We start from the raw sequence: 52,379 nt of genomic DNA on the forward strand, positions 1-52,379 counted from the left end.
GGAAACGCCCGGTCCCATTCCGAACCCGGAAGCTAAGCCCTCCAGCGCCGATGGTACTGCACTCGACAGGGTGTGGGAGAGTAGGACACCGCCGAACACAATTTCCCAGAACACCCCCAGACCACCCGGTCCGGGGGTGTTCTGCATTTCGAAACCACACCCCACAAAACACCACACCCGTGCCGAATTAGCCCGCACCCACAGGGGCAAACGCGCACGCAATCGGCAACCGCGCGCACAATCGCACCCCGAACACCCACCAATCCCCGCGCACCTGACAAATGCGCGCGCATTCGCGACGATCAGGGCCGAACCCGGATGCCGGCGCGCACACCGGCGACCACCACCGCAGCGAGCATCAGCCTCACCCGACCCGAGCAGCTCACACCCACAGGGGGGCAAACGCGCACGCAGTTGTCATCCGCGCGCAGAATCGCACCCCGAGCACCGACCATTTCCCGGGCACCCAACGAACGCGCGCGCATTCGCGGAACGGCGACCACCACCGACGCGGGCATCAGCCTCCACCCGACCCGATGAGCTCACATCCACAGGCGGCAAACGCGTGCGCATTCGCCAACCGCGCACACAATCGCACCCCGAACACCCACCAATCCCCGCGCACCCAACGAACGCGCGCGCATTCGCGGAATGGCGAGCACCGCACAGCAGCGAGCGCCTACCCGATCTCGACCCGACCACCGCCCACCACCACCGCAGCCGGCATCAGCCCACATCCCCGCGACAAACGCGCGCGCAGTCGCCAACCGCGCGCACAATCGCGGCTCGGACACCCGCCATTTCCCGCGCACCCGACAAAGGCGCGCGCATTTGCGGACACCCAGGGCTGAACTCCGGGGCTGAAGTCGGGTGCCGGTGCGTGACGCGAGTGCGGGCTGCAGACGGGAGCGCGAACGCGCGCGCGTTTGCGAGCTGGGACTCTCGACCTCGACTCCGGTGGCAGTAGACGAGAGTTTCATCGGGCAGTACACGGTGTGTCGGTTCGTTGCGTCGGCCTATGTCGTCCGCAATGCCTACTGGTTGCCAAATAGCCGCTATGCCAACCTGATTCGTGGACCACAACGCGTGCGCCTCTAGCGTCGAATTTAATCGGTGGAGTTCGGGGCGGCGGCCGTGCATGATCGTGACACTGGCACATCGCAGAGACCGTGGAGGTGGACAATGGCAGCAGAAATGAATTACGCACGCCGTCGAGTTGTCTGCACGCGGTTTGCCATGGTCGCCGATCATGCTCTCTGAGTAGGCCTTCGGCCCAATCGGTGCTAATCGGTTGACCCAATTTCGCAATCTGACCAATACTTCGCCGCACAACAATGCCCTGTGTCCGGCGTCCACTTTTGTTGTAGGAGAACAGATGTACTACTACGAACAGATCCTGAACGAACACCGACAACGCGTCGCGCGTGGTGTGCAGAATTACGAACGGCGTCGGGTGGCGGAAGAAAGAGCTGCCGAAGCAGTTGTCGCAGAATCGGATTCACGCGAGAGTGAGGCCATGGGGGCCGTGGCCTCGAACGACTGCGAATCGGACTCCGAGATCGGCATCGGGGTGATGTCGCTCAGCCGGTGACAGTCAGGTCTCCACCAGATGTGAGTAGCGATCACCCGCGGCTGCTATGAAGTCGCGAACGAACCAGCACGTAGGGACAACGCGGAGTCCCTGCGTGCTGGTGTCGTCGAGAGCGAATTCGGTGAGCGCAGCGGCAAGTCCTCGGCCGCGAAACTGCGGAAGCGTCACAGTGTGATGAAACGTTCTGGAACCGTCCGATTCCAGGTATTCCGAGTAGCCCGCCAACTCGGAATCGACATGGATCTCGAATCGATGGTCGGCACTGTCATGGGTGATCTCGACAGTCATGGTGGTACCTCCTCGCCGAGTTCGGTGTCACCACCGTAACCGGCACTCGTCCCGTGGAGAGTTCTGCGGTTACTCGAGCACGCATCGACGCAGTAGGGTGAGGGAAACCGAGTCGTGCGAGCGCCACCCGTCGCAACACCGCTCTTCATAAGCACGGGGCGCTCTCGAGGCTGAAGGTGGCAATCCGTGGAAGACACATCCGACCGGGGAATCAAGGCATTCATTCGAACCGTCGCTCAGCGCGGTGGTCGCGCAGAGCGGCTGACGACGTCGCGGCGTAACCCCGTGCAGGTCTGGTCCATGGACGGCAGTTCCTCGTGCATAGTCCGAGTGCGATCCAAGGTGACGGGTGACTGGAAAGCCCGCAGGCAGGACGAATCGCTCGAGAGTGACGACACTGGATCCTCGTACTGGGTGTTCGTCGATCTCGCGAACGAAGAGCCGCGCTTCTACATGGTCTCGTCCGAGGAGATGGCCACCGACATTCGCGGAGAAGTCGACCTGTGGGTCCAGGATTCGCCCCTCCGTACCAGGACTGGGCATCATGCAATCGCGGTGGACAGAGTGCTGCACGGCAGTGAGCGTTGGGACCTGCTCGGTCTGAGTGCAACCTTGGACACAACGGTCGATCTCGGACCCGAACAGACGTGGGTTCGTACTCCACGGGTGAAGACGCCTCGTAAGTCGGCCAAGGCAGCCGTCGAAGAGGAAGTTGTGGACAACCGAGTACGCGTCGTTGCCGACTGCGAGGGCTATCGGCTGAGCGGCCGCTACGACCCCGAGACGCAACGGCTCGAGATCACCGCAGGGCCGATGGAGGGTCGACGGTTCGACAATCCCTCCGTCGCCGCCAGTGCAGTAGCCACGCACATCAGTGGGGACGTCGAGGAGCGCGACGGTTGGCAGTTCTGGCAGCTGGACACTCCGGATCGAGCTCCGTTGGGATCGTTTCAGTAGGAAACCGCAGCGCACGACTGCTCTGTTGTGATTGCTCACCAAATTGGCCTATCCGGCAAAAACGGGACAAAGGTCCGATTAACCTAGCGCTGGTAGGACGAGCTCCCTGCTTTAGCCCCTGGGTCGAATCGATGTTCGAGAGTTCGTCCGCGCATCGAAATTCGGGTACCAGCGAGCTCAACGGTCGACAGTGCGAGGGGTGCTGTCGACCGTGGGGAGAGGTTTTCACCATGGAACATTCCTTCCGGACGGGCACGGCCCATGCGTCCCGTTTTCTGTTCCTCATCGCCCAGTTCGTCGATCGGAGAATCCCGGCCGAGTTCTTCTCCGCTCAGTTCCGCGAGCTGCAGAACACCCAATCCACCTATCTCGATGCCGACGTCTCTTCGGTCATCGGAATGTTGTCGGTCGACGTCGGCGCGTACCTGGGCGATGTCGAAATCAGAGGGGTGGACTACATCGACTCCGAACAACTCTGGCTGGCTGCCGGGCAGGCGTTTCGCGATCTCATGACCGTCCAGTCCCAGCACATCGAACGCGAGGCAGGGTGACCGCAACGCGTACCCTCACCGGAATCGATCACGCTGCCGCAGAAGGTCTTCGAGCCTGAATCGTCGGTGCGTGCCGCGCATTTCGATCGATAGGTCGCCCGCGTCGGCCAACCGTCTGACGTAGGTGTCGGAGACACCGAGGACCTCGGCAGCTTGCGAAGTGGTCAACAACTCGTCCACGGTTCCGATGGCCACCGCCCGGCCGGTAGAGAGTTGGGTCAGAAGTTCCAAGACCGCACTGCGTGATGCGTCGTCGAGTCGAACCTCCGAACCGCCGATTCTGAGGTCGACGTCCGCTCCGGTTCGCTCGTGAACGACTGCCGCCAACGAGTTGGCCGATCGCGACTCGAGAGCAGGCATGACGAATCGGAAGTCCATTCGTCCAGGATAGGAGTGGGCGCGGGCGTCGGTACGCATAGGCTCGGAGCACCCAGCATGTGAGGAGTGTTCCAGTGCCACAGTTGTTGCACCTCGATTCGTCCGCCGACCCGGATCGTTCGACAAGCCGTCGGGTGACGGCCCGCTTCTCGGACGCCTGGCATGGCATCGGCACCGACCACTCGGTGATCCATCGAGACCTGCATTCGAGTCCGTTGCCCCACCTACCCACCTCGGCGCTGCACTGGGCACCTCGCCTGCGAACCGCCGACGAAATCGTGGAGCCGTCCGCCGAGGCGTTGCAGGTCGAACTGATCGAGGAACTGATCTCGGCCGACGCGGTGCTGATCGGCGCGCCGATGTACAACTGGTCGATCCCGTCGACCCTGAAGGCATGGATCGACTACGTACACGTTCCGGGTGTCACTGTTCCGTTCGACAGTGACACGGCACCTCTCGTCGGCAAGCCCGTGGTCGTGGTGACCAGTCGGGGAAACGACTACACCCCCGGTACCGACAACGCGTCCTCCGACCACACCACCGCGCAACTGCGACAGGTGCTCGGAGTTGCGCTGGGGATGGACGTCCACTTCGTCCCGGTCGACTTGACACTCGCCGAGCGGGTGCCGGCGCTCGCACCGCAGATTCCGCAGGCACGAGCCAATCTCGAGGCGGCGTTCTCCGCCGTCGACGATCTTGCGTTGCGATTGGGTGGAGCAACCACCAGGTGAGCGCCGAGTAGCCTGGCGAGGTGCTCTCGAACGGCCCAGGTAACGACACCACCCGCGGTGAACGTGGATCAGGGCGCCATCGCATCAGGACGCCGTCGCGCAACCGCGGTCTCGCACTCCGAATCGGCCGAATTGTCGTCGCCACTGCGGCAGTTGCCTCGATCGCGGTGAGTGGAATCGGGTTCGCGGTGTACCGCGAAGCCACCACGGGGCTGACCACGTCGGACGCGCTCGACGGCATCGCGAACAATGATCCTGGCGGCAACGGCGAGGACACCAACATTCTGTTGATCGGTCTCGACAGCCGCAAGGACATGGACGGCAACGACCTGCCTGCCGAGTTCGTCACCGATGCGCTGCATGCGGGCGACAGCGACGTCGGCGGTTACAACACCAACACGCTGCTGCTGGTGCACCTTCCGGCCGACGGAGGGAGGGCGACTGCGCTGTCGATACCTCGCGACGACTACGTCGACGTTCCCGGATACGGCAAGCGAAAGATCAAGGAGGCGTACGGACTTGCCAAAGCCGACGCCGATACACAGTTGCTCGACGAGGGCGTCACCGATTCGGCCGAACGTGAGCGTCGAGCACGCGACGCGGGTCGGCGATCGACGTTGACCGCGGTTCGTGACCTGCTCGACGTGCCGATCGATCATTTCGCCGAGGTGAACCTGCTGGGCTTCTACGACGTCGCGACAGCCGTCGGGCCGATTCAGGTGTGCCTGAACAATCCGGTACACGACAACTATTCGGGGGCGGACTTCGCCGCGGGCGCGCAGGAACTGAGCGCTTCGCAGGCGCTGTCCTTCGTCCGGCAACGCCACGGCCTCGACAACGGCGATCTCGATCGAACCAAACGGCAGCAGGCCTTCGTGGCAGGAGTGATGGCCAAGCTCAGCACCTCCGGTGTCATGGCGAACATCGGCGAACTCCGGGCGCTCGTCGCGGGTACCAAGAACGACGTCGTGATCGACGCGTCCTTGGATCCGGTGAAGCTTGCAGGCGAAGCCGGTGCAGTTATGCAGGGAGACATCGATTTCTACACGCTCCCGATCACCGGCTACGACACGATCGACGGGCAGGACGTCAATCTCGTCGACGTCGACGCCGTCCGGGCCGAGGCAGCCCGGCTGATCGGCGACGTACCTGTGCAGGCACCGCCGACCACCGCGGCAGCTGATCCCGCAACGCCGCCGCCCCCGATCGAGGTCGCCGCACAGGATCCGTCCCTGGGTCCGGCGGCAGCCCCCGACGAGGGTGTGCACAGCGACGGCGGCATTCCCTGCGTCGACTGAGCCCTGCGTCGACCGAACTCGCCAGCGGGTATCGGTCAGGGCGTCGGCGCGCTGAGCAGAACGTCCATCAACTGCTTCTCGACCGCCGCGAACTGCGGCGTCGTGACGATCTCGAGCCCGCGTGGACGTGGCAGAGCCACCTCGATCTGCCGTCGAACGTGTGCCGGTCTGGGGGAGAGAACGATCACGCGATCGGAGAGATAGACCGCTTCGCGGATGTCGTGCGTGATCATCAGGACCGTCCACCGAAACTCCGACCAGACCTGCTGCAACCAGGCCTGCATATCGCTTCGAGTCAACGAGTCCAGTGCCCCGAAGGGTTCGTCGAGCAGTAGTACCGATCGTCCCTGCACCACCGTGCGCAGCAGCGCCGCCCGCTGGCGCATGCCGCCGGAGAGCTCGGACGGTCTGGCCGACTCGTACCCGTCCAAGCCGAACACCGGGAACAGCTCGCGTGCCCGCGCTCGCGCCTCCTTCTTGGCAACGCCCTGCACTTCGAGCCCGAGGGTGGTGTTGTCCAGCACCGAACGCCATGGAAACAGGAGATCCTTCTGCGGCATGTAGGCGCACGGCGGTACTCGAACCGTGCCGGAGTCGGGCTTGTCGAGTCCGGCCAGCATGTTGAACACCGTGCTCTTACCGGAACCGCTCGGGCCGATGATCGACAGGAACTCGCCGGGGCCAGCACTGAACGACACGCCGTCGAGTACGGGCTTGTCGCCGAATGACTTGGTGAGATCGTGAACGTCGATGCAGGTGTCGGGGTCAGACATGAAGACCAACCGACCCGTGGCGCGCCCAAGGCGCGACGAACCGCTCCACCAGGAAGGTGGAGACGAACAGGACCACGCTGATCACGGCCGTCACGGCAACCGCGGCGAGAACCAGATCGGTACGAAACGAGTTCTTCTGTTGGCTCATGTAGATGCCGAGTCCGGCACTGGCCCCGGCATATTCGGCAAAGATCGCGCCGACCACGGCGTAGGTGATTCCGATGCGCAGGGAGGTGAAGAACCGGGGTAGCGCCGACGGTAGCCGCACGTATCGAAACTGTTGCCAGCGCGAGGCACCCATGCTGGCCAGCAGCGATCGCGCGTCTCGATCGGCCGCCGCGAAACCCTCGATGAGTCCGATGGCCATCGGGAAGAACGTCGCCAAAGCGATCACCAGGATCTTCGGAAGCAGCCCGAAGCCGAACCAGATGATCAACAGTGGCGCGATCGCGATGATCGGAAGCGTCTGCGATACGACGAAGAGGGGAACGAACGCGCGACGCAGCCACGGCGAGAAGTCCACCGCGATGGCCAGCAACCAGGCCAGGGACAGGGAGACCGCGAACCCGACGAGGGTCACCTGCAGGGTTGCCGCTGCGTTCTCGGCGATCGCATCGCGTTGCGCCCAACCCTGGACCACCACGCGGCCGGGGGACGGCAGCACCTGCGGGCGGATGCCACTGATCTCGACGTAGATCTGCCAGGCGGCGATGATCAGAACGACGACGGTCAGCGCCGGCCACGCCCAACGCAGCGAGGCTCGGATACCGCTGAGCGAGAAGGAAACTCGATCAGCGGCCACCGTCTCATCGATCGCCGAGGTAGTCATTGGTGAAGTAGGTCGACCAGTCCGGCTCCGCGGTCAGAGGCGCGCCGTTCTGATCGGCCAACACGCCACTGTCGTACAGGAACTTGGAGTACGCCGTCCACTTGTCGATACTCTGTCGTCCTACTTCGCCGGACGAGTCCTTCATGTACTTCGCCGCGAGCATCTCCTGGCTCTCGAAGACCAGCGATTCGTCGGTGAACGTTCCCGGATTGGCGTCGATCAGATCCTGTGCGGCCTTGTCCGGATCGTCGGCGGCGAGTTGGTAGCCGCGCTGAAGAGCCTGGACGAACTTCTCGGCCTGGTCCGGGTGGGCTGCGAGCCAGGGCTCGTTGCCGCTGATCGTGATGGCGTAGGCGTCGGGAAAGCCGTAGTCGGTGTAGTCGAAGTACTTCATCGGGGTTCCGCTGTGCTCGGCTTCGATGCCTTCCCACGCGAAATAGGAGACGGTGAAGTCCGCGGTCCCCGAATACACCGCCTCGTACGCCGAGGTTCCCAGGACGACGGTCTCGTATTCGCCTGTGCCACCGTCGTTCTTGATGACCTGCTGGAGTCCGGCTTGCTCACCGGATTCGCCGAAGCCGGCGTAGACCTTGCCGTCGAGTGCCTTCGGGCTCGGTATGTCGTCTCGATCTGCGCGGACACCGATGCCGGTCGCCCAATGTTGGAGCGGCGCGAGGACCGAGACGATCTGCGCGCCCGCCGAAGTGGCGAACACACCCGAACTCTGTGTACTGATACCGAATTCGGCGTTTCCGGCATCGACGAGAGTGTCCGCCGCGGTGTTGTTGTACGGCAGAATCTCCACGTCCAGACCGGCGTCGGCGAAGTAGCCTTCCTGCAGCGCCACGTAGAGGCCGGTGTGGTTGGTGTTCGGCGTCCAGTCCAACGCGAATCGAATGGTGTCGGAGTCCGTCGACTGCGAGCAGCCCACCAGTCCGGTCGTGGCAACGACGGCCGCCGCCAACGCGGCGAGGATCCGAGCGGTTCTCATGCGTGCACCGCACTCTCGGCCAGCGGCCACGGAGTGGGATGCAAAGCGCTGTCCCAGAACATCAATTCGTACCGCGATGCCACGACGAAGGCGTCGATCATCTGCTCTCGCTGTACCGGAGTCGCGGCAGCCGCCGCGTCGTCCACGAATGTCCTTGCGGCGTCGACGATCGCATGGAATTCGGGTGCGTCGTACGCGGCCACCCACCGCGCGTACGGGTGGTCGGGATCGCGATCGAGAACCGCTCTCGCGGCACCGGCGAGTGAGCGGCCCACGTCGGCGTAAATCCAGAAGCACGGCAGAACAGCCGCTGCTGCAACAGGATACGGTTCGGTTGCCGCAATCGCGGTGAGGTAGGAGGTGTAACCGAGGCATGCCGGTGAAGGCTCGGGTGTCCGGGTCGACGCGGGCAGCGCTCCACCGGTCAGCATCTCTTCGTGCGAGGCGGCCTCGTCCATCGCGCTGGCGGCGGCGCTCGCCCAGAATGCTCCGGCAACCGGGTTCGGCGCGTGTGCAGCCAGTAGTGACAGCGACTTGACGTACCCACCGAGATAGAGCGAATCCTGCTCGAGATACCGACGGAACGCATCGAGCGGAAGTGTTCCGGCTCCGAGAAGCCGGAGAAACTCGAGGTCGTCGATCGCGCGTCGGATGTTCTCGGACGCATCCCACAGTAGATCGGTGAAGCGGACCGGGTCCGCAGATACAACAGGCGTCATCGCCTTGACATCCCTTCGTCAGCATTACCTGCATCAGGTTCGGCGGGTTTGATCTCAGCATCCGCATCGGCGGACACACCCCGTGTCAGAACGAAAGCGACAGTAACACCGCTCACCCGGTGGCGCTGGTGCCGCCCCTGCATCTGCGGTCCGGCGTCAGCCCAGCATGTCCTCGAGTTCCATGCCCTTGGTCTCCCTGATCTTGGCCTTGACGAAGAAGAACGAGAGCGCGGCGAACAGAGCGAATCCTGCGTAGATCGCCCACAGCCCCACGGACGACGTCAGCGGCGGGAAGGCAAGCGTGACAGCGAAGTTGGCCATCCAGTTAGCTGCCGTGCCGATGCCGAGCGCCATGGCACGCATGCGGTTGGGGAACATCTCACCGAGCATGACCCACATGATCGGTCCCCATGTGGAGGCGAAGAAGATGACGAACAGATTGGCCCCGACCAACGCGATCGCACCCCACGGAGCGGGCAACGTGACGTCGTCGCCGCTGCCGGTCGCCTGCGAGAATGCCACCGACGCCATGACGAGCCCGACGAACATGCCGATCGAACCCCCCATCAGCAGTTTGCGCCTACCGATTCGGTCCACGAACAGGATCGCCACGAACGTCATGACCACGTTGATCACAGCGGTGATCACGGAGGTGGTGAACGATTGATCCTCGGAGAAGCCGACCGAACGCCACAGCGTCGTCGAGTAGTAGAAGATCGCATTGATGCCGACCAGCTGTTGCAGCACGGCCATCGTGATGCCCACCCAGACGATGGGTTGCAGGCCGAACTTCGGCCCGCGAATATCGGCGAACGACGAGCGTGACTCCTTGCGCAGCGTCAGCCTGATCTCGTGGACGCGCTCGTCCGGGTGCAGCTCACCGGTGATCTCGGCGAGTACGCGGGCCGCTTCCTCGTCGAGATGCTGACCGACGAGGTAACGCGGAGACTCCGGGATCAGGGTTGCCAGCAACCCGTACACGAGAGCGGGAATCACGCCGACCAGGAACATCCAGCGCCATGCCTCGATGCCGAACCACAGGTCGTTGGACGCGCCGTCGGCGGCACCGGCGAGAAGAGCGTCGGACAGCAGAGCAGCGAAAATGCCGATGGTGATGGCCAATTGCTGAAGCGAGGCCAAGGAACCGCGCCATTTGGCGGGAGCGATCTCGGCGATGTACGCCGGTGCGATCACCGAAGCGATGCCGATTCCGAGTCCGCCGAGCACTCGCCAGAGCATCAGGTCGGGGACGCTGAACGCCAATCCCGAGCCGATCGAGGAAACGACGAACAGGGCCGAGCCCAGCAGCATGACCTTCTTGCGTCCCCAACGATCTGCGAGGCTGCCGGCGAACCAGGCGCCCACTGCGCACCCGATGAGGGCGATCGCCACCACGAAGCCGGTGGTGAACGAGCCGAGGAGGAAATGATCTTCGATCGAGTCGACAGCGCCGTTGATGACCGAGCTGTCGAAGCCGAACAGGAACCCGCCCACAGCAGCGGCGATGCTGACGCCGATGACCTTCGCTGTGTGGCGGTCCGAGGTCTGATTCATGTGTGATGCACCTTCCGGCCGCGCGCACGGGCGTCGGCCGCTGGGGAGACCGTACGGCAGGGATTGTCGTACCGTCCCCGGACATTACGCCTGGTAATTTGCCGCGCGAACGAGACCGTCAGCGAAGGTCGAAATCCTCGTTCGAGACGGTGAAACCGTGGCCGACCTGATCGGAGCACGTGACCCCGGTCTTCTGGTCGACGCTGCACTGCAGGCCGTTGGTGGAACCACTTCCGGGCACGGTGAGAACTTCGCCGTACGGCAAGGCCGTCGCAGGCCCGTCGAAACGGTGGAACTTGGGATCGCCGAGGCTCTCGAACTTCGCCGGGGACCCGGCGATCAGCTGTACGGCATTCGGTTTCACCGCCGTCCCCGACGCTCCGCTGCCGGGAACCTCGGGTGCCGAATCGGGGAGTGATCCGTGGCATCCGGCGATCGAGGATTCGAGGACGGCGATACCGCACTCGAATTTTCCGCTGGGGCTCGAGAAGTAGTACCAACCGGGTGCCTTGCCTGCGTAGTCCTGCGGCTTTGCCTGGGCTGCAGCAGGACTCGTCGGCGCCACCGTGGTGGACGTCGGCGTGGCGATCGATGTGGTGGACGGTGATGCCGACGTGGCAGAGGGCACGGAGGGAGCCGTGGCGACCGGGGTGGGGCGGTCGGTGATCACGGTTGCCATCGGACCGTCGCCTTCACCGCTCGCACCGCACCCTCCGAGCATGCATGCTCCGACGACTGCCACTGCGACACATCCGATTCTCTTCATCGCCGGTTCCTTCGCTCGCGGGCGTCGACGCTGTGAGTAACGTCGCCGAGGGGACGGTTGATGTTGGTACGTTGGGCAACGACCGAACGGGAGGTTCCATGGTCACCGCGTCCGACTCCGCTGCGTCCGATTCGACCGTGCTCGTGAGCACGCCCTACGGCGAGGTTCTCGGCTATCCGGTCGATGCCGATACGTCGCCGATCGTGGCCTGGCGGGGTATTCCCTACGCGACGCCTCCGGTGGGCAAGCTCCGGTTCCGCGCGCCGCGACCGTTGCAGCCCTGGGCGGGAGTGCTCGACGGCCTCGAGTTCGGTGCGATGGCTCCGCAGGGCCGCGACAGTCCGGTGCCGATCGATCCGTCGCTGTCGATTTCCGAGGACTGTCTCACGCTCAACGTCTGGGCTCCCCGTCCCGAGGCAGAACTGCGGCCGGTGCTGGTCTGGATCCACGGCGGCGCCTACTCGCTCGGATCGTCGGCACAGCGGGTGTACGACGGGAGGAACCTCAGCGAGAACGGCGATGTGGTGGTGGTGACCATCAACTTTCGTCTCGGTGCGTTCGGGTTCCTCGACCTGTCGTCGTTCTCCACCGACGAGCACACCTTCGAGACCAATCTGGGACTGCGAGATCAGATTGCCGCACTGCAGTGGGTCCGCGAGTGCATCTCGGCGTTCGGCGGCGATCCCGATCAGGTGACGGTGTTCGGCGAATCCTCCGGGGGAGCGTCGGTCACCACGTTGATGACCTCGCCGAAGGCCGAGGGTCTGTTCCAGAGAGCGATCGTGCAGAGCGCGCCTGCGACCTCGGTGTACGGCCCCGAACGCGGAGCCGCGGTGGCCTCGAGGTTCCTGGAGTTGGTAGGCGTCGAGCCGGCGGACATCGGTGAACTCTTGGACATGCATTTCACGAGGCTGGTCACCGCCGGTGACACACTCTGCTACGAGATCCCGACGACAGTGCCTGGGACACTTGGTCTTTCGCCGGTCGTCGACGGAGATATCGTTCCGCGCTATCCCGTGGCGGCCTTCCAGAAGGGTCTCTCGCACAAGATCCCGTTGATCATCGGCACCAACCACGACGAGCCCTCGATCTTTCGATTCATGAAGTCTCCGTTGATGCCGATCACCTCCGACACGGTCTCCGAGATGTTCCGCGCCATCGCTCACGACCACGCGGATCTGCCTGCTTATCGAGTGGCCGAGATCATGGCGGCGTACCCGGACCGAGACAAACCGGCCGGGGCACAAGCCATATCGCGCGACGCGGGATTCCTCATGCCGAGCGTGTGGATCGCCGACGGGCACAGCAGGCACTCGCCGACATGGATGTACCGATTCGATCATGCGACACCGATGCTCAAGGCCGCACGAGTGGGAGCCGGCCACGCGACCGAACTGCCGTACGTCTTCGGCAATTTCGGAACGCTCAACCGAGACCCCACCTTCTGGCTCGGTGGCCGAAAGCCGGCAATGGCGGTGTCTGCGCGGATGCAGAGACGCTGGCTCGCTTTCGCGCGGTACGGCGTCCCCGCTGCGTTGGATGCGTCCAAGCATTGGGCTCCGTACACCGAGAAGACGCGCTGGACGCTGGTGATCGATGCATCCGACACTCTCGTCGACGACCCCGACGGCGACATGCGCGCTGCGTGGGGCGACCGCGTTCTGGGATTCAGCTGACACGTCGCCCGTGCGTTGTGTCGCACGGACGTTGCTGACATGAATCGAACGTAACAGCAACAACACGGGTCGCTCGAGTCACAGCGGTAACAATTGGATGTCAGCACGCTGTCGGTGGGGGCGGTTATGTTCGGTGTGTGTTGATGTCGAGGATCGTCGAAACCTCCCGTGCCGTGGCAGCGACGCGCTCGCGCAAGGTCAAGATCGAGCAGCTGAGCGCGCTCCTGGCCGAAGCGGCAGCCGGTGACATCGAGCCTGCTGTCTCGTGGCTCTCGGGGGAGTTGCCGCAGGGTCGGATAGGTGTCGGCTGGCGCACGCTGGCCGATCTCGACGTCGCGGCTGCCGCGGATTCGACACTGACGGTTGCCGAGGTGGACGAGGCGATATCGTCGGTCGCGGCGACGTCGGGGGCCGGTTCTGCTGCTCGCCGGGTGGCGCTGCTGACGGCCCTGTTCTCCCGGAGCACAGCCGAGGAGCGTCGGTTTCTGATCCGGCTCGTCACCGGTGAGCTGCGTCAGGGCGCGCTCGAAGGAATCATGGTCGACGCTGTCGCCGCCGCGACGAATCTGCCGCAGGCCTCGGTGCGTCGCGCATTCATGCTCTCGGGGAGGTTGCCTGCCACTGCGATCGCTGCCATCACCGGTGGCGTCGAAGCGCTGGACGCATTTCGGCTCGAGGTGGGTCGCCCGGTCCGGCCGATGCTGGCCTCGCCCGCGGAGTCTCTGCGGGGCGCATGGGAACAGCTCTCCGGCGATGTCACCGTCGAATACAAGCTCGACGGCGCGCGAATTCAGGTGCACCGCTCCGGAACCGACGTGAGCATCTACACGCGCACTCTGCGCGACATCACTGCGAGTGTGCCCGAGCTGGTGGATCTGGTTCTCGCGCTGCCGTGCGACTCCGTGGTCCTGGACGGTGAGACCCTCGCGCTCGAAGACAGCGGCCGCCCGCGACCTTTCCAGGAAACGATGAGTCGGTTCGGTGCCGAGAGTGCGCACGAGCTACTGCTGCAGCCCTACTTCTTCGACTGCCTGCACCTCGACGGTGTCGACCTGCTCGATGCCCCGTTGGAGCAGCGTCTGGCTGCACTGGACCGGGTGGCACCGGGACACCGAATTCCCAGTGTCGTCAGGCCCGACGCGGACGCGGCAGCAGCCCATTTCGACGCGGCACTCGACGCCGGGCACGAAGGGATCATGCTCAAAGCGCTCGGTGCTCCGTACGCCGCAGGCCGCCGCGGAAAGAGCTGGCAGAAGGTCAAACCCGAGCACACCCTCGACCTCGTTGTGCTCGGAGCCGAGTGGGGATACGGGCGTCGCACCGGTTACCTGTCCAACCTGCACCTCGGAGCTCGCGATCCCGACGGCGGTGACCCGATCATGGTCGGTAAGACCTTCAAAGGCCTGACCGACGTTCTGTTGCAATGGCAGACCGACGAATTCCCGAAACACGAGCGCGAGCGTGACGAGCACACCGTGTACCTGCGACCCGAGCTGATCGTCGAAATCGAACTCGACGGCGTGCAGGTCAGCCCACGCTATCCGGGCGGTGTTGCACTGCGGTTCGCGCGAGTACTCCGGTATCGACCCGACAAGAACCTTGCCACCGCGGACTCCATCGACGCCGTGCGTGCACTGCTTCCGCACTCGTGAACAGTTCGGACGATTAATACGTACGAAACCGCACGAACGATCCCGTAACACGGCGCAAAATATCTTGAGGGTGCAAGCCAGCGAGAGATGGAGTGCCAATGATGTCCACAGTTCGAGCTGCTCTGGTCCAAAGCAAGTGGACCGGTGACAAAGAATCGATGATCGCGGCGCACGAGGGGTTTGCTCGGTCCGCCGCCGAGCAGGGCGCGAAAGTCGTTTGTTTCCAAGAACTTTTCTACGGTCCGTACTTCTGTCAATTGCAGGATGCGAAATTCTACGAGTATGCAGAATCGGTACCCGGGCCGACCGTCGACCGTTTCGCCGCATTGGCGAAGGAACTCGGCATCGTGATGATTCTGCCCGTCTACGAGCAGGAACAACCCGGACTTCTGTACAACACCGCTGCCGTCGTCGATGCGGACGGCACCTATCTCGGCAAGTATCGGAAACACCACATTCCCCACGTGAACGGATTCTGGGAGAAGTTCTACTTTCGCCCGGGAAACCTGGGGTGGCCGGTGTTCGACACCGCGGTCGGCCGAATCGGTGTGTACATCTGCTACGACAGGCACTTTCCCGAGGGTTGGCGGGCGTTGGGCCTCGCCGGTGCCGAGATCGTCTTCAATCCCTCGGCCACCTCGCGGGGCCTGTCGAACTACCTGTGGAAGCTCGAACAGCCCGCATCCGCCGTCGCGAACGAGTACTACGTGGGCGCGATCAATCGAGTCGGAATCGAATCCGAATACGGTGACGACGACTTCTACGGAACCAGTTACTTCGTGGACCCCGAAGGCAAATTCGTCGGCGAGGTGGCGTCGGATTCCGAATCCGAAATAATCGTGCGCGACCTGGACATGGATTTGATCAAGGTGGTCCGCGACCGGTGGGCCTTCTATCGTGACCGTAGACCCGACGCATACGGCCCGTTGGTGCAACCCTGATGGCCACCACCTTCGTGCACGGCGGGACAGTGGTATCCACTACCGGCGCACAGGAATTGGATGTGCTCATCGACGGCGAGAGCATCGTCGCGGTACTGGCACCCGGATCGGTCTCCCTGGCCGCGGACCTGAAGACCTCGGCGGACGTGGTCGTCGACGCGACCGGAAAATACGTGATCCCGGGTGGGGTCGACGGGCACACTCACATGGAGATGCCCTTCGGCGGTACGTTCGCCTCCGACACCTTCGAAACCGGAACGCGCGCAGCGGCGTGGGGTGGCACGACGACGATCGTGGACTTCGCGATTCAGACTCCCGGTCAGCGCGTCCAGGACACTCTGGCGCAATGGCACGAGAAGGCCGCGGGGCAGTGTGCCGTCGACTACGGATTCCATCAGATCATCGGCGACGTGACCGACGATTCCTTGAAAGCCATGAGCGAGTTGGTATCCGAGGGCGTCACCAGTTTCAAACTCTTCATGGCCTACCCGGGTGTGTTCTACTCCGACGACGGCAAGATCCTGCGCGCCATGCAGTCCGCCGCCGAAACGGGTGCACTGCTGATGATGCATGCGGAGAACGGCATCGCGATCGATGTTCTCGTTGCTCAGTCGATCGCCCGTGGAGACACGGCCCCGTACTTCCACGGCACGTCACGGCCGTGGCAGCTCGAGGAGGAGGCGACGCATCGAGCGATAATGTTGGCCGACGTCACCGGTGCACCGCTCTACGTCGTACACGTCTCTGCCAAGCAGGCCCTTGAACAGATCGCGCAGGCCCGGGGCAACGGACAGAACGTCTTTGCCGAGACATGTCCGCAGTACCTGTATCTGTCGCTAGAGGAACAGCTCGGCGCTCCGGGCTTCGAGGGTGCCAAGTGGGTCTGCTCGACGCCGTTGCGGTCGCGAGCGGAGGGGCATCAGGACGAGTTGTGGCGATACCTGCGCACCGGAGACGTTTCGACCGTCAGTACCGATCACTGCCCCTTCTGCATGAAGGATCAGAAGGAGATGGGTATCGGTGATTTCTCGAAGATTCCCAACGGGATCGGCTCGGTGGAACACCGCATCGATTTGATGTTCCAGGGTGTCAAGAGCGGCAAGATCACGCTCGAGAAGTGGGTCGACGTCTGCTGCACCACCCCGGCCAGGATGTTCGGGATGTATCCGAGGAAAGGCGTCATCACCCCCGGTGCCGACGCGGACATCGTGATCTACGACCCGAACGGACACACCAGCATCGGCGTCGAGAAGACCCACCACATGAACATGGACTATTCGGCGTACGAGGGTTTCGAGATCGACGGCCATGTCGACACCGTGATCTCGCGTGGCCGGATCATCGTCGACGGTGGATCCTATTCCGGCACTGCGGGACACGGCCGATTCGTCCGGCGCGACCTGTCGCAGAATCTGATCTGAGCCATGGACATCGGGGTAGTGCTCCAGTGCAATCCGCCGGCGTCCCGTGTGGTCGACCTGGCCAGACAGGCGGAGACACATGGCTTCTCGCACGTGTGGACGTTCGATTCGCATCTGCTGTGGCAGGAACCGTACGTCATCTACAGCCAGATTCTGGCCGCGACGAGGCGGGTGACCGTCGGTCCGATGGTCACCAATCCCGCCACCCGCGACTGGACGGTGACCGCATCGACGTTCGCGACGCTCAACGACATGTTCGGCAATCGGACCGTCTGCGGCATCGGCCGCGGTGATTCGGCCGTCCGCGCCCTCGGTGGGAAGCCGACAACCCTTGCCACGCTGCGGGAATCGATCGAGGTGATCCGTAGCTTGGCCAATGGGCGAAGTGCCCGGATCGGGGAGACGACAGTGCAGTTTCCGTGGGCGGAGCGGTCCCGACTCGAGGTGTGGGTAGCTGCGTACGGCCCCAAAGCCCTCGAGCTCACCGGACAGGTGGCGGACGGGTTCATTCTGCAGCTGGCCGATCCCGATATCGCAGCGTGGACGATCGGCCGGGTCCGCGCTGCGGCCGAGCAGGCGGGTCGCGATCCGGATTCGATCTCGATCTGCGTCGCCGCTCCCGCCTACGTCACCGACGGTACCGACGCAGGGCTCGAACACGCCCGAGATCAGTGTCGTTGGTTCGGCGGGATGGTGGGCAATCACGTCGCCGATATCGTCTCGCGGTACGGCGGCGACGGCAGCGGTGTTCCACAGGCACTCACCGACTACATCGCGGCGCGTGAAGGGTACGACTACAACGAGCACGGCCGCGCAGGCAATTCGCACGCAGAGTTCGTTCCGGACGAGGTGATCGACAGGTTCTGTCTGCTCGGCTCCCCGGCCGATCACATCGCGAAGCTGAAAGATCTCGAGGCTCTCGGTGTCGATCAGTTCTCGGTGTACCTGCAACACGATGCCAAGGCAGCGACGCTGGAAGCGTACGGGGAGAGCATAATTCCGCAGATCCGCCCGAGCGTGACGGCGACGTCGTGACGGGTGTTCTCGATCAGGCCTCGGTGGTGACGCCTGCTCCCGCCGGTGCGCATCGAGGAGCGCGGCGTCCGTTGATGGCAGTGGGGGCCGTCGGCGTGCTGCTGGTGTTCTGGGAGTCGGTGAAAGTGCTCGTCCCCGACAACGGGGTGAGTATCGCCGGCGTGCGGGTGCTGCCCCGCACCGACGACGGAGCGCTACCGCACGTGTGGTCGGTGTTGGCAGCGCTGACCGAGCCGGAGGTGAACGTCGCGGGGGCTCGCAGTGTCGGTGCGGCGATCGTGTCCAGTGGCCTGTTCACCTTCGGGCTCGCGGTACTCGGGTTCGCGCTGGGGACGGTGGTCGGGCTGTTGCTGGCGGTGGCGATGCAACGATTCGTGTGGGTCGAGCGCTCCGTGCTGCCGTATGTGATCGTCTCGCAGACGGTTCCACTGATCGCGTTGGCACCGCTCGTCGCAGGGTGGGGCGGAAAAATCGCGATCGGCGGTTACGCCTGGCAGCCGTGGATGAGCATCACCGTCATCGCGTCGTATCTTGCGTTCTTCCCGGTGGCGGTGGGGATGCTGCGCGGCCTGCGTGCACCCGATCGGGCAGCGTTGGACCTGATGCACAGTTACGCGTCCGGATGGTGGACCACACTGGTTCGACTACGCCTACCCGCCTCGGTGCCTCATCTGATTCCGGCGCTGCGTCTGGCCGCGGCCGCTGCCGTGATCGGTGCCGTGGTCGCCGAGATCTCCACCGGAACGACCGGCGGTATCGGCAGGCAGATCATCGTGTTCTCGCAGCAGGCAACAGGAGACGCATCCCGCCTTTACGCAGCCGTTCTCGGCGCAGCGGTGCTCGGACTGGTGGTGACCGGGTTGGTGTCACTGCTCGACATCGCACTGGGTCGGTACGCCGGTCGCTCGCCGGGTCGAAAGGATCGGTCATGACCGAGCATGCGGTACTCGTCGAGGGCGTCGGAAAGACGTTCGACGGGGGAGTGACTGCGTTGGAGGACATATCGCTCGCGATCGCCCCCGGCGAATTCGTCTCGCTGATCGGGCCCTCGGGGTGCGGTAAGTCGACGTTGCTCCGTATCGTTGCCGATCTCGAGCAACCCACGTCCGGTACTGCCTCGGTGTTCGGTCTGACTGCTCGCCGAGCCCGCGTCGATCAGAAGTACGGCATCGCCTTTCAGCAGGCCGGGCTGCTCGAGTGGCGCACAGTGCAATCCAACGTCGCATTGCCGCTCGAACTCCACAAGGTTCGCAAAAAGGAACGCGCAGAACGGGTTCGCGAACTACTGGACCTCGTCGGACTCACCGATTTCGCCGACAAGTTTCCCAGCCAGCTGTCCGGTGGGATGCAGCAACGAGTGGCGATCGCGCGGGCGCTGGCCCGAACACCGGGACTGCTGCTGATGGACGAACCGTTCGGTGCCCTGGACGAGATGACCCGCGAGAAGATGCAGAACGACCTACTGCGCATCGCCGAGGAGTCGAGCGCAGCAGTGGTGTTCGTGACCCACTCGATTCCCGAAGCGGTCTACCTGTCCGATCGGGTGGTAGTGATGTCCGCTCGGCCGGGGCGGATCGTCGACACACTCACGATCGACAGATTCGACACGAACGACGATCCGCGCGAATCGGCGGAGTTCTTCTCGTCCATCACCGCGGTTCGGGATGCACTGCACGGCCGTTCGGTTCGAAGTGCGGATCTGCGATGAAGCTGTGGCTGCCACCGGTGGTGTTCGGGGCGGCGGCGCTCGCACTGTGGCAAATGCTCACGGTCGTCGCGGGGGTTCCGTCGTTCCTGCTGCCGTCCCCGAGCGCCATCGCCGAGCAATTCGTGCGAAACCTCGGAAACATCGGATCGGCAAGTCTGGCAACGGGAACCAACGCTCTCGTGGGCTTGATCGCAGGCTCGGTCCTCGGTCTCCTGGCAGCGATGGCAGCAGTTCGCCTGCGGATCGTCGACGAACTGCTCACCCCGTTGGCAGCGGGTGCCGCAGCCGTTCCCATCGTCGCTCTCGCGCCGGTGTTCAACTCGATGTTCTCCTCGACCACCGATCTACCGCGCCGCCTCGTGGTCACCATCGTCGTGTTCTTCCCGGTCTTCGTCAGTGCGGCGAAGGGACTGCGTCAGGTCTCGGCCGTGCACCACGACCTCATGACGTCGTATGCCGTCGGTGGTTGGCAGTTCACCCGAATCGTCCGCCTCCCGTCCGCCGTTCCACACATCTTCACCGGGTTGCGGGTTGCCGCTCCCAATGCTGTCATTGCTGCCATCATCTGCGAGTACTTCGGTGGACTGCAGAACGGTTTGGGGTCGCGGATCACCTCCGCCGCGGCGAACACGGCCTACCCCCGGGCATGGGCCTACGTGATGGGTGCCATCGCAGTCGGTTTGCTCTTCTTTCTGGTTGTTCTGCTGCTCGAGAAGCTCGTGTCCCGGCGTCGTACCTAGGAGATGAACGTGAAGATCACCCGAACCCCCCGATCTCTTCTCGCCGCCGTGATGGCGCTTGCAGTGGTCGCCTCGGCGTGCAGTACCACCACGACAGACACCGACACCGGTGCCGACGGAGATACCACGATCAAGCTGCAATTGCAGTGGTTCAAGCAGGGCCAGTTCGCCGGCTACCTCGCCGCCGTCGATCAGGGTTTCTATGCCGAACAGGGGTTGGACGTCGAAATCCTGGACGGTGGAACGGATATCGTCCCGCAAACCGTGCTTGCCCAGGGGCAGGCCGACTACGCCATCGCGTGGGTACCGAAGGCGCTCGCATCCCGCGAGGCCGGAGCCGGCATCACCGACGTGGCTCAGATCTATCAGAAGTCGGGCACCCTGCAGGTCTCGTTCGAGGATCAGAACATCGCCTCACCCGCGGACCTCCGAGGCAAGACCGTCGGAAACTGGGGCTACGGAAACGAGTTCGAATTGTTCGCCGGAATGACGAAAGCGGGAGTGAGCCCGGCGGACGTGACGCTGGTGCAGCAGCAGTTCGACATGAACGGCCTGTTGTCCGGTGATATCGCTGCAGCCCAGGCGATGTCGTACAACGAGTACGCTCAGTTGCTCGAGACCGTGAACCCGGCAACCGGAGCTCTCTACACCGCAGACGATTTCACCACGCTGAACTGGAACGACGACGGCGTCGCGATGCTGCAGGACGCGATCTGGGCCAACACCGACAAGCTCTCGGACGAGGCCTACCAGGAGCAGACCGTCAAATTCCTGGCGGCATCGTTGAAGGGCTGGATCTTCTGCCGCGACAACGTCGAAACGTGCCGCGACATCACCGTCGCTGCAGGCTCCACACTCGGCGCGAGTCACCAGCTCTGGCAGGTCAACGAGGTCAACAAACTGATCTGGCCGTCCGCGGAGGGCATCGGCATGATCGACGAGGCGGCCTGGCAGCAGACCGTCGACATCGCCAAGAGCACCGAGAATGCCGAAGGATCGACGGTGCTGACCGCCGATCCCGATGCCGAGGCGTACACCAACGAGTACGTCACGCAGGCGCTCGATTTGTTGAAGGCCGACGGAGTGGACGTCACCGGAGAGTCGTACGCTCCGATGGAGGTCACACTGGAGGAAGGCGGCAAGTAGATGGATCACGTGTTCTACTCCTGGGCGGCGCAGGCCGAACTGAACCCGATCACCGTCGAGGGAGCGGAGGGGTCGTGGTTCTGGGACGACAAGGGCAACCGGTACCTCGACTTCTCGTCGCAGTTGGTCAACGTCAATCTCGGTCATCAACACCCCGACGTGGTCGCCGCCATCGTCGAACAGGCTCAGGTTCTGACGACCATCTCCCCGACCGTGGCCAACAACAAGCGCAGTGAACTCGCCACGTTGATCGCCGAACGTGCACCGGGTGATCTGAACCGAGTGTTCTTCACGACCGGTGGGGCGGAAGCCGTCGAGCATGCGGTGCGGTTGGCGCGACAGCACACCGGGCGTACGAAGATGCTTGCCGCGTATCGCTCGTACCACGGTGGAACCGGAGTTGCGATCGGTCTCACGGGCGAGCCGCGGCGATGGGGCACCGAGCCGACCAACGTCGACGTCGTACGTTTCTTCGGGCCGTACCCGTACCGCTCACCCTGGGGCACAACGACTCCCGAGGACGAGACGGCCGCAGCGCTGGCACACCTCGAGCAGGTCATCGTGCTCGAAGGTGCGCAGAACATCGCCGGACTGATCCTCGAATCTGTCATCGGCACCAACGGTGTGCTGATCCCGCCGCCCGGCTATCTGGCCGGCGTTCGAGCGCTGTGCGACAAGTACGGGATCGTCTACATCGCCGACGAGGTCATGGTCGGGTTCGGGCGCATCGGCGAATGGTTCGCCTGCCAGGCCTGGGATGTGACACCGGATCTCATCACGTTCGCCAAAGGCGTCAACTCCGGATACGTGCCCCTCGGCGGGGTCGTGATCTCGGAGAAGATCGCCTCGCAGTTCGACCACAAGCCGTACCCGGGCGGCTTGACCTACTCCGGTCACGTGCTCGGGTGCGCCGCGGGCGTGGCTTCCATCGGAGTGTTCGAGCGCGACAAGATCCTTCCTCACGTGCGTCACGTCGGCGAGGACGTACTCGGTGCGGGCCTGTCCAAGCTGGCCGAATCGCATCCGAGTGTGGGCGAGATACGCGGTAAGGGATTCTTCTGGGCCGTCGAACTGGTCAAGGACGGAACGACCCGAGAGCCACTGGTTGCCTTCGCCGCGTCGGGCAAGGACGCGGCGGCGATGGGCACGGTGACCGCCGCGGCGAAGTCACGTGGACTGTGGCCGTTCGTCGCAGGCAATCGCCTCCAGATCGCCCCTCCGCTGACGACGTCCGAGGACGAGATTCGTCAAGGACTGGAAATCCTCGACGAGGTGCTGACGGTGGCGGACGGATTCACCGTCGACGGGTGATCACAGCACGGCACCGGGGTTGAGGATGCCCGCCGGATCGAGAGCGGTCTTGATTCGGCGGGTCAGTTCCATGACGTCCTCACCGACCTGATCGGGCAGCCACGCCTTCTTGAGGCGACCGACACCGTGTTCGCCGGTGATGGTGCCGCCCAACGAGATTGCCAGATCCATGATCGCGCCGAATGCGATGTGGGCGCGACGTGTCATGTCGGCGTCCTCGGGGTCGAAAACGATCAGCGGGTGAGTGTTGCCGTCACCGGCGTGGGCGATGACCGCCACCAGCACGTCGTATTTCGTGGACAGCTCGGCGATTCCGTCGACGAGGGCCGGAAGTGCGGGCAGCGGAACCCCGACGTCCTCGAGGAGCAGGCTGCCGAGTCGCTCGACAGCGGGAATGGCGAACCGCCGCGCGGCAGCGAAGGCCTCGCCCTCGTCGGGGTCGTCGGTGGTGAACACATCCGAAGCACCGGCCTCGGTGCACGCGGCCGCCATGATCTCGATCTCGCGGCCTCGGTCGGCACCGGGGGAGTCGGACCGAGCAATGAGCATCGCCGCCGCCTCGCGATCGAGCCCCATGTTCATGGCATCTTCGACGGCACCGATGGAAGCTCGGTCCATGAACTCGAGCATCGACGGGCGCAGTGTCCGGGTGATGGCCAGAATTGCGGCGGTTGCGTCGTGCACCGACGCGAACGAGGCGACCACCGTACTGGCGGGAGGTTGCGCCGGAATCAATCGAAGAGTGATCTCGGTGATGATGCCCAGCGTTCCCTCGGAGCCGACGAACAGCTTCGCAAGGGACAGACCCGCAACGTCTTTCAGTCGTGGCCCGCCGAGCCGGACGGCGGTACCGTCGGCCAGGACGACCTCGAGACCGAGAACGTAATCGGTGGTGACGCCGTACTTCACACAGCACAGTCCGCCCGCGTTGGTGGCCGCATTGCCTCCGATGGAACACATCTCGAACGAGGACGGATCCGGTGGGTACCAGAGGCCGTGTTCGGCGACGGCCTTCTTGACCTCCGCGTTGAGCAGTCCGGGTTGTACGACGGCGATGCGGGTCACCGGATCGACGGTGATCTCTCGCATCAACTCGGTGGTGAGCACGATTCCGCCGTCCACGGCGGTGGCTCCGCCGGACAGACCCGATCCCGCGCCGCGTGGGACGACTGCCACGGCGTGCTCGGTGGCCCACCGCATCACGGCACGAACGTCCTCGGTGGACTGTGCGCGCACGACGGCCAGCGGGGTGCCCGCGTCGGGATCCTTCGCCCAGTCGCGTCGATAGCCCTCGGTGATGTCCGGGTCGGTGACCACCGAGCCGGGTGAAAGAAGGGATTCGAGCGCACTCAGGCGGGCATCTGCATCGGTCGTCACGGACATCTCGGTCTCCTCACGTCGAAAATGTGACCGTCGACACTCGAGTCTGTCACGGCGGAGCGTGGGGCGGAGGCGGGGTCGGGTGACGCGCGGTCACTGGTTGCGTCGAAGCGTCGATTCCGCGAGCTCGGTGGCGGCGGCGCACGGGTCGATCGGACTGGTGCCTCGGTATTGCACCCACCAGGTGATGACGCCTGAATACGCCGCGCTGATTCCGCACGACGACGGGTCGGCCGGTCGTCGTGACAGGAATGCCGTGGTGCCGGCAACAGGGACGTTCTCGGTCGCGTAGCCGAGCCGATCGGCCAGCTCTCGCTCGCGAGCGAGCGCATCGTCCTCGAACCAGGCGAAGGTCACGTCGATGAGCCCGGCGGCACCGATGCCCGTCCACATGCACACTGCACCGTAGAAGTACTGATCGACGAGGTCGGCACCCACTGTGTCGGCGATGGTGGGATCCGGGACGGCGATGCACTCCTCGAGCAGCTTGTCGAACTCTCCGCTGTCGGCCGATCGAGCAGGTACCGCCGTACCGGCCACGGTGGTGGTGCATCCCGTACCGACGGCCGCAGTGACGAGGACAGCGGCGAGGATGCGACGGTTGGACTCGGTGGAGGGGAACGTCCTCATGGGGCTACTTCGCCTTCGACATCGTGGTTCGTGCCAGATCCTCGACGACGTCGCAGGAATCGCGGGGCCCGTCGATCACGTAGTTGACGGACCAGTGCACGAAGCCGTCCCCGTTCTCGACCCCGGCCTCGCACGACGCTCCCGACGCCGCGGCGGTGAATCCCGGGTGACCGTCCACATCGATGCGCTCGATGGTGCGGCCGACGGCTTCGGCCACGGATCTCTCTCGGTCGATGGGGCTGCCGCGATACCAGGTGAACATCGCGTACGCGCCGGTCGCGGATTCCCATCGACACCGAACGGCGTTCTCGGACACCACCGTCAGGTCGGATACGGCCGTGAGTCTCTGCACTTCCGTGTTGTCCATCGACCCGCATTCGCCGACGAAGAGTTCTTCGGTGACGGGCTGTTCGGCCGTCTCGGGCGAATTCGGATCGGCCTCGGTTCCCGGCGTGTTCGAGCATCCCACCAGCCCGCACGCGATCGCTGCGATCGACGCTGCAACGGCTCGGGTGCCCACGAATGCGGACTTTACCCACCCTGTTCGAGGTGGGTGAGCCTTTTCCGGAAGCGAGTCACATCAGTAACACCAGCCTCAGGCGTTACCAGATCGATGCGTCGTCGACACGCAAATTTGTAGTTCGCCACGCTAGCGTCCAGCGCAGCGAATCTCGCACCCCATGTGGTGCGAGTCGACAAGGAGGCTGCACCATGATCGATCCCGGAAGTGACTCCTGGAACTACGTGGCCGCGATGTTCTCGTACGAATTCCTTGGGGGCGGAATCGAATACGACACCATCGAGCGCATTCACCGAGGCGAGGTCGACGAATGGGTTCAGGCGTTGACCCAGTCCGGATTGTTCGATCGAGCCACCATCGCGCAGATTGCCCACTCGTGGCATCAGGCCCCTCGGCAGTTGTTCGACATGCTGGTGCTCGACGCGGACGAAATGACCGCAAGGCGGTGCTCGCTGGCGTGGTCCTCGCTGGATCGACTCGCTCCACTTGCCCGCCTGGGCTGACCGACGGTCAACTACCGAGCACACGCGTCCCCGACGCGTCGACGACGATGGCCTGGTCGTCGGTCAACCCGTGACAGTCCATGCCGGCCCGGCGAAGGCGCTGCACCGTCACATGCCCCGAATTCTGCTCGTCGAGAACGGAATTCAGGTGCGGGACAATGGAGAAATCCACCAGACCCAACCCGGTCCACACCGGATCGACACCGGTGGCGTGCCGAACCTCGCCCGGGTCGTCCGCGTCCTCGACTCCGATCAACGACGGTGCGGCCACACAGGCACCCGCACTGTATCCGCCGTACGCGATCGATCCTCGCCGAACTCGGTCGGCCAGAACCTCGTCCGCACCCGAGCGGGCGAGCTGAGCGCGCAGGACGAAGGTGTTGCCCCCGCGCACCCACACCGCACCGAATCCTTCGAGCGCGCGCTCGAAGGCCGCGGGCCGACCCACGTACTCGCGCAGATCCAGCTCCGCCGGCCGATACCCGAGAGCGCGCAGCGGACCGAACTCACTGCGAAGCGAGGACTCGCGAGCGGCGGCGGGCCACGCGTCCGACGCGTTCGCGATCACCGCAAGATCGGACGGCGGCCCGGTCAGCTCGACGAAAGCAGCGGAGTGGCCCCCGAATCGATACGACGACAGGAACAGTCTCACGCCGTCGATTCGCCGTTCAGCCGGGCCAGCCCGACGCGAACGGCGTCCGCGACATGCTCGGGCTCACGCAGGCGGCGCGTCACGAACCCGGTAGCGAACCGCAGCCGGTCCCGATGCCAGCGAGGCACCACGTGCAAGTGCAGGTGGAAAACCGTCTGAAACGCGGCCTTGCCGTCGTTGATCACGAGGTTGGCTCCGTCGGCGCGCAGATCCGAGTGGCGCACCGCGCGCGCCAGCGTGTGACCGACGCGAAATACGTCGGCGGCCGCGTCCGGATGGGTCGAGTTCAGATCGGTGGCGTGCTCGCGCGGGACGACGAGCAGGTGTCCGCGACTGACCGGCCGGATGTCGAGAAAGGCCATCGCGTGGTCGTTCTCGAACACGCGGTGTGCGGGGGCGTCGCCGGCGACGATGGCACAGAAGATGCAAGATTCCACGGTTGTCACTGTAGGGTCCGATCATCACCGATAGACCTGTATGGCGTGCATCACAATTGCCCGCCCTGTAACTGCGGAATGCCGAACGGACTCGATTCAGAACGAATCGGACTGTGTTCCGAGTTACCCGTGGTCTGTTTCCTCTGGCTACTATCAGGGACCTTGTGCCTTTGTCGCATGGGTTCGTCCACTCGTCGCAAGCTCGGGGCCGTTGGCCGATCAGTGGACACCATTCAACGCAGGAAGACGGAGATTTGGATACATCGCAGAGCACTGAGAAGGGTTCGGGATCCACGACCGTGGTCGGTGTGGTTCGGGAATCGGGGGAGGGCGAACGTCGCGTCGCCCTGGTGCCCAAGATCGTTGCCTCCCTGACGGGTAAAGGCGTCGAGATCGTCGTCGAATCGGGTGCCGGTTTGGGCGCTCTGATTCCCGACGAGCTGTACGTCGCCGCCGGAGCGACCATCGGTGATCCATGGTCGGCGGACGTCGTGGTTAAGGTCGCGCCGCCGTCCGACGCCGAGATCGCCAAGCTGTCGTCGGGTTCGACACTCATCGGATTTCTGGCACCGCGCAACGCGGAGAACAGCATCGGGGCGTTGAAGGCGGCCGGAGTGCAGGCCTTCGCCGTCGAAGCGATCCCGCGGATCTCGCGGGCGCAGGTGATGGACGCACTGTCGTCTCAGGCCAATGTCGCCGGCTACAAGGCCGTCCTGCTGGCCGCGTCCGAGTCCACCCGATTTTTCCCGATGCTCACCACTGCCGCGGGCACCGTCAAGCCCGCCACCGTGCTGGTGCTGGGTGTGGGCGTGGCAGGTCTGCAGGCGCTTGCCACCGCGAAGCGTCTCGGCGGCCGGCCCACCGGGTACGACGTGCGCCCGGAGGTGGCGGACCAGGTTCGCTCCGTCGGGGCGCAGTGGCTCGATCTCGGGATCGACGCCGCAGGTGAGGGCGGGTACGCGCGTGAGCTGACCGAGGACGAGCGGGTGCAACAGCAGAAGGCTCTCGAGGAGGCCATCAAGGGATTCGACGTGGTCATCACCACCGCGTTGGTGCCCGGACGCCCCGCCCCGCGACTGGTCACGGCCGCAGCCGTCGAGGGCATGAAGCCCGGCAGCGTCGTGGTCGACCTCGCCGGTGAGACCGGCGGCAACTGTGAACTCACCGAGCCCGGAGAGACCGTCGTCAAGCACGACGTGACCATCTGCTCGCCGTTGAACCTGCCTGCCTCGATGCCCGAGCACGCCAGCGAGCTGTACTCGAAGAACATCTCGGCATTGCTCGAACTCATGCTGGTCGACGGCAAGCTCGCCCCCGACTTCTCGGACGAGGTTCTCGCCGGTGCCTGCGTGACACGTGAGAAGGAGAACTGATGTACACCCCGCTGCTCGCGAACATCGCGATCCTGGTGTTGTCCGGGTTCGTCGGCTTCGCGGTGATCTCCAAGGTGCCCAACACCTTGCACACCCCGTTGATGTCGGGCACCAATGCCATCCACGGCATCGTCGTGCTCGGCGCGTTGGTCGTCCTGGGCAAGGTGGACGATCCGTCCATCGGATTGCAGGTGATCCTGTTCGTGGCGCTGGTCTTCGGAACGGTCAACGTGATCGGTGGATTCGTCGTCACCGACCGCATGCTCGGCATGTTCAAGTCCAAGCCTGTCCCTGCCAAGGCCGAGAAGGGCGCTGACTCCTGATGGACAATCTCGTCAACATCCTCTACATCGTCGCGTTCGCGATGTTCATCTACGGTCTGATGGGTCTGACGGGCCCGAAGACCGCTGTCCGCGGCAATCAGATCGCAGCCGTCGGCATGTTCATCGCAGTGGTGGCGACCCTCATCTCCATCCGAGACACCGGCAACTGGATTCTCATCGTCGTCGGCCTGGTCGTCGGCGTCGCTCTCGGTATCCCTCCCGCACGTCGGGTCAAGATGACGGCAATGCCGCAGTTGGTGGCTCTGTTCAACGGCGTCGGCGGTGGAACGGTTGCACTGATCGCCTGGGCCGAGTTCCTCGACACATCGGGATTCTCGAACTTCAAGCACGGTGAATCGCCGACGGTCCACATCGTCATCGGGTCGCTGTTCGCGGCGATCATCGGGTCGATCTCGTTCTGGGGATCGCTGATCGCGTTCCTCAAGCTGCAGGAGACCCTGCCCGGTTCGCCCATCACCATCGGCAAGTTGCAGCAGCCGCTCAACGCTCTGCTGCTGATCGGTGCCGTGGCGGCTGCGGTGGTCATCGGAATCAACGCCACTCCGGGCGGCGGGGTGTCGCAGTGGTGGATCGTCGCGGTTCTCGTACTCGCCGGAATTCTGGGTCTGACAGTCGTGCTGCCCATCGGCGGCGCGGACATGCCGGTCGTCATTTCGTTGCTCAACGCTCTGACCGGTCTGTCCGCTGCGGCGGCAGGTCTGGCGCTCAACAACACAGCGATGATCGTCGCAGGCATGATCGTCGGCGCGTCCGGCACGATTCTGACCAACCTCATGGCCAAGGCCATGAACCGTTCCATCCCGGCGATCGTCGCCGGCGGATTCGGTGGCGGCGACGCGGCTGCCGGGCCTGCGGGTGCAGGCGGCGGAACCGCGAAGGCCACGTCCGCGGCGGATGCGGCGATCCAGATGGCCTACGCCAACCAGGTCATCGTCGTACCCGGATACGGACTCGCGGTTGCGCAGGCGCAGCATGCGGTCAAGGACATGGCCAAGCTACTGGAGTCGAAGGGCGTCGAGGTCAAGTACGCCATTCACCCCGTGGCCGGTCGCATGCCCGGGCACATGAACGTGCTGCTCGCCGAGGCCGATGTCGCGTACGACGCGATGAAGGAAATGGACGACATCAACGACGAATTCTCCCGTACCGACGTCACGTTGGTCATCGGTGCGAACGACGTGACCAACCCGGCGGCGCGCAACGATCCGTCGAGCCCGATTCACGGGATGCCGATCCTGAACGTCGATCAGTCGAAGTCGGTCATCGTTCTGAAGCGGTCGATGTCGTCCGGGTTCGCCGGCATCGAGAACCCGTTGTTCTTCGCCGAGGGCACCTCGATGCTGTTCGGTGACGCGAAGAAATCGGTGTCCGAGGTGACCGAGGAGCTCAAGGCCCTCTAGTCACGAGCAGTCAGCAGTCAGATGGGGCGCTTCCGGTTGTTCGTCAACGGGAGCGCCCCATTTTGCGTTGAACGGCCAGAGCGGCCGTGTCGAGCGGGTTGCGAGCTTCGCGGGCAGCTGCGACGGGCGAGTAGAGCATGACGATCGAGCACGCCGGCCACCACACGAACACGATCGACGCTGCGCTCACGATCCCGGTCACGGACGCGGAACCGACGAAAAGAGCAGCCGCCGCGACCGCGAGCGTTGCGACGGTGCCCAGGCCGAGGACCACGGGCCGCCACGCTGCGGACGCCACCATGGACGCTGCTCCGAGTAGAGAGGCCACCGCGACGAGTTGACCGTTCGGAAGATCTGCCGACGGCATCGACGCTCCCAGGACCTCGCGAGCGAGCGCACTGCTGACGACGGCACCGATGGTGCAGGCGATCACCACCCCGATCCCGAACGGCAGCTTTCGTATCAGCGCCACGACGGCGAGCGCGGCGACGGCGATCAACACCGCGGTCACATCGATCGCATCGAGTACGTGAGTGGCCAGTGCCGTGGCAGGGGTCGATTCGACGGACGTCGAGGGTGCGACCTGCGGTGCCCACATCAGGATCATCAGCAGCAGGACGGCAGAGGCAGCGGACACGGCCGAGCGAGCGACCACGGCGCGCCGCCGCGGACGGGTGGGGGCACTGGACGACACCGCTGGCGTCTCGGCGTCGGTTTCGGCGTGACGGGACGCTTGGATCGGTCCGGAACCGAGGCTCGGTGTTGGCATGCGGCCACGGTGCCCGACTCAGCTGAACATCGGATGTGAGGAAGTTGGGAACGAGCTGATTGTTTTCGTAATAACGTTTCGATCACGCAGCGGCCTGAGGGGTTTCGAAAAGTGAGCGGCAGGATGCTCACTTCGTCAAATTCTGCATGTCGGCAAATCGGCCACAAGTCGGGGAAAGAGATCGAAAACTGGCCCGATACAGAACTGCGTGCCTTCTTGCAGCTCGTGTAGCGGAGGCATGCTGAGTTCGAGTTGCTGCAGTCGGACGTCGGTCCGAATGGTGCGAATGCCCTCCGACCTGGCGTTTTGTGGATAACTTGTTTCCTGTCACAGCATTTCGTAAACCAAACTATGACTTCGTTGCAAGACGTTGATTGGATGGGTCCAAGTGTGTGACGATAGTCACAGAGTCCAGTTCACCCTGGGCGAGACCGACCAAAAGGGCGTAGTTTCAGCCGAATCGGAAACCCGCAATCGACCGTTACAGCCAAATCGATAACGATCTGGAAACGGACCGTGGTACCCGTCACAACCCGTTGGAATCGGGTATTCGACACCTACGGACGCCGACAACTCGAGGGAGAAGAACATGACCGCAATGTCTCAGGGACAGCTCGCTATGGTCCGCGCGTTCTTTTGCAACGAGTTCCAAGCGGACTCGCTCGACCGATCGACCGTGCCCGATCCCACGGCCGACGCCGTCGCCGAATGGATCGACGCTCTGGCAACCAGCGGACTGTTCGCACCTGCCGAAGTGCGGAACATCTCCTCCGTCTGGGCCTCCGAGCCGGAGACGATGGTTGCCCTGTTGGTCGGTGAAGTGGACGAAATTGCCGTCAAGCGCAACGAGGTAGCCGCTCCGGCTCCGGCGATCGCGACTCCAGCGCTGATCTCCGCGTTCGAGCGCGCAAGTTGATCGGCCCCGCTCGGTGCCTCGGCACCCGAGCGGGTTCAGCTTCGCTACTATCGGTCGAATTCCGATGACGGCAGTCGACAACGGTGTCGCGCGGCGAAGTGAGGGTTCTGTATGGGTGCGGTGGGACTGGACGAAGACGCGGTATCGACCTGGATCGCAGGATTGGGAATCGGCGCAACCTCGCCTCTCACCTTCCATCGGATCGGTAATGGTCAGTCCAATCTCACCTACGCAGTTCGTGATGCCGGCGGCAGTAGCTGGGTGCTTCGGCGTCCACCACTGGGGAAACTGTTGGCGTCCGCACACGATGTGGTGCGTGAGCATCGAATTCTGTCGGGCCTGCAGAACACGGCGGTTCCGGTTCCGAAAATGATTGCGATGACCGAGGATTCGTCGGTGTCCGAGGTCCCACTCGTGCTGATGAGTTTCGTCGACGGGATCGTCGTCGACTCGGTGGCGGTAGCCGAAGGACTCGACCCCGATCACAGGCGCCGAGTTGGGCTCGGCCTCACGGTCGCGCTGTCCGACATCCATCGCGTGGATCTGGACTCCTCGGGTCTGGCCGATCTGGCCAGTCACAAGCCGTACGCCGCTCGCCAGCTCGCCCGGTGGACCAAGCAATGGCAATCCTCGCGCACTCGCGACGTACCCGGTATCGATTCGCTGGCAACGCGATTGGCAGCCGGCATTCCATCGCAGCACGAGGTGACTCTGGTGCACGGAGACTTCCACCTCAGCAACGTCATCACGGCCCGCGACGACGGCCGTGTCGCCGCGGTTGTCGACTGGGAGCTGTGCACACTCGGAGACCCCTTGGCGGACCTCGGAGGACTTCTGGCCTATTGGCCGCAAGCCGACGACGGGGTCGCCGGTCCCTTCATGGCGTCGACTCTGCCGGGCTTTCCTACTCGGGCCGAACTCGTCGAGTCGTATGCGGGGCACACCGGCCGCGACGTCTCCGATGTCGGATTCTGGCAGGTACTGGCGCTGTGGAAGCTCTCGATCATCGCCGAAGGTGTCATGCGCCGGATGGAAGCAGACTCGCGAAACCGGGCGGTGGCAGGCGGGCCGACCACGACGCTCATCGACGACATCGTCAGCAGGGCTCTGCGTACGGCCGACGAGATCGGGCTGTAGTCGGTCAGGCCGACGCCTTCCCGATCACCAAAGTGCGAGCTGCAGTCTCGATTTCGGGCGGAATCGCCACCGGCCTACGGGTGACCCCATCGACGTACACGTGTACGAATCGACCCCTGGCCGCCAGCTCCAACGCATCGTCGTCGGCTTCGCGGAACAACCCGAGCGAGTACACGATGCTGCGGGTGCCCAGCTTCTCGACGGCCAGGCCCACCTGAAGGCGATCCGGAAAGCTCAACTCGGACAGGTATCGGCACGAGGTTTCGGCAACGACACCGATCGCAGGCAGTGTCCTGATATCGAGACCGGTCGTCTCCATCAGCCAACCGTTGACGGCGGTGTCGAAATAGGCGTAGTAGGTGACGTTGTTGACGTGGCCGTAGTGGTCGTTGTCGTCCCATCTCGTCGTCACCGGCCACAGTGCCGGAAAATCCGATGCGTGCGACAAGTCCGACGCGGGGCTCACTCGATCGGTCATGAACGTGACCCTAACCAGTGGCGTCGGTAGCGGGCGTCGCCGGGGATTGCCGATGCAGGATCGCTCGGACCATCAGACCGACGACCAAGGCCCAGAATGCGGAGCCGATCCCTGCGAATGTCAGGCCGGACGCAGCGACGAGGAATGTCAGAACCGTTGCTTCTCTGTCCGCTACATGTTCCAGCGCGCCGAACAACGACGCCGCGAGGGTCCCCAACAGGGCAAGCCCGGCAACTGTTTCCACCACACCTGCGGGAGCGGCAGCGACCAGGGTGGCCAGGGCGGTGGAGAGAAGCGCCAGCACCAGGTAGGACGATCCGGCCGAGAAGGCGGCGATCCATCGCCGCTTCGGGTCCGGATGGGCACTGGGATTCGCCGACAGCGCAGCGCTGATCGCGGCGAGGTTGATCGTGTGACCGCCGGCGAATGCGCCCAGGACGGTTCCGGTTCCGGTGACGGTCATCGACGCACGCCAGGGAATGCGGAACCCGAACGACGCCATGACCGTGACGCCGGGGATGTTCTGGGACGCCATCGTGACGATGTACAGCGGCACCGCGATACCTATTGTGGCCTGCCAGCTCCAGTGCGGAACCGTCCAGTCGATTCGGGGGACCAGATCGTTCGGCGCGATCGGAATGCCGCCGCCGACCAGACCGGCCGCGATCACCACCGCCGCCGCGGCGAATGCTGCCGGAACTGCCCAACGTGCACTGAACCGCAGGACCACGAGCCAGACCAGGACCACCGGAGCCACCTGGGCGGGGGAGTCGGCGAAGGCGACCACCGGTGCCGCGCAGAGAGGAAGGAGAACTCCGGCCAGCATCGCCTGCGCGAGTGGCACCGGAATTGTCGACACGAGTGCGCCGAGTCTCGGCCACAGGCCCGTCAGGACGATCAGTACTCCGACGGTGACGAACGCACCCACCGCCGCGGGCCACCCTCCGACCACCATGCCGGTTCCGGCGAGCAGCGCCGCGCCCGGTGTCGACCACGCCAGAGTGATGGGCTGTCTGTATCTGCGCGCGAGCCACATCATTCCCACGGCCTGGGTGACGCACAGAGCCAGCAAACCGGAGGCCGCCTCGGTCGGGCTGGCACCTACCGCCCGCAGGCCCGTCAGTACAACGGCGAACGAGCTGGTGAAGCCGACCAGTGAGGCCACGATTCCAGCGCTGACGGGGGTGGAGAGTGGCGTCGGTCTGTCGGCAGCGTCGGCGGTGGTCACGACTGACGATGATGCACTGTGGGCCGTCGCCTGTCGCGTCGTTTCCCGTCGAGCCGAGTCGCCACCAGGGGTCGGTGGTCGAATGCTGTCGGGGCACCGTCGATGTGACGTAGTCTCTTGGTTGGACCGGACCAGTCCGTACCGCTGGTTCGGCGAGTGACGGAAAGGCCTGCGCAGTGGTGATGCCCGTACATCTGAGGGACAGTCAGGTCCCCAAGCACGAACAGCTTCGCGCAATTCTGTTGCACCGTTGCACGAAGGAATTGCAACCCGGCGATCTCATGCCCAGCGAGCGAAAGCTGATGGAGGACTACGGCGTCAGCCGCATCACCGTTCGCGAGGCCATCGGTCAACTCGTCAACGACGGACACCTGGTGCGGGTCCGTGGCAAGGGCACGTTCGTGGCCAGTCGCACCGTGCAGTCTCGTTTGCACCTGGCGTCGTTCTCGGAGGAGATGCGGGCGCAAGGATTGACGCCGACGACGGTGGTGCTGTTCGCGCGGCTCGAAAGCCCCTCGGCGGCAACGACTCGCGCTCTCGGACTGGCCGACGAGGAACAGACCTACCACGTCAAGCGTCTTCGGTTGGCCGATGCCGAACCGGTCAGCGTCGACGACGCGTGGTACCGGGCTTCCTTGCTCCCCGGCCTGATCGAACACGACCTGAGCAAGTCCGTGTACGAGGCCGTCCAGATTCACTACGGGTTGACCATCGACCGGGCCGAGCAGACCGTCAAAGCCACTGCGGCCGACAGTGATACCGCCACCCTGCTCGGCACCAAGCGCGGTGCCCCCGTGCTGTACTTCGACCGTGTCTCCTTCAGCGGCGACGAGCCGCTCGAACACACCGAGAGTTGGTACCGCTGCGATCGGTATCAACTGTCGATGGAAGTCGAAGGCGGGCGACGCACCTCGCAGCGTCGGTGAGATCAGGGCAGCTCGAACAACAGGTCGCCCACCGCCACGGTGTTGTCGATGCTGGCACTCGTCACCGAATCCGGCTTCGAGTCCATCAGAACCACGGGAACGACATCCGAGTAGCCTGCCGCCGCGATCGCCGCCGGATCGTAGGTGACGACGAGATCGCCGGCCTCGACTCGATCACCCTCTGCTGCGAAGAGTTCGAAGCCTGCGCCCTTCATCTTCACGGTGTCGATACCGATGTGCACCAATACGCCCGCCTTGTTCTCGGTGAAGACGACGAATGCGTGTGGATGGAGTTTGAGGATCGTGCCCGCGACCGGTGAACGAACCTCGACCGACCCGTCGTTCGGGGCCGGGCGCAGTGCGACACCGGAGCCGACCATCTGCGCCGAGAACACCGGGTCCGGCACGTCTGCAAGCGAAATCACCTGGCCGGCAACAGGGCTGAGGATCGCACCGGCGTCGCTCACAGGATGTCGCCGATGTCTTCTGCGAGCGTGTCCGCTTCGGGGCCGACGATGACCTGAACTGCGGTTCCTTTGTGGAAGACGCCGTGGGCACCTGCTGCTTTGAGTGCTGCCTCGTTCACCAACGACCCGTCCTTGACCTCGGTGCGCAGCCGGGTGATGCACGCTTCGATCTCGACGATGTTGTCGGCACCGCCGAGGCCTTGGACGATCGCGTCCGCTTTGGACATATGGGTTCTCGCTTTCTGTGGGCGTACATCTGTCGGGTGGATCACATGTCCGGGTTGACATGTGCTTGCCACCTGGCCAAACTACAACTGGTAATGACCGGACAGTACCCCTGATGGCACCCGGTCACAACAGCGAAAAGCCCCCGAAGGACCAGCCCTCGAAGAGAAGGTCGCCATGACCCCGAAGAAGACTGACTCGGTCGACACCGAGCCGAAGAAGGAATCTCGATCATTGGCCGGGCTGCAGCGCTTCGGTCGCAGCCTCATGCTCCCGATCGCTGTTCTGCCCGCCGCCGGAATTCTCCTGAGACTCGGGCAGGACGACCTGCTGGGTCGATTCAGCGCACTGGAGACCACCGCCGCGGTCATCTCCGCTGCAGGTCAGGCAGTGTTCACCTGGCTTCCCCTCATCTTCGCAGTCGGTATCGCCATCGGCTGGGCCAAGAAGTCCGACGGTTCGACCGCGCTCGCAGCTGTGGTCGGCTACATGGTGATGAACGGAGTCTTCACGGCCATGTCGCCGGTCGTGCTCGACGGAGAGGTCGACGCCAACGGTGACCCCGCCGTGATCGACTACGGCGTCCTGGCAGGCATCGTCATCGGATTGCTCTCGGCGATTCTCTGGCAGCGTTTCTATCGCCAGAAGCTGCCGGACTATCTCGGCTTCTTCAGTGGCCGTCGTCTGGTACCGATCATGACGGCAATCACCGGTCTCGTTGTCGCCGTGATCATGTCGTTCGTCTATCCGCTCTTCTACAGTGCACTCCAGTGGGTGGGCAACACCGTCGCCGACCACAGTGTGGTGGGCAGCGGCATCTACGGCTTCGCCAATCGCATGCTCATTCCCACTGGGCTGCACCACATTCTGAACTCCGTCGTCTGGTTCCTGGTGGGTGACTACCAGGATGCAGGTGGTCAACTGGTCCGCGGCGATCTGAATCGGTTCTTCGCCGGTGACCCGTCCGCGGGAGTGTTCATGACCGGATTCTTCCCGATCATGATGTTCGCTCTTCCCGCTGCGGCATTCGCGATCTATCGCAACGCGAAGCCGTCACAGAAGAAGCTCGTCGGCGGAATCATGTTGTCCACGGGCTTGACTGCGTTCGTCACCGGTATCACCGAGCCGCTCGAATACTCGTTCATGTTCGTCGCCTGGCCGCTCTACATCATCCACGCGGTGTTGACCGGAACGTCGATGGCCCTGTGCAATGCCCTCGGGATCCACGACGGTTTCTTCTTCTCCGCCGGCGGCATCGACTATCTGCTCAACTACGGAATCGCAACCAAAGCGTGGCTGCTCATCCCGATCGGCCTGGTGTACGCGGTGATCTACTACTTCTTGTTCAGCTTCGTCATCAAGAAATGGAACCTGCGCACCCCTGGACGTGAGGACGACGCAGTGCTCGAACCCGATCGGGCATGACCGCATCCACCACGACCACTCACCGCGGGCGGGTCGTCACGCGCGACCAGGTGATCGAGGACGGCGTCGTCGCGTGGACGGGAGACCGGATCTCGTGGGTCGGACCGGCATCGGCATGGCCCGATCGGGCTGTACCGCAGACGGATTCGACGATCCTCCCTGGTTTGGTCGATCTGCACTGCCACGGCGGGGCGGGGGCCTCTTTCCCGGATTCACCTGCTGTCGATCTCATGACGGCGGTACGGCATCATCGCTCACGCGGGACCACGACGATGCTCGCCTCACTGGTGTCGGCACCGCCGGAACGGCTGATCACGCAGACGTCGCTGTTGGCCGATCTGTACGAGTCTGGTGATGTCGCCGGAGTCCATCTCGAGGGGCCGTTCCTGTCGGTCGACCGCTGCGGCGCGCAAGACCCCGCGTCGCTGCGCAGCGGCGATCCCGGACTTCTCCGCGACATTTTGAGCGCGGGCCGGGGCGCGGTGCGGTCGATGACCCTTGCACCCGAGATCGACGGCTTCGCCGCTGTCGCAGAGATGTTGCGAGAGAACGGGATACTGCCCAGCATCGGCCACACGGACGCCGATGCGCTCACCACCCGACGCGGAATCGAGTCGCTGGGGGACGGTCCGATCACGGCCACACACCTGTTCAACGGAATGCCTACCTGGCATCATCGGGCGCCGGGCCCGGTGAGCGAGTGTCTGGCCGCTGCGGCGCGCAACGCGATGGTGCTCGAATTGATAGGCGACGGAGTGCATCTCGCCGACGAGACCGTCCGCGCGGTGTTCGATCTCGTCGGTGGTGCACACATCGCGCTGGTCTCCGACGCGATGGCCGCGGCTGGAATGTCGGACGGTCGCTATCGACTCGGACCATTGGACGTGACCGTCCGACACTCGGTAGCGCGGTTGTCCCGCGACACCGACAGCGAGACCGCTCCGATCGCGGGCGGGACCGCAACCGTCCTGGACCTGCTACGCCGCGCCGTGCTGAACGCCGGCGTGCCATTGGTCGAGGCGGTACTGGCCGCGTCGTCGACTCCTGCCGCGTCGATCGGTCTCGACTCCGACGTCGGTCACCTCGAACAAGGCATGCGAGCCGACGTATTGGTAGTCGACCCGGCCTTCGAACCACTGCGGGTGATCAGAGGCGGAACTGCAATCGGAGAGGACAGCTAGATGGAGATCGTGATCCTCGACGAGGCCGACGCAGTGGACCGGATAGCCGCCGACGTCGTCGAACGAGTGGTACGAACCGGCTCCACTCCTGTACTGGGGCTGGCAACGGGGTCCACCCCGGTGGGCACGTATCGCGAATTGGCGCGACGGCATCGGGACGACGGCCTGTCGTTCGCGCGATGCCGCGCCTTCCTGCTCGACGAGTACATCGGACTGGCGAAAACAGCAGAGCAGTCCTATTTCTCGTTCATTCGCGAGAACTTCGTCGACCACGTCGATCTGGACGACACCGCTGTGTTCTCGCCCGACGGCGAAGCGGACGACATAGCTGTGGAGGCGCAGCGGTACGACGCGGCGATCGCCGCCGCAGGCGGCATCGATGTTCAGATACTCGGAATCGGCACAGACGGGCACATCGGTTTCAACGAGCCCGGATCGTCGCTGAGATCTCGAACGCGGGTGAAGACGCTGACCGAACAGACTCGCGTCGACAACGCCCGATTCTTCGATTCGCCCGAGGACGTGCCGCATCACGTACTGACCCAGGGGCTGGGCACCATCGACGAGGCGCGTCACCTGCTGTTGATCGCAACAGGGCAGTCGAAAGCGGACGCGGTGGCGGCGGCCGTGGAAGGACCGTTGTCGGCGCACTGCCCGGCGTCGGCGATCCAATGGCACCCGCACGCAACGGTGCTGCTGGACGAGGCCGCGGCGTCGTCGCTCGCACTCGCGGAGTACTACCGGTACGCCTATGCCAACAAGCCCCGGTGGCAGCACCTGTGAGTCAGCTGCGCGAGAACTCCGATGCGCGCGCGATCTGTTCGTCCGACGGCCGAACTCCGGTGTAGAGAACGAACTGTTCTGCAGCCTGGAGCGCGATGACCTGAGCGCCGGTGATCACGGGCTTGTTCGCCGCCCGAGCGGCAACGATCAGCGGCGTTTCCGACGGCATGGCGACGACGTCGAACACGGCATTCGCTGCATCGATCTGCTGCTCGGTGAACGGTGCCGAATCGGCATCCGGCCCTCCGGCCATACCCACCGGGGTCACGTTCACGAGCAGGTCTGCGCCCACCGCTTCGGCCGACCAGTCGTAGCCGTAGGTCTCGGCGAGGGCAGGGCCGGTGTTCGCGTTGCGGGCGACGACGGTGCCCCGGGTGTAGCCCGAATCCCGAAGTGCGGCAACGACGGCCTTGGCCATCCCGCCGCTGCCGGTGACGGCCACCGAGTAGTCGGTCGAGAAGCCACTCGCGGCGAGCAGATTCGCGACGGCCTGGTAGTCGGTGTTGTAGGCGTGGAGGACGCCGTTCTCGTTGACGATCGTGTTGACGGATTCGATGGCGCTTGCCGACTCGTGCATCACGTCGACCAGTTCGATCACGTCTTCCTTGAACGGCATGGAGACGGCGCAGCCTCGGATGCCCAGGGCGCGAACGCCCCCCACTGCGGCGGCGAGATCGGTGGTGGTGAACGCCTTGTAGACGAAGTTCAGGCCCAACTCGTCGTAGAGATAGTTGTGGAAGCGAGTTCCGATGTTGCTCGGTCGGCCGGACAAGGACATGCAGAGCTGCGTCTCACGGTCGAGGACGCTGCGCGGGTGTGCTGTTGCCATCGCTCAGACGTTACGCCGCGCACGTCGAGGCGACCGAAGCGAGAACACCCTGATCGGCCTGGGTGATCGGTAACTCGTACTGCGCAGCGACCGACAGATACTTACCCGCATAGAAGCAGTGGTAGGCCGCGTTCGGTGGCAGCCATTGCGAGGGTGTCTTGTCACTCTTGCTCTGATTGTCCGCTCCGTTGACCGCGAGCAGATTGAACGCCACGTCGTTGGCGAACCGAACGCGCTTGTCGGGCAACCACGTGTTCGCGCCCATGTCCCATGCAGCGGACAGCGGGTAGACGTGATCGATCTGAATCTTTCCGGCGTCCGACTTGGTGAACTGGATCGGCTCACCGGAGTACGGATCTGCGAGCGAACCCGACAGCACGACGCAGTCGCGGGTGCCTGCGCGGAACTCGACCTCGGTCATCGACAGCGCCAGGACGTTGTCGCGGGTACCGCAGCCGTCGTGACCACCCGGCCCGTCGTAGTCGTCGGTCCACGCCGGGCCGAACACACACCCTTCGCCGCTCTTGCACCCGCGCTCGTAGCCGAGGGCATCGGGCCTGGCCGCGACCACGCGAACCTGGGCGAGCAACTGCTCGATCTGAGTACGCGTGGGACTGCCGGGAGCGGGTTGGGCGGGTGTGAAACCGGGGATGACGGACCGCTCGCACGAGCCGAACACGGCCATCACTGCCGCAGCGAGCACCAGCAGTACCGCGACCCACAGTTTTCTCACGCACGCCCCATCGTCGATCTCAGTACTCGGTCATCGGTCCTCGCGACAGCAGTGTGCCGGAAGGTACCGACAGTGATCCCCGCACCCGTCTCGGTGTCAGCGAACTTCGACGACGACCTTGCCGAGCACGTGTCCGTTCTCCACGAGGGCGAGAGCCTCGCCCGCACGCTCGAGGGGGAAGGCATGGTCGATACGCGGACGAATGACGCCCGACGCGGTCAGGTCCGCCAGCCGCGCGAATGCTGCGGTGGTGCGGTCCCGATCGACTCCGGATCCGTCCCACTGCGCCGCGAGCATCGGGTCTGCGACGCTGACGATCGGTACCCCCGCCGTCAGTGCGGTCGCCGCGGCGCGCAAGGTCTCGCCTCCGACGAGATCGACGATGCCGTTCACCGGTCGCGAGATCGAATCGACGAAGTCGCCGCCGGAGGCGACGAATTCGGCTCCGAGGCTCTCGATCCACTCCTGTTTGCCAGTACTCGCAACTGCGAGAACGTCGATACCGTCGGCTCGCGCGAGTTGCAGAACGGCCGAACCCACGCCGCCACCCGCACCGAGCACCAGGACGGAATCGCCCGCGCCGACGGCCAGTCGGCGCAGCGCGTCGTACGCGGTCCCGGCAGCCACCGGCAGGGTGGCCGCCGCCGCCCACGAGACGGCCTCCGGCTTGTGGGCAGTGCTCGATGCGTTGAGCACCGTGTACTGCGCGTACCCTCCGTGTCCCGAGGCGGTGGCCCCGAACACATGGTCGCCCACCGAGAAATCGGCCACACCCGCGCCGGCCGTCACGACGGTGCCCGATACTTCCCGACCCAGAACCGCGGGCAAGGTGATCTGCACGGTGTCCTTGCGATTGCCCGCCCGCACCTTCCAATCCGCAGGATTGACCCCGGCGGCGTGGACCGCCACGAGAATCTGCCCCGGTCCCGGCTCGGGGACGGGTAGGTCGAGAAGGTACTCGGTGTCGGGTCCGCCGTATTCGCTGAAGCCGTACGCGATCATGCATCCACTGTGCCTCACCGAGCGACTTGCTCGGGAGTGCCTCACCCGAGGTGTGTCGGTGCTTGCTGGTTGGATGGACCGATGCTGCACGGTCTCTGGTCTCCCGGTGCCGGGCTGATGCTGTGGGACGACGAGATCTCCACCGGCGACGAACCCGATCTGCCGCCGACACACGCGCACGTCCTCACCCGACCGTTCCGGCACCGTGCTGCGGTGTCGTTTCCGGCACCCGGGCGCAGTGCCACCGCGCAGGCCCCGGTGCAGGTTCCGGCCATCGCGCTCGCCCCGCACGACGGTGCCGATCTGCTGTTGCGGACGCCGTCCGAGCACGCTTCGATTTCCGGCGATCTCCGGTACCTGGCGCACGTCGCCCGCGGAATCGAACGCTGGGTTCGCGGCGGTCGTGTGGTTCCTGCTCTGAAGTTGATGGACGGGCAGTGGTGGCCACGGTGGCGTCTGGTCGGGGGTGAACGTCAACGGGCCTGGCTGAGCGAACTCGCCGTCGCGATGCCGTCGGTGCAGCGTGCGGGAGAGCGGCCCAAGAAGATCCTCGACGACATGGTGGAGGAGCTCACCGATCCGATCGTCAGATCGGTTCTGGGTAGGCCCGACTCGGAGCATCCGCTGTTGTCCGCTCTGATTCGCGACGACCCGTACGTGGATGGCACCCAACAGATGTCGACGTTGCTCGACAACTGGCGCGCAAGCCTCACCGTCGACGAGCCGTCCCTGGTGCTACGCCTGCTCGAACCCGATGACGACGATGGCGTCGTCGACAGTTCCTCCGAGGAATCAGCGGAGTCGTTCTGGACGCTGCAGGTGTGTCTGCGAGCGGATGGTGAAGCGCCGCGGCCGGTCCCGATGAGCCGTAAGGTCGATGCAACCCTGCTCTCGATCGCCGTGCGCAAGCTCGGTGAGGCCGTGGCGGCGTACCCGAGACTGCGTGATCTGCCGTCTCAAGAAGGCACCCTCGATCTGTTGCTTCCGACGTCGGTGGTCATCGACCTCGTCGAACACGGTGCGACGGCGCTGCAGGCCACCGGAACGACGGTTCTGCTTCCTCGGGCCTGGACGAGGTTGGATCCGTCGATGAGGCTGCGCGTCGATTCGCCTGCGGTGACGAAAGCGGCCGCCGATCGGGCGGTCGGCATGGACGAACTGGTGTCGTACGACTGGCAACTCCAACTCGGCGACATGGTGCTCACCGAGGCGGAGATGAACAGACTCGCCGTCTCGAAGGGCGATCTCGTTCGACTCCGCGGGCAGTGGGTACTGGCCGACGGCGGTCAGCTCGCACGAGCCGCCAAGTACGTCGCCGAGCATCACGGCGACGGGACTGCCCTGAGCACGCTGATGCGCGAGATGACGCTGGCCGACCCGCCGCCGGCTCCGGTCCAGGACATCAGAGCCACCGGATGGGCAGCGACGTTGCTCGAGCCCGGTGCGGTGCCCGAGACGATCCCCGTACCGGCCGGTGTGAACGCAACCCTGCGGCCGTATCAGCAGCGTGGGCTCGATTGGCTCGCGTTCATGAGTCGGCTCGGTCTCGGGGCTGTACTCGCCGACGACATGGGGCTCGGCAAGACGTTGCAGGTGTTGACACTGCTCGCGCACGAGAAGAGTTCGACGCCGACGCTGCTGGTGGCACCGATGTCGGTGGTCGGCAACTGGCAACGTGAGGCGGCGAAATTCACCCCGGCACTGCGAGTTCTGGTGCACCACGGCCCGGCTCGGTCCAAGGGCGACGAGCTGGACCGGGCGATCGCAGAGCACGATCTGATCGTCACCACCTACGCGCTGATGGCGAAGGATCGCGCGCAGCTGTCCGAGCAGACGTGGCGTCGGGTGGTCCTCGACGAGGCGCAGCACATCAAGAACTCGGGCACCGTTCAGGCCAAGGCGGCGCTCGCGATCCCTGCGGATCACAAGTTGGCACTCACCGGAACACCGGTCGAGAATCGTCTGGACGAGCTGAGGTCCATTCTCGACTTCGCCAATCCGGGCATGCTCGGTAGGCCGTCGGACTTTCGGAAGCGATTCTCGGTTCCGATCGAGCGCGAGAACGACGAGAGCGCGGTCTCGCGTCTGCGCGCCATCACCTCGCCGTTCATTCTGCGTCGTGTCAAGACCGATCCGACGGTCATCTCGGATCTGCCCGAGAAGAACGAGATGACCGTGCGCGCCAACCTGACAGCCGAGCAGGCCGCGCTGTACAAGGCGGTCGTCGACGAGATGATGGCGCAGATCGCCGACGCGAAGGGCATGAAGCGCAAAGGTGCGGTGCTGTCCGCGCTCACTCGTCTCAAGCAGGTGTGCAACCATCCCGCCCACTTCCTGTCCGACGGCTCACCGGTGCTCAAGAGGGGGCAGCATCGCTCGGGCAAGATCGGTCTGGTGGAGGACATGCTCGACTCGATTCTGGGCGACAACGAGAAAGCGTTGCTGTTCACCCAGTTCCGGGAGTTCGGTGAGCTCGTGGCACCGTACTTCGCCGAACGATTCGGGACCGACCTGCCGTTCCTGCACGGCGGCGTGAGCAAGTCCAAGCGCGACGAGATGGTGGAGAAGTTCCAGAGCGGGAACGGTCCGCCGATCATGATGCTCTCGCTCAAGGCCGGCGGTACCGGCTTGAACCTCACAGCCGCCAATCATGTCGTTCATCTTGATCGTTGGTGGAACCCGGCGGTGGAGAACCAGGCGACGGACCGGGCCTTTCGCATCGGGCAGCGCAAGAACGTCGAGGTGCGAAAACTGCTGTGCGTGGGCACCGTCGAGGAACGGATCGATTCGATGCTCGTCTCCAAGCAGGATCTGGCGAATCTGGCGGTGGGCACCGGCGAGAACTGGGTGACCGAGATGGACACCGCGGAGCTGCAGGAACTGTTCCGCCTCAGCGAGGACGCGGTGGGGGAGTGATGGTCGACTTCTCGCAATACGGGAAACGGCGAAAAGCCAAGGGCGGCATCGAGTCCAGGAACAAACGCGGTGCATTCGGGCAGACGTGGTGGGGCAGGCATTTCGTGTCGGCCATGGAAGACCTCGCGGATCCGGGTCGGATAGCGCGTGGCAGAACGTATGCGCGCCAAGGGCAGGTGCTCACTCTCGGTGTCGAGCGCGGGCAGATATACGGCGAGGTGCAGGGCAGTCAGCTCGAGCCGTTCTCGGCCTCGGTCACCGTCGACCCGCTCACGCAGGGTGAGGTTGCCGCGCTCGTCGGCAGGGTGCGATCGAACCCCGGCATGCTGGCCGAGCTGGCCTCCAATGCCATTCCGCAGGCACTGGCGTCGGTATTGCTGCCGCACGACAAGGGGCAGCTCGATTTCGACTGCACCTGCCCCGACGACGGCTGGCCCTGCAAACATGCGGCGGCTCTGATGTACATCGCTGCCGAGCACATCGACGCGTCCGCCGCCACCATCCTGACGCTGCGTGGCGTCGATCTCGATCAACTGATCGAGGGTGTCGGTGACGGGGACGACGAGTTCGACCCCGACGACTGGTTCGCCGATCGCGCATCGTTCTCGGAACTTCCCCAGGTGTCGTTCGCTCCGGCGGTCGACGATCTCGATCCGTTGATCCTGCGCCGAATCTTGCGCGCCGACGGCTCCACCGAGGCCGAGGTCAGTCGTGCCGTCGCCGATCTGAGGCAGTTCTACGACCGGATGTGACCACTCCTGGACTTACGTGGACATCCGACTATAGGATGGGCGTACTTCACTTCCACGCTCGAGGACGGACAAATTCCATGGCTCGCGAACTCACGCACTTCATCGGCGGCAAGCATGTCGCAGGCACCTCCGGAAAATTCGGGGATGTCTTCGATCCCAACACCGGCGAGGTTCAGGCCCGGGTTCCCCTGGCCGACGTATCCGAGGTCGAGGCCGCGATAGCCGACGCCGAACAGGCGCAGCGTGAATGGGCAACCTGGAACCCGCAGCGTCGCGCCCGAGTGTTGATGAAATTCCTCGCGCTGGTCACGCGCGACACCGAAGAGCTCGCTCGTCTGCTCTCCTCCGAGCACGGTAAGACCATCGCCGACGCCAAGGGCGACATTCAGCGCGGCGTCGAGGTCGTCGAGTTCGCCGTCGGTGTCCCACACCTGCTCAAGGGTGAGTACACCGAGGGTGCGGGCGGCGGAATCGACGTCTACTCGATGCGTCAGCCACTCGGCGTCGTAGCCGGAATCACCCCGTTCAATTTTCCCGCGATGATTCCCCTGTGGAAGGCCGGCCCGGCCATCGCCTGCGGAAACGCGTTCATTCTCAAGCCCTCCGAGCGTGACCCGTCCGTTCCGCTCAAGCTCGCCGAACTCTTCCTCGAGGCAGGACTTCCGCCGGGTGTGTTCAACGTCGTCAACGGCGGCAAGGATGCCGTCGACGTGCTCCTCACCGACGACCGCGTCAAGGCGATCGGCTTCGTCGGTTCGACCCCCATCGCGCAGTACATCTACGAGACGGCAGCCCAACACGGCAAGCGAGCGCAGTGCTTCGGTGGAGCCAAGAACCACGCCCTGGTGATGCCCGACGCCGATCTCGACGAGGTCGCCGACGCACTGCTCGGTGCCGCCTACGGTTCGGCAGGTGAGCGTTGCATGGCGATCTCCGTCGCGGTACCGGTCGGGGAGGAGACTGCCGACGCGTTGGTCGCCAAACTGACCGAGCGAGTGGCGAAGCTGAAGATCGGCCGCAGCGACGACGAGAGCGCGGACTTCGGGCCGCTCGTGGGCAGCGATGCGCTGAAGAGGGTCAACGACTACACCCAGATCGGTGTGGACGAGGGTGCCGAGCTCGTCGTCGACGGACGCGGTTTCAGCCTCGAAGGCCATGAGAACGGATTCTTCGCCGGCGCGACGCTGTTCGACAAGGTGACCACCGACATGCGGATCTACAAGGAGGAGATCTTCGGACCCGTCCTGATCGTCGTCCGCGCCAAGGACTACGAGGATGCTCTGCGCTTGCCCACCGAGCACGAATACGGCAACGGGGTCTCGATCTTCACCCGTGACGGCGATACTGCTCGCGACTTCTGCTCCCGTGTCCAGGTGGGCATGGTCGGCGTCAACGTACCGATTCCGGTGCCGATCGCCTACCACACCTTCGGTGGTTGGAAGCGTTCGGGATTCGGTGATCTGAACCAGCACGGGCCCGATTCGATTCGCTTCTACACCAAGACCAAGACGGTCACCCAGCGCTGGCCGTCGGGCACCAAAGAAGCAGTTGCACAGAATCACTTCGTCATTCCGAACATGGACTGATCCGGCGATGTTCACCTTGAACGAGGACGAGCGAGCGATCAACGACACCGCTCGCGAATTCGCCGACGAGTTCCTGGCACCGAATGCCATCGAATGGGATCAGCAGAAACACTTTCCGGTGGACGTGCTGCGCAAGGCAGCGGGACTGGGAATGGGCGGCATCTACATTCGCGAGGATGTGGGTGGATCGGGTCTGACCAGAGTCGATTCGGTGCGGATCTTCGAGCAGTTGGCCACCGGTGACCCGTCCATCGCGGCGTACATCTCCATTCACAACATGGTCGCGTGGATGATCGACACGTACGGCAACGACGAGCAACGGCAGCGTTGGCTCCCGGGCCTGTGCGCGATGGATCAGCTGGGGAGCTACTGCCTCACCGAGCCGGGCGCGGGATCCGACGCCGCGATGCTCGGCACCAAAGCTGTGCGTGACGGTGACGAATATGTGCTGGACGGCGTCAAGCAATTCATCTCCGGCGCGGGCACATCCGAGGTGTACGTCGTGATGGCGCGCACCGGTGCACCAGGGCCGCGCGGCATCTCGGCGTTCATCGTGCCGAAGGACTCCGCGGGACTCTCGTTCGGAGCCAACGAGAAGAAGATGGGCTGGAATGCCCAGCCCACCCGGCAGGTCGTTCTCGAAGGAGTCCGCATCCCGGCCGAGAACCTGCTCGGCAACGAGGGCGACGGGTTCCGTATCGCGATGAACGGACTCAACGGAGGGCGCATCAACATCGCGGCATGTTCGATCGGCGGCGCGCAGTCCGCTCTCGACAAGGCCGTTGCCTACCTCGCCGAGCGCAAGGCGTTCGGGGCGCGGTTGCTCGATGCGCAGGCGCTCCAGTTCCGACTCGCCGATTTCAAGACCGAACTCGAAGCCGCCCGCACGTTGCTGTGGCGGGCCGCGGACGCGCTGCAGAACGACGCGCCGGACAAGGTCGAAATGTGCGCTATGGCAAAGCGTTTCGGAACCGACACCGGATTCGAGGTCGCCAACGGAGCGCTGCAACTGCTCGGCGGCTACGGCTATCTCAGCGAGTACGGCGTCGAGAAGATCGTTCGTGACCTTCGGGTGCACCAGATTCTGGAAGGGACCAACGAAATCATGCGGGTGGTCGTCGCTCGGTCGATCGTGGGTGCCGCATGAGCGACGTGATCCTCGAGGTCTCCCGCGGTATAGGTCGAATCACCTTGAACCGCCCCAAAGCCATCAATGCGCTCGACCATGCGATGGTTCGCGAGATCGCACCGGCGTTGGCGCAGTGGGCAACCGACGACGCTGTGGACGTCGTCCTGCTGACCGGAGCAGGTGAGCGCGGACTGTGTGCAGGCGGCGACATCGTCTCCATCTACCACGACGCCAAGGACGGCGGCAGCGGTAGCAAGGACTTCTGGCGCGAGGAGTACATCCTCAACGCCGCGATCGCTCGGTTCCCCAAGCCGTTCGTGGCCATCATGGACGGCATCGTCATGGGCGGAGGCGTCGGACTCTCGGCACATGCCAACACTCGCATCGTCACCGAACGATCGAAGATCGCGATGCCCGAGGTCGGAATCGGATTCGTTCCCGATGTGGGTGGCACGTACCTGCTCTCGCGTGCGCCGGGCGAGATCGGCACTCACTTCGCGCTCACCACGGCGCGGATGAATGCTGCCGACGCCATCGCGGTCGGGTTCGCCGATCACTACATCCCGTCCGACAAGCTCGAGGACTTCTACTCGGCACTCGAGACGGTCAGCGTCGGAGAGGCCGTCGCGACGTTCAGCGAGCCGGCACCGGAGTCCACAGTTGTCGGTCAGCAGGAATGGATCGACGAGTGCTACGCCGGCGACGACGTTCAGGGCATCGTGGACGCGCTTGCCGCCAGCACAGTGCCCGAGGCGCAGAAGTCGGCGCAGGACATCGCGTCCAAATCACCTGTGTCGCTGGCTGTGACACTGAGATCGCTGCGTCGTGCCGCGACGCTGCCGACGCTGGAGTCGGTACTCGACGAGGAATACCGCGTGTCGGTCGCGTCGCTGAGCAGCCACGACCTCGTCGAGGGAATCCGAGCACAGGTGGTCGAGAAGGACCGCAACCCGCAATGGCAACCGCGTACGTTGGCAGACGTCACGCCCGAGGACGTCGACCGGTACTTCGCGCCCCTCAGGGACGCGGAGCTGGGCCTGTCGAACGCACACACAGAAGGTGAGCAGTCATGAGCGAAAAGACGATCGGCTTCATCGGCCTCGGCCACATGGGTGGACCGATGGCCGCCAATCTGGCTGCGGCCGGCTACACGGTGCAGGGCTTCGACCTGGTTCCCGCCGCGCTCGAGCAGGCCACGAAGGACGGCGTCACCGTGATGGAATCGGCCGTGGCCGCCGTCGCCGATGCCGACATCGTCATCACGATGCTGCCCAACGGCAGACTGGTACTGGGGTTGTACGCGGACCTGCTGCCCGCTGCCGCGCCGGGTACGTTGTTCATCGATTCCTCGACCATCGACGTCGCCGATGCGCACACCGCCCACAAGCTGGTGCACGAGGCAGGACACCGCAGTCTGGACGCGCCGGTTTCCGGCGGAGTCGGGGGAGCGGCCGCAGGAACACTGACCTTCATGGTCGGCGGTTCCGAGGAGGATTTCGCCTCTGCTGCAGAGGTTCTCGACGTCATGGGTCGCAAGGTGGTGCACTGCGGTGCAGCAGGCAACGGCCAGGCCGCCAAGATCTGCAACAACATGATTCTCGGAGTGTCGATGATCGCCATCAGTGAGGCCTTCGTGCTGGGGGAGAAGCTGGGGCTGAGCAATCAGGCACTGTTCGACGTGGCGTCGACTGCGTCGGGTCAATGTTGGGCACTGACGACGAACTGCCCGGTGCCAGGACCGGTCCCGACGAGCCCTGCAAACAACGAGTACAAGCCCGGCTTCGCGGCGGCTCTCATGGACAAGGACCTGGGTCTGGCTGCCAATGCACTGCGCGACAACGGTGTCGAGGGTGTCCTCGGCCTACGGGCGGCCGAGTTGTACTCTCGGTTCAAGGAAACATCCGGGGGCGGCACCGATGTCGACTTCTCCGGCATCATCAACGACATCCGCGAGCGCTCGAACGGAGCAGGCCAGTGAGTGACTACGAGACGATTCTGCTCGAGCGTCGGGGACGCGTCGGCATCATCACACTGAACCGTCCCAAGGCGCTGAACGCGCTCAACTCCGAGCTGATGCGCGAAGTGGTTTCGGTGGTCGAAGAACTAGACGCCGACTCCGGCATCGGTGCGATCCTGATCACCGGCTCCGAGCGAGCCTTCGCGGCCGGCGCCGACATCAAGGAGATGCAGCCCAAGTCCTACATGGACGTGTACCTCGACGACTTCTTCGCGGCGTGGGATCGACTTGCGTCGGCTCGGACGCCGTTGATCGCAGCGGTCTCCGGTTACGCGCTCGGCGGCGGGTGCGAACTCGCGATGCTGTGCGATGTCCTGATCGCCTCGGACACCACGGTATTCGGACAACCCGAGATCAAGCTCGGCGTCATCCCGGGAATCGGCGGGTCGCAGCGCCTGACGCGAGCGGTGGGCAAGGCCAAGGCCATGGAGATGTGCTTGACCGGTCGCAACATGAAGGTCGAGGAAGCCGAGCGAGCCGGACTGGTCTCGCGCATCGTGCCGGTTGCCGATCTGCTCGACGACGCCATCGCGACCGCGACCACCATCGCCGAGATGTCGCTACCGGTTGCCCAGATGGCGAAGGAAGCGGTGAACCGATCGTTCGAGTCCAGTCTGCGCGAGGGTGTTCTGTTCGAGCGCCGCGTGTTTCACTCGACTTTCGCCACCGAGGATCAGAAGGAAGGTATGTCGGCCTTCATCGAGAAGCGGACGCCGAACTTCCAGCACCGGTAGCGGCGGGCTCCACTCTCGGTGCCGTCCTACCTGTCGGGGGACAGGAGGGCGGCCCCGCGGGCCGAGACCAGCTCCGGCATCGACGGCACCAGCGTCGTCAGACCGGTACGCAGCTCGAGAGAACGCGCAATCGAGGTGATGTTCGCACCACCGCCCACCACGACGATGGACTGCGTTCTGGCACCGGACAATTGGATGGTCTGCTCCACCAGCATGCCCGCATACCGCACCGGTCCTGCGATCAGATCGTCGAAGTCGCGCCGAGTGAGCACATGCCGCGCAGTACCGGACGGATCGGTGGTGCTGACGACGGAGTCCACGCTCAACTGCTCCTTGATGGACCGGCTGGCGTCGATTCCGACGCGAACGCCGTTGGACGAGAGCAGCCTGCGAATCGAGTGATCGAGATCGTCGCCGCAGAACGTGGCAGTGCGCCGCGTCATGAGAGTGCGAGTGGACGCGAGATCGATGACGGTGACCGTGGTGCCGGTGCTACCGATATCGCACAACACGGTGACGCCGTGATTGGGCACCAGCCCGATGAAACGCAGATACCGCACTTGCGCAGCAGTTTCCGGCACGAGCGACGCGGTGCGGGCCGTACCTCGGGTGGCGACTGCGCCTGGATCGGTGGCAACTCGATAGGCGATGGCCGAGAACTGCACCGGCAGCGACATAGTCGCTGCGATCGAGTGGATGGCGTCGACACCGGTGGCGATCGTGGTGGACAGCGACTGCCCGGGCGTGCGGCGCACCGTCCGCGACACGATGGGGGTTCGATGGGGACTGTCCAGATACGTCAGAATTGCGCGTGCACCGTGCGCACCCGCCCCGACCCCCAACACCAGCAC

54 protein-coding genes, 1 rRNA gene and 1 riboswitch are annotated in these 52,379 nt (G+C 64.4%); of the genes, 33 read left to right on the top strand and 22 right to left on the bottom strand.

Annotated elements, in window-relative coordinates; all coding sequences use genetic code 11:
- Both rrf and CH306_RS15600 read left to right on the top strand, forming a co-directional pair.
- A 5S ribosomal RNA gene (gene rrf, locus CH306_RS15590) occupies positions 1–97 on the top strand; the annotation flags it as partial.
- A 1,278-nt stretch (positions 98–1,375) separates the two neighbouring features.
- Positions 1,376–1,591, top strand: a complete 216-nt coding sequence (locus tag CH306_RS15600) for a hypothetical protein (protein ID WP_094647066.1) — start codon at positions 1,376–1,378, stop codon at positions 1,589–1,591.
- Positions 1,592–1,594: 3 nt separating this feature from the next.
- Here CH306_RS15600 and CH306_RS15605 read toward each other — a convergent pair whose 3' ends face one another.
- The gene (locus CH306_RS15605; RefSeq protein WP_094647067.1) at positions 1,595–1,879 is read right to left on the bottom strand and encodes a GNAT family N-acetyltransferase; all 285 of its coding nucleotides are present in this window, start codon (positions 1,877–1,879) and stop codon (positions 1,595–1,597) included.
- Positions 1,880–2,065: 186 nt separating this feature from the next.
- Here CH306_RS15605 and CH306_RS15610 point away from each other — a divergent pair, with 186 nt between their 5' ends.
- On the top strand, positions 2,066–2,836 hold the full coding sequence (locus CH306_RS15610) for a hypothetical protein (protein WP_045194378.1): 771 nt from the start codon (positions 2,066–2,068) through the stop codon (positions 2,834–2,836).
- Between the two features lie 230 nt (positions 2,837–3,066).
- Positions 3,067–3,387, top strand: coding sequence for a hypothetical protein (locus tag CH306_RS15615; RefSeq protein ID WP_032393530.1), 321 nt, complete (start codon positions 3,067–3,069; stop codon positions 3,385–3,387).
- Positions 3,388–3,402: 15 nt separating this feature from the next.
- Here the strand turns inward: CH306_RS15615 and CH306_RS15620 are convergent, their stop codons facing one another.
- A complete protein-coding gene (locus CH306_RS15620) occupies positions 3,403–3,765 on the bottom strand; it encodes a helix-turn-helix domain-containing protein (RefSeq protein ID WP_032393460.1) in 363 nt (120 codons plus the stop codon).
- A gap of 74 nt (positions 3,766–3,839) precedes the next feature.
- On the opposite strand from CH306_RS15620, the gene CH306_RS15625 reads away from it, so the two are divergent.
- On the top strand, positions 3,840–4,496 hold the full coding sequence (locus CH306_RS15625) for an FMN-dependent NADH-azoreductase (RefSeq protein ID WP_094632299.1): 657 nt from the start codon (positions 3,840–3,842) through the stop codon (positions 4,494–4,496).
- Between the two features lie 20 nt (positions 4,497–4,516).
- Positions 4,517–5,794: an LCP family protein gene (locus CH306_RS15630; protein WP_094647068.1), complete on the top strand. Its 1,278-nt coding sequence runs from the start codon at positions 4,517–4,519 to the stop codon at positions 5,792–5,794.
- 35 nt (positions 5,795–5,829) lie between these two features.
- Here the strand turns inward: CH306_RS15630 and CH306_RS15635 are convergent, their stop codons facing one another.
- The 6 genes from CH306_RS15635 to CH306_RS29495 all read right to left on the bottom strand — a co-directional run bounded on the left by CH306_RS15635 (position 5,830) and on the right by CH306_RS29495 (position 11,426).
- Positions 5,830–6,567, bottom strand: coding sequence for an ABC transporter ATP-binding protein (locus CH306_RS15635; RefSeq protein WP_094647069.1), 738 nt, complete (start codon positions 6,565–6,567; stop codon positions 5,830–5,832).
- Complete coding sequence (locus CH306_RS15640) at positions 6,560–7,396, bottom strand: ABC transporter permease (RefSeq protein WP_094632293.1); 837 nt, start codon at positions 7,394–7,396, stop codon at positions 6,560–6,562. The genes CH306_RS15635 and CH306_RS15640 overlap by 8 nt, the downstream gene beginning before the upstream one ends.
- Entirely contained in the window at positions 7,374–8,387 is a 1,014-nt protein-coding gene (locus CH306_RS15645) for an ABC transporter substrate-binding protein (RefSeq protein ID WP_094647070.1), read from the bottom strand. Before CH306_RS15645 ends, CH306_RS15640 begins: the two co-directional genes overlap by 23 nt.
- A complete protein-coding gene (locus tag CH306_RS15650) occupies positions 8,384–9,106 on the bottom strand; it encodes a TenA family protein (RefSeq protein ID WP_094647088.1) in 723 nt (240 codons plus the stop codon). Before CH306_RS15650 ends, CH306_RS15645 begins: the two co-directional genes overlap by 4 nt.
- A riboswitch (TPP riboswitch) is annotated at positions 9,100–9,199 on the bottom strand. It overlaps the preceding gene by 7 nt.
- 63 nt (positions 9,200–9,262) lie before the next feature.
- On the bottom strand, positions 9,263–10,660 hold the full coding sequence (locus CH306_RS15655; protein WP_032393467.1) for a sugar porter family MFS transporter: 1,398 nt from the start codon (positions 10,658–10,660) through the stop codon (positions 9,263–9,265).
- A gap of 118 nt (positions 10,661–10,778) precedes the next feature.
- Positions 10,779–11,426 carry a hypothetical protein gene (locus CH306_RS29495; protein WP_256981176.1) on the bottom strand — a complete coding sequence of 216 codons (648 nt, stop codon included), beginning with the start codon at positions 11,424–11,426 and terminating at the stop codon, positions 10,779–10,781.
- A gap of 98 nt (positions 11,427–11,524) precedes the next feature.
- Between CH306_RS29495 and CH306_RS15665 the strand changes: the two genes are divergently transcribed.
- The 10 genes from CH306_RS15665 to CH306_RS15710 all read left to right on the top strand — a co-directional run bounded on the left by CH306_RS15665 (position 11,525) and on the right by CH306_RS15710 (position 23,056).
- Positions 11,525–13,102 (top strand): carboxylesterase/lipase family protein, encoded by a 1,578-nt coding sequence (locus tag CH306_RS15665; RefSeq protein ID WP_032393469.1) that lies wholly within the window; start codon positions 11,525–11,527, stop codon positions 13,100–13,102.
- Positions 13,103–13,239: 137 nt separating this feature from the next.
- Positions 13,240–14,754 carry an ATP-dependent DNA ligase gene (locus CH306_RS15670; RefSeq protein WP_094647071.1) on the top strand — a complete coding sequence of 505 codons (1,515 nt, stop codon included), beginning with the start codon at positions 13,240–13,242 and terminating at the stop codon, positions 14,752–14,754.
- Between the two features lie 101 nt (positions 14,755–14,855).
- A complete protein-coding gene (locus CH306_RS15675; RefSeq protein ID WP_197914655.1) occupies positions 14,856–15,695 on the top strand; it encodes a nitrilase-related carbon-nitrogen hydrolase in 840 nt (279 codons plus the stop codon).
- On the top strand, positions 15,695–17,116 hold the full coding sequence (gene hydA / locus CH306_RS15680; RefSeq protein WP_045194399.1) for a dihydropyrimidinase: 1,422 nt from the start codon (positions 15,695–15,697) through the stop codon (positions 17,114–17,116). Before CH306_RS15675 ends, hydA begins: the two co-directional genes overlap by 1 nt.
- Before the next feature lie 3 nt (positions 17,117–17,119).
- The gene (locus CH306_RS15685) at positions 17,120–18,151 is read left to right on the top strand and encodes a TIGR03842 family LLM class F420-dependent oxidoreductase (protein ID WP_032393473.1); all 1,032 of its coding nucleotides are present in this window, start codon (positions 17,120–17,122) and stop codon (positions 18,149–18,151) included.
- Positions 18,148–19,083 carry an ABC transporter permease gene (locus CH306_RS15690; RefSeq protein ID WP_094647072.1) on the top strand — a complete coding sequence of 312 codons (936 nt, stop codon included), beginning with the start codon at positions 18,148–18,150 and terminating at the stop codon, positions 19,081–19,083. Before CH306_RS15685 ends, CH306_RS15690 begins: the two co-directional genes overlap by 4 nt.
- On the top strand, positions 19,080–19,859 hold the full coding sequence (locus CH306_RS15695; protein ID WP_094647073.1) for an ABC transporter ATP-binding protein: 780 nt from the start codon (positions 19,080–19,082) through the stop codon (positions 19,857–19,859). The genes CH306_RS15690 and CH306_RS15695 overlap by 4 nt, the downstream gene beginning before the upstream one ends.
- Positions 19,856–20,599: an ABC transporter permease gene (locus CH306_RS15700; protein ID WP_094647074.1), complete on the top strand. Its 744-nt coding sequence runs from the start codon at positions 19,856–19,858 to the stop codon at positions 20,597–20,599. The genes CH306_RS15695 and CH306_RS15700 overlap by 4 nt, the downstream gene beginning before the upstream one ends.
- A gap of 3 nt (positions 20,600–20,602) precedes the next feature.
- Positions 20,603–21,745 carry an ABC transporter substrate-binding protein gene (locus CH306_RS15705; protein WP_256981177.1) on the top strand — a complete coding sequence of 381 codons (1,143 nt, stop codon included), beginning with the start codon at positions 20,603–20,605 and terminating at the stop codon, positions 21,743–21,745.
- On the top strand, positions 21,746–23,056 hold the full coding sequence (locus CH306_RS15710) for an aspartate aminotransferase family protein (protein ID WP_094647075.1): 1,311 nt from the start codon (positions 21,746–21,748) through the stop codon (positions 23,054–23,056).
- On the opposite strand, the gene CH306_RS15715 is transcribed toward CH306_RS15710, so the two are convergent.
- The 3 genes from CH306_RS15715 to CH306_RS15725 all read right to left on the bottom strand — a co-directional run bounded on the left by CH306_RS15715 (position 23,057) and on the right by CH306_RS15725 (position 25,586).
- Positions 23,057–24,439, bottom strand: a complete 1,383-nt coding sequence (locus CH306_RS15715) for an FAD-binding oxidoreductase (RefSeq protein ID WP_094647076.1) — start codon at positions 24,437–24,439, stop codon at positions 23,057–23,059.
- 90 nt (positions 24,440–24,529) lie between these two features.
- Complete coding sequence (locus tag CH306_RS15720) at positions 24,530–25,066, bottom strand: DUF3558 domain-containing protein (RefSeq protein WP_094647077.1); 537 nt, start codon at positions 25,064–25,066, stop codon at positions 24,530–24,532.
- 4 nt (positions 25,067–25,070) lie between these two features.
- Entirely contained in the window at positions 25,071–25,586 is a 516-nt protein-coding gene (locus CH306_RS15725; RefSeq protein ID WP_094647078.1) for a DUF3558 domain-containing protein, read from the bottom strand.
- Positions 25,587–25,777: 191 nt separating this feature from the next.
- Here CH306_RS15725 and CH306_RS15730 point away from each other — a divergent pair, with 191 nt between their 5' ends.
- Positions 25,778–26,089, top strand: coding sequence for a hypothetical protein (locus CH306_RS15730; protein ID WP_032393481.1), 312 nt, complete (start codon positions 25,778–25,780; stop codon positions 26,087–26,089).
- Between the two features lie 7 nt (positions 26,090–26,096).
- Here CH306_RS15730 and CH306_RS15735 read toward each other — a convergent pair whose 3' ends face one another.
- Positions 26,097–26,741 carry a Type 1 glutamine amidotransferase-like domain-containing protein gene (locus tag CH306_RS15735; protein ID WP_094647079.1) on the bottom strand — a complete coding sequence of 215 codons (645 nt, stop codon included), beginning with the start codon at positions 26,739–26,741 and terminating at the stop codon, positions 26,097–26,099.
- Entirely contained in the window at positions 26,738–27,178 is a 441-nt protein-coding gene (locus CH306_RS15740; RefSeq protein WP_032393483.1) for an HIT family protein, read from the bottom strand. Before CH306_RS15740 ends, CH306_RS15735 begins: the two co-directional genes overlap by 4 nt.
- A 254-nt stretch (positions 27,179–27,432) precedes the next feature.
- Here CH306_RS15740 and CH306_RS15745 point away from each other — a divergent pair, with 254 nt between their 5' ends.
- The 3 genes from CH306_RS15745 to CH306_RS15755 are packed head-to-tail and all read left to right on the top strand — an operon-like array spanning position 27,433 to position 30,295.
- Positions 27,433–28,551, top strand: a complete 1,119-nt coding sequence (locus CH306_RS15745; RefSeq protein ID WP_045194417.1) for a Re/Si-specific NAD(P)(+) transhydrogenase subunit alpha — start codon at positions 27,433–27,435, stop codon at positions 28,549–28,551.
- The gene (locus CH306_RS15750) at positions 28,551–28,874 is read left to right on the top strand and encodes an NAD(P) transhydrogenase subunit alpha (protein WP_032393485.1); all 324 of its coding nucleotides are present in this window, start codon (positions 28,551–28,553) and stop codon (positions 28,872–28,874) included. Before CH306_RS15745 ends, CH306_RS15750 begins: the two co-directional genes overlap by 1 nt.
- On the top strand, positions 28,874–30,295 hold the full coding sequence (locus CH306_RS15755; protein ID WP_032393486.1) for an NAD(P)(+) transhydrogenase (Re/Si-specific) subunit beta: 1,422 nt from the start codon (positions 28,874–28,876) through the stop codon (positions 30,293–30,295). Before CH306_RS15750 ends, CH306_RS15755 begins: the two co-directional genes overlap by 1 nt.
- 43 nt (positions 30,296–30,338) lie before the next feature.
- Here the strand turns inward: CH306_RS15755 and CH306_RS15760 are convergent, their stop codons facing one another.
- Positions 30,339–31,064, bottom strand: a complete 726-nt coding sequence (locus CH306_RS15760; protein WP_052683692.1) for a hypothetical protein — start codon at positions 31,062–31,064, stop codon at positions 30,339–30,341.
- A gap of 589 nt (positions 31,065–31,653) precedes the next feature.
- On the opposite strand from CH306_RS15760, the gene CH306_RS15765 reads away from it, so the two are divergent.
- Together CH306_RS15765 and CH306_RS15770 are read left to right on the top strand one after the other, a co-directional pair.
- A complete protein-coding gene (locus CH306_RS15765; protein WP_052049157.1) occupies positions 31,654–31,980 on the top strand; it encodes a hypothetical protein in 327 nt (108 codons plus the stop codon).
- 111 nt (positions 31,981–32,091) lie between these two features.
- Positions 32,092–33,117 carry a phosphotransferase family protein gene (locus tag CH306_RS15770; RefSeq protein ID WP_094647080.1) on the top strand — a complete coding sequence of 342 codons (1,026 nt, stop codon included), beginning with the start codon at positions 32,092–32,094 and terminating at the stop codon, positions 33,115–33,117.
- A 4-nt stretch (positions 33,118–33,121) separates the two neighbouring features.
- On the opposite strand, the gene CH306_RS15775 is transcribed toward CH306_RS15770, so the two are convergent.
- Positions 33,122–33,595: an acyl-CoA thioesterase gene (locus CH306_RS15775; protein ID WP_094647081.1), complete on the bottom strand. Its 474-nt coding sequence runs from the start codon at positions 33,593–33,595 to the stop codon at positions 33,122–33,124.
- A gap of 10 nt (positions 33,596–33,605) precedes the next feature.
- Positions 33,606–34,823, bottom strand: coding sequence for a benzoate/H(+) symporter BenE family transporter (locus tag CH306_RS15780; RefSeq protein WP_094647082.1), 1,218 nt, complete (start codon positions 34,821–34,823; stop codon positions 33,606–33,608).
- A gap of 179 nt (positions 34,824–35,002) precedes the next feature.
- Here CH306_RS15780 and CH306_RS15785 point away from each other — a divergent pair, with 179 nt between their 5' ends.
- The gene (locus tag CH306_RS15785; protein WP_032393533.1) at positions 35,003–35,749 is read left to right on the top strand and encodes a GntR family transcriptional regulator; all 747 of its coding nucleotides are present in this window, start codon (positions 35,003–35,005) and stop codon (positions 35,747–35,749) included.
- Between the two features lie 2 nt (positions 35,750–35,751).
- On the opposite strand, the gene CH306_RS15790 is transcribed toward CH306_RS15785, so the two are convergent.
- Positions 35,752–36,216, bottom strand: coding sequence for a PTS sugar transporter subunit IIA (locus CH306_RS15790; RefSeq protein WP_045194427.1), 465 nt, complete (start codon positions 36,214–36,216; stop codon positions 35,752–35,754).
- Positions 36,213–36,443, bottom strand: coding sequence for a glucose PTS transporter subunit EIIB (locus CH306_RS15795; protein WP_045194429.1), 231 nt, complete (start codon positions 36,441–36,443; stop codon positions 36,213–36,215). Before CH306_RS15795 ends, CH306_RS15790 begins: the two co-directional genes overlap by 4 nt.
- A 175-nt stretch (positions 36,444–36,618) precedes the next feature.
- Between CH306_RS15795 and CH306_RS15800 the strand changes: the two genes are divergently transcribed.
- Genes CH306_RS15800 through nagB form a run of 3 tightly spaced genes read left to right on the top strand, consistent with a single transcriptional unit; the run spans position 36,619 to position 39,830 of the window.
- Positions 36,619–37,866 carry a PTS transporter subunit EIIC gene (locus CH306_RS15800; protein ID WP_045194431.1) on the top strand — a complete coding sequence of 416 codons (1,248 nt, stop codon included), beginning with the start codon at positions 36,619–36,621 and terminating at the stop codon, positions 37,864–37,866.
- The gene (locus CH306_RS15805) at positions 37,863–39,047 is read left to right on the top strand and encodes an N-acetylglucosamine-6-phosphate deacetylase (protein ID WP_179272903.1); all 1,185 of its coding nucleotides are present in this window, start codon (positions 37,863–37,865) and stop codon (positions 39,045–39,047) included. The genes CH306_RS15800 and CH306_RS15805 overlap by 4 nt, the downstream gene beginning before the upstream one ends.
- A complete protein-coding gene (gene nagB, locus CH306_RS15810) occupies positions 39,048–39,830 on the top strand; it encodes a glucosamine-6-phosphate deaminase (RefSeq protein ID WP_094647083.1) in 783 nt (260 codons plus the stop codon).
- Between the two features lies 1 nt (position 39,831).
- On the opposite strand, the gene CH306_RS15815 is transcribed toward nagB, so the two are convergent.
- The 3 genes from CH306_RS15815 to CH306_RS15825 all read right to left on the bottom strand — a co-directional run bounded on the left by CH306_RS15815 (position 39,832) and on the right by CH306_RS15825 (position 42,394).
- Complete coding sequence (locus CH306_RS15815; RefSeq protein ID WP_032393494.1) at positions 39,832–40,659, bottom strand: shikimate 5-dehydrogenase; 828 nt, start codon at positions 40,657–40,659, stop codon at positions 39,832–39,834.
- A gap of 10 nt (positions 40,660–40,669) precedes the next feature.
- Complete coding sequence (locus tag CH306_RS15820) at positions 40,670–41,392, bottom strand: HNH endonuclease family protein (RefSeq protein ID WP_254924453.1); 723 nt, start codon at positions 41,390–41,392, stop codon at positions 40,670–40,672.
- Positions 41,393–41,488: 96 nt separating this feature from the next.
- Positions 41,489–42,394 carry an NADP-dependent oxidoreductase gene (locus CH306_RS15825; protein ID WP_045194439.1) on the bottom strand — a complete coding sequence of 302 codons (906 nt, stop codon included), beginning with the start codon at positions 42,392–42,394 and terminating at the stop codon, positions 41,489–41,491.
- Positions 42,395–42,475: 81 nt separating this feature from the next.
- Between CH306_RS15825 and CH306_RS15830 the strand changes: the two genes are divergently transcribed.
- The 7 genes from CH306_RS15830 to CH306_RS15860 all read left to right on the top strand — a co-directional run bounded on the left by CH306_RS15830 (position 42,476) and on the right by CH306_RS15860 (position 51,528).
- On the top strand, positions 42,476–45,310 hold the full coding sequence (locus tag CH306_RS15830) for a DEAD/DEAH box helicase (RefSeq protein ID WP_045194440.1): 2,835 nt from the start codon (positions 42,476–42,478) through the stop codon (positions 45,308–45,310).
- Positions 45,310–46,062, top strand: a complete 753-nt coding sequence (locus CH306_RS15835; protein WP_094647084.1) for an SWIM zinc finger family protein — start codon at positions 45,310–45,312, stop codon at positions 46,060–46,062. The genes CH306_RS15830 and CH306_RS15835 overlap by 1 nt, the downstream gene beginning before the upstream one ends.
- 77 nt (positions 46,063–46,139) lie before the next feature.
- Positions 46,140–47,648 (top strand): CoA-acylating methylmalonate-semialdehyde dehydrogenase, encoded by a 1,509-nt coding sequence (locus CH306_RS15840; RefSeq protein ID WP_032393499.1) that lies wholly within the window; start codon positions 46,140–46,142, stop codon positions 47,646–47,648.
- Positions 47,649–47,655: 7 nt separating this feature from the next.
- Positions 47,656–48,795 carry an isobutyryl-CoA dehydrogenase gene (locus tag CH306_RS15845; RefSeq protein WP_032393500.1) on the top strand — a complete coding sequence of 380 codons (1,140 nt, stop codon included), beginning with the start codon at positions 47,656–47,658 and terminating at the stop codon, positions 48,793–48,795.
- On the top strand, positions 48,792–49,850 hold the full coding sequence (locus CH306_RS15850) for an enoyl-CoA hydratase/isomerase family protein (protein ID WP_094647085.1): 1,059 nt from the start codon (positions 48,792–48,794) through the stop codon (positions 49,848–49,850). The genes CH306_RS15845 and CH306_RS15850 overlap by 4 nt, the downstream gene beginning before the upstream one ends.
- A complete protein-coding gene (gene mmsB, locus CH306_RS15855; RefSeq protein ID WP_094632256.1) occupies positions 49,847–50,755 on the top strand; it encodes a 3-hydroxyisobutyrate dehydrogenase in 909 nt (302 codons plus the stop codon). The genes CH306_RS15850 and mmsB overlap by 4 nt, the downstream gene beginning before the upstream one ends.
- The gene (locus CH306_RS15860; protein WP_094647086.1) at positions 50,752–51,528 is read left to right on the top strand and encodes an enoyl-CoA hydratase; all 777 of its coding nucleotides are present in this window, start codon (positions 50,752–50,754) and stop codon (positions 51,526–51,528) included. Before mmsB ends, CH306_RS15860 begins: the two co-directional genes overlap by 4 nt.
- A gap of 26 nt (positions 51,529–51,554) precedes the next feature.
- On the opposite strand, the gene CH306_RS15865 is transcribed toward CH306_RS15860, so the two are convergent.
- A partial coding sequence (locus CH306_RS15865; protein ID WP_256981178.1) for a hypothetical protein occupies positions 51,555–52,379 on the bottom strand: 825 nt, incomplete at its 5' end.

Origin of the sequence: Rhodococcus sp. 15-725-2-2b (assembly GCF_002259075.1) — a bacterium.
GTDB lineage: Bacteria > Actinomycetota > Actinomycetes > Mycobacteriales > Mycobacteriaceae > Rhodococcoides.

Excerpts from the sequence above, each read along its gene's own strand:
- CH306_RS15600 (WP_094647066.1), top strand. The coding sequence starts at position 1,376 with ATGTACTACTACGAACAGATCCTGAACGAACACCGACAACGCGTCGCG.
- CH306_RS15605 (WP_094647067.1), bottom strand. The coding sequence starts at position 1,879 with ATGACTGTCGAGATCACCCATGACAGTGCCGACCATCGATTCGAGATC.
- CH306_RS15615 (WP_032393530.1), top strand. The coding sequence starts at position 3,067 with ATGGAACATTCCTTCCGGACGGGCACGGCCCATGCGTCCCGTTTTCTG.
- CH306_RS15620 (WP_032393460.1), bottom strand. The coding sequence starts at position 3,765 with ATGGACTTCCGATTCGTCATGCCTGCTCTCGAGTCGCGATCGGCCAAC.
- CH306_RS15635 (WP_094647069.1), bottom strand. The coding sequence starts at position 6,567 with ATGTCTGACCCCGACACCTGCATCGACGTTCACGATCTCACCAAGTCA.
- CH306_RS15640 (WP_094632293.1), bottom strand. The coding sequence starts at position 7,396 with ATGACTACCTCGGCGATCGATGAGACGGTGGCCGCTGATCGAGTTTCC.
- CH306_RS15645 (WP_094647070.1), bottom strand. The coding sequence starts at position 8,387 with ATGAGAACCGCTCGGATCCTCGCCGCGTTGGCGGCGGCCGTCGTTGCC.
- CH306_RS15650 (WP_094647088.1), bottom strand. The coding sequence starts at position 9,106 with ATGACGCCTGTTGTATCTGCGGACCCGGTCCGCTTCACCGATCTACTG.
- CH306_RS15655 (WP_032393467.1), bottom strand. The coding sequence starts at position 10,660 with ATGAATCAGACCTCGGACCGCCACACAGCGAAGGTCATCGGCGTCAGC.
- CH306_RS29495 (WP_256981176.1), bottom strand. The coding sequence starts at position 11,426 with ATGAAGAGAATCGGATGTGTCGCAGTGGCAGTCGTCGGAGCATGCATG.
- CH306_RS15665 (WP_032393469.1), top strand. The coding sequence starts at position 11,525 with ATGGTCACCGCGTCCGACTCCGCTGCGTCCGATTCGACCGTGCTCGTG.
- CH306_RS15675 (WP_197914655.1), top strand. The coding sequence starts at position 14,856 with ATGTCCACAGTTCGAGCTGCTCTGGTCCAAAGCAAGTGGACCGGTGAC.
- hydA (WP_045194399.1), top strand. The coding sequence starts at position 15,695 with ATGGCCACCACCTTCGTGCACGGCGGGACAGTGGTATCCACTACCGGC.
- CH306_RS15685 (WP_032393473.1), top strand. The coding sequence starts at position 17,120 with ATGGACATCGGGGTAGTGCTCCAGTGCAATCCGCCGGCGTCCCGTGTG.
- CH306_RS15695 (WP_094647073.1), top strand. The coding sequence starts at position 19,080 with ATGACCGAGCATGCGGTACTCGTCGAGGGCGTCGGAAAGACGTTCGAC.
- CH306_RS15700 (WP_094647074.1), top strand. The coding sequence starts at position 19,856 with ATGAAGCTGTGGCTGCCACCGGTGGTGTTCGGGGCGGCGGCGCTCGCA.
- CH306_RS15705 (WP_256981177.1), top strand. The coding sequence starts at position 20,603 with ATGAACGTGAAGATCACCCGAACCCCCCGATCTCTTCTCGCCGCCGTG.
- CH306_RS15710 (WP_094647075.1), top strand. The coding sequence starts at position 21,746 with ATGGATCACGTGTTCTACTCCTGGGCGGCGCAGGCCGAACTGAACCCG.
- CH306_RS15715 (WP_094647076.1), bottom strand. The coding sequence starts at position 24,439 with ATGTCCGTGACGACCGATGCAGATGCCCGCCTGAGTGCGCTCGAATCC.
- CH306_RS15720 (WP_094647077.1), bottom strand. The coding sequence starts at position 25,066 with ATGAGGACGTTCCCCTCCACCGAGTCCAACCGTCGCATCCTCGCCGCT.
- CH306_RS15730 (WP_032393481.1), top strand. The coding sequence starts at position 25,778 with ATGATCGATCCCGGAAGTGACTCCTGGAACTACGTGGCCGCGATGTTC.
- CH306_RS15750 (WP_032393485.1), top strand. The coding sequence starts at position 28,551 with ATGTACACCCCGCTGCTCGCGAACATCGCGATCCTGGTGTTGTCCGGG.
- CH306_RS15755 (WP_032393486.1), top strand. The coding sequence starts at position 28,874 with ATGGACAATCTCGTCAACATCCTCTACATCGTCGCGTTCGCGATGTTC.
- CH306_RS15760 (WP_052683692.1), bottom strand. The coding sequence starts at position 31,064 with ATGCCAACACCGAGCCTCGGTTCCGGACCGATCCAAGCGTCCCGTCAC.
- CH306_RS15765 (WP_052049157.1), top strand. The coding sequence starts at position 31,654 with ATGACCGCAATGTCTCAGGGACAGCTCGCTATGGTCCGCGCGTTCTTT.
- CH306_RS15770 (WP_094647080.1), top strand. The coding sequence starts at position 32,092 with ATGGGTGCGGTGGGACTGGACGAAGACGCGGTATCGACCTGGATCGCA.
- CH306_RS15775 (WP_094647081.1), bottom strand. The coding sequence starts at position 33,595 with ATGACCGATCGAGTGAGCCCCGCGTCGGACTTGTCGCACGCATCGGAT.
- CH306_RS15795 (WP_045194429.1), bottom strand. The coding sequence starts at position 36,443 with ATGTCCAAAGCGGACGCGATCGTCCAAGGCCTCGGCGGTGCCGACAAC.
- CH306_RS15800 (WP_045194431.1), top strand. The coding sequence starts at position 36,619 with ATGACCCCGAAGAAGACTGACTCGGTCGACACCGAGCCGAAGAAGGAA.
- CH306_RS15805 (WP_179272903.1), top strand. The coding sequence starts at position 37,863 with ATGACCGCATCCACCACGACCACTCACCGCGGGCGGGTCGTCACGCGC.
- nagB (WP_094647083.1), top strand. The coding sequence starts at position 39,048 with ATGGAGATCGTGATCCTCGACGAGGCCGACGCAGTGGACCGGATAGCC.
- CH306_RS15815 (WP_032393494.1), bottom strand. The coding sequence starts at position 40,659 with ATGGCAACAGCACACCCGCGCAGCGTCCTCGACCGTGAGACGCAGCTC.
- CH306_RS15825 (WP_045194439.1), bottom strand. The coding sequence starts at position 42,394 with ATGATCGCGTACGGCTTCAGCGAATACGGCGGACCCGACACCGAGTAC.
- CH306_RS15830 (WP_045194440.1), top strand. The coding sequence starts at position 42,476 with ATGCTGCACGGTCTCTGGTCTCCCGGTGCCGGGCTGATGCTGTGGGAC.
- CH306_RS15835 (WP_094647084.1), top strand. The coding sequence starts at position 45,310 with ATGGTCGACTTCTCGCAATACGGGAAACGGCGAAAAGCCAAGGGCGGC.
- CH306_RS15840 (WP_032393499.1), top strand. The coding sequence starts at position 46,140 with ATGGCTCGCGAACTCACGCACTTCATCGGCGGCAAGCATGTCGCAGGC.
- CH306_RS15845 (WP_032393500.1), top strand. The coding sequence starts at position 47,656 with ATGTTCACCTTGAACGAGGACGAGCGAGCGATCAACGACACCGCTCGC.
- CH306_RS15850 (WP_094647085.1), top strand. The coding sequence starts at position 48,792 with ATGAGCGACGTGATCCTCGAGGTCTCCCGCGGTATAGGTCGAATCACC.
- mmsB (WP_094632256.1), top strand. The coding sequence starts at position 49,847 with ATGAGCGAAAAGACGATCGGCTTCATCGGCCTCGGCCACATGGGTGGA.